The sequence below is a fragment of the Geodermatophilus sp. URMC 64 genome, assembly GCF_053502555.1.
On sequence record NZ_CP199955.1, the window covers coordinates 1,575,774 to 1,631,796 of the forward strand.

The following is a 56,023-nucleotide window of genomic DNA, read 5'->3' on the forward strand; positions in this document are numbered from 1 at the left end:
CTCATGGTCGGTCGACGGCGGCATGCTGCAGATGGGCCCGATGGCCGGCTCGCACCTGAGGTCCGACGACTGGCGTCGCGGCTGAAGGGGTCAGACGCGGCGGTTGCTGCGCTTCTGCCGGTAGAGGTCGGCGTCGGCGCGGGCCAGCACCGTGGTGAGGGTGTCGCCCGCCTCGGCGGTCGCGAGCCCCCCGGACCAGGCGAACTCGTGCGAGGCGGCGAGCCGCTCGAGGATCTCCCCGGCGCCCTTGCGGTCGGTGCCCGGCAGGCACAGCACGAACTCGTCGCCGCCGTAGCGGCCCAGCAGGTCGGCGGTGCGCAGCCGGCGCATCCAGCCGTGGGTGAGGTCGCGCAGCAGGTCGTCGCCGGCGCCGTGGCCCAGCCGGTCGTTGACCTCCTTGAAGTCGTCGAGGTCGAGGATCGCGAAGCTCAGCGGCTCACCGGTGCGGGCGGCGTGCGCCAGGGTGCGCGCCGCCTCCGCCTCCCACGCCCGGCGGTTGGCCACGCCGGTGAGCGGGTCGGTCGCCGCGGCGGTGCGCAGGTGCAGGGCCAGCCGCGCCTGCAGGTCGGTGAGGGCGATGGTCGAGATGACCAGCACCACCCACTGCACGAGGAATCCGCTCGGCTGCGCGGCGTAGGCGCCCACGCTGGCCGCGGCCACCAGGCCCAGCACGTGCAGGCGGGCGGCGCGCAGCGAGAAGAAGTGGGCGGCGTAGAGGCCGACGGCGATGAGCACCGGGCCGAGCCCGACGACGCCGACAGGAGTCGCCGACTGCCAGGCCAGGAGCCCGATGAGCACGCTCATGGCCGCGACGGCGCCGTGCACGGCGGCGGCCGGCAGTCGCGAGCCGAGCAGCCAGATGCCGGCGCCGCCGAGCAGCCCGGCGGCGCCCAGGACCCACAGCAGGGTCACCGGCGTCCGGTCGTGCATCGGCCAGATCGCGCCGACGCAGCACAGCGCGCCGCTGACGGCGTACAGCGCGGCCAGCAACGCCGCCGGTGTCGGTCGTCCCGCAGGCATGACGGATCCCTCCCCTATGGGTCAAGGATCGTCACGCATACGACACTCGCGCACACCTGAACACGCGGGACACCACTCGCCCGAGGGGAGGAAGCCCACGGACGAGCGTCAACCGCCGGTGAGCTCCGTGGGCACCGTGATGACGTCGACCATGGCCCCGCGCCGGTACACGGTCACCGGCAGCGGCTGCCCGATCGCGTCGGCGAACAGCAGCCGCTGCAGGCTCTGCGCCTCGGCCACCGGCCGCCGTCCGGCCTCCAGCACCAGGTCACCGGCCTTGAGCCCGGCGCGGTCGGCCGGGGAGCCCGCGACGACGTCGACGATGCGCAGCCCGTGCCGCCGTCCCGTCCGCTCGGCCAGCTGGGCGGGCAGCGGCGCCGGCGTGCTGACCAGGCCGAGGTAGGCCCGCCGCACGCGGCCGTCGCTGATCAGCGAGCCGATGATCCGGCGGGTGGTGTCGTTGATCGGCACCGCCAGCCCGAGCCCCCAGCCCGCGACGGCGGTGTTGATGCCCACCACCCGGCTGGCCGAGTCGGCCAGCGCGCCGCCGGAGTTGCCGGGGTTGAGCGCCGCGTCGGTCTGTATGACGTCCTCGACCACCCGCGCCGTCCGCCCGTCCCGAGTGGGCAGCGACCGGCCCAGGCCGCTGACCACGCCGGCGGTCACCGAGCCGGCCAGCCCCAGGGGGTTGCCGACGGCGACGACGAGCTGGCCGACCCGCAGCGAGCCGGCGTCGCCCAGTTCGGCCGGCGGCGGGGTCGTAGTCCGGGCCCGGACGACGGCCAGGTCCGACAGCGGGTCGGCGCCGATCACGTCGATGTCGGCCTCGGTGCCGTCGCTGAACACCGCCCGGCCGCGCCGCGAGCGGGCCACGACGTGCGCGTTGGTGAGCAGCAGGCCGTCGGGCGTGAAGACGACGGCGGAGCCCGCACCGCCGCGCCCGTCGGCGGCGGTCACCTGCAGGGCGGCGACGTGCGGGGTCAGGTCCGCGGCGACCGCGGTGACGATGCGGGAGTAGGCGTCCAGGGCACCCTCGGCGGCCGCCTCGGTCCCCGGCTCGGGCAGGACGCTCATGGCGCGCCCCCTTCGACGATTACGTGATTACAACTCCAGTGAACGCCGTCGGTCGCGGCTGCGGCACCCGCCGCGTTCCGCCGTCGGTGAACACCTCAGCCCAGTGCGGTTCGGAGGAACCGCTCGATCGCCTCGAGCGTCGGCCGGGTCTCCTTCTCCGTGCCGCGGGTGGACGTGGAGCGGACCACGGCCTCGGGGACGGCGGGGGAGACGATCCCCTTGTCGTGGCCGACCTCGGGCACCGAGAAGAACGTCGCCTCGGCGCCGGCCGCCTCAAGCGCCGCGTACAGCAGCTCGCTCTGGCCGTGGGGGACCAGCGCGTCGAGCTGCCCGTGCGCGATGAGGAACGGCGGCGCGTCGGCGGTCGCGTAGCTGCAGGGGTTCGCCGCCCGGACGTCGTCCGGACGGCTCTGGATCGGGAAGCCCATCAGCCGCGACTCCGGCGACGCGGGGTCGTCGTGGCAGTCGGTGAGCCCCATGAGCTCGTTGAACGACGCGCAGGCGCCCGGCAGCATCTGCGCGTCCATCTGCAGGAAGTCGGTCGGGCCGTAGAGGTCCACGACGGCCTGCACCCGGCTGGACCCGCCGGTCTCGCCGACCGAGCCCTCCAGCTCTGGCTGATCGCCGGTGAGCCCGGCCATCGCGGCGGTCCACCCGCCGGAGGAGTCGCCCATCACCGCGAACCGGTCGGCGTCCAGGCGGTGCTCGGCGGCGTGCGCCCGCAGCCACCGGATCCCGGCCTTGACGTCGTGCACCTGCGCCGGGAAGCGCGCCTGGCCGCTGGAGCGGGTGCACACCCCGGCGACGGCGAACCCCGCCTCGGTGAACCAGGGGGCGAGCTCGGCGGCGTAGTAGGAGCCGCCGTCGTCCAGGAACGCGCTGCCGCCGCAGGCGACCAGCACCGGCCACGGGCCGGTGCCCTCGGGCAGGTACAGGTCGAGCGTGTGGCCGCGGCTGCCCGGCGGGTCGGCCGGGGCGTACTCGATGCCGGTCAGCACTCGGGGCGCCATGCCAGCACTATGGCAGCCATGACCGCCTCCGACGCCGCCCGCCGGGCGGCGGCCGAGCAGGCGTGGCGCGCACTCCGGCCGCGGCTGGCCGCCGACGCCGAGGCGGCCCTGGGGGAGGAGGCCGACGCCTTCCTCGTCCGCGCCGAGCTGGCGCTGTTCGACGTCCACGAGCCGCTCGCCGTCCTCTACGGGGACGAGCGTGCCGACGACCTGTTCGCCCGGGCGCTGCGCGTCGTGCTGGCCGCGGCGGCCGAGCGCCCGGCGGCGCTGAGACGGCTGGACCGCCGCCGGGAGGTCGACCCCGCCTGGTTCCAGCGGGCCCGGATGCAGGGGTACGTCTGCTACGTCGACCACTTCTGCGGCACGCTGGACCGGCTGCCCGAGCACCTGGACTACCTGGCCGAGCTCGGCACCACGTACCTGCACCTGATGCCGCTGCTGCGACCGCGAGAAGGGGAGAACGACGGCGGCTACGCCGTCGCGGACTACCGCGCCGTCGACCCGCGACTGGGCACGATGGCCGACCTCGAGCGGGTCGCGGCGGCGCTGCACGAGCGGGACATGAGCCTGTGCATCGACATGGTGCTCAACCACACGGCGCGCGAGCACGCCTGGGCGCAGGGCTGGCTGGCCGGCGACCCCGCCTACGCCGGCTTCTACACCGCATTCCCCGACCGGCGGATGCCCGACGCCTACGACGCGACGATCCCCGAGGTCTTCCCCGACCGGGCGCCCGGCTCGTTCAGCTGGGTGCCGGAGGCGTGCGGCGGCGCGGGCGGCTGGGTCTGGACGACGTTCTGGCCCTACCAGTGGGATCTCGACTACACGAACCCCGCGGTCACCCTGGCGATGCTCGGCGAGATCGTCTGGCTGGCCAACCGCGGGGTCGACGTCTTCCGGATGGACGCCGTCCCTTTCATGTGGAAGCGGCTCGGCACGACCTGCCAGAACCAGCCGGAGGTGCACACCCTCCTGCAGCTGCTGCACGCGCTCACCCGGCTGGCCGCGCCCGGCGTGATCTTCAAGGCGGAGGCGATCGTCGCCCCCGACGACCTGGTGCCCTACCTCGGCGGGCACGAGCGCTACCGCCCCGAGTGCGAGCTGGCCTACCACAACTCGCTCATGGTGCTGCTCTGGAGCAGCCTGGCCACCCAGGACGCCCGGCTGGCCCGGCACGCGCTGGGCCGCATGCGGCCGATCCCGGCGACGACGTCGTGGGTCACCTACGTCCGCGGGCACGACGACATCGGGTGGGCGGTCACCGACGAGGACGCCGCGGCGATCGGGGTGGGCGGGCACTCGCACCGCCGCTTCCTCAACGATTTCTTCGCCGGCCACTACCCGGCCTCGTCGGCGCGCGGCGCGCTGTTCCAGGAGAACGCGCTCACCGGTGACGCCCGGGTCTCCGGCTCGGCCGCGTCCCTGTGCGGCATCGAGGAGGCGCTCGAGCGGGGGGACGACGCCGCGCTGGAGGCCGGCATCCGGCGGCTGGTGCTGCTGTACTCGGTTGCCTTCGCCTGGGGCGGGATCCCGCTGCTGTACATGGGCGACGAGATCGCGCTGCTCAACGACGACCGCTACCTCGAGGACCCGTCGCGGGCGCCGGACAACCGCTGGATGCACCGGCCGCTCATGGACTGGGCCGCGGCGGAGCGCCGCCGGGACCCCAGTACGCCGGAGGGCCGGGTGTTCGGCCGCATCCGGCAGCTCGGGGAGGCCCGCCGGTCGCTGCTCGCGCTGCGCGGGGGCAGCGAGTCCGTCGTGCTGGACGCCGGCAGCGACGCGGTGCTGGCCTGGCGGCGGCGGCACCCGCGCAGCGGCGTCTTCGTCGGCCTGGCGAACTTCTCGCCCGACCCGCGGGACGTCAACGCCGACACGGTCACCGGCTTCGGCAGCTTCCGCCCGGTGCTGACCAGCGACGGGCCGCCGGAGGTGACGGGCGGCCGGCTGGTCCTGCCCGGTCTCGGGTTCGCCTGGCTCGCCGAGCCCTGAGGTTCCGAGCCGGAACCGTCTCGTGGCCGGAGATGCGCGGCACGCGGCTGCGGCCGTACCGTTCCCGCACGGGGCATCGCCGCTCGCGGCGCCCCGCTCGTCGCACCTGCCCCTCAGCGCAGAGGAGCGCGCGCGTGGAACCACCCCCTGTCCTGCCGTGCCCCGGACCTCCGGCGCCGATCAGTCCCGGTATCGCGCTCGAGCCTCCCGTCGCCGCCGGGGCCACGCTCGGTGTCGAGGAGGAGTTCCACCTCGTCGATCCGGAGACGTTCGCGCTGGCCCCGAGCCCGGAGCTGTCCACCGCGGCGATGCTCGGCGAGGCCGGCGGGCACCTGCACGCGGAGATCACCAGCACCCAGCTCGAGGCCGCGACCGGCGTCTGCACGTCGCTGGCCGACCTGCGCGCCGAGCTGGCCGCCACGCGCGCGGAGGCGGGCGCGGCGGCGGCCGCCGCCGGACGGGCCCTGCTCCCGGCCTCGACGCACCCGTTCGCGTCGTGGCGGGATCAGGAGCTCACCGAGGCCCCCCGGTACCGGGACATGGTGCGGCGGTGGGGGGCGCTCGCCCTGCAGCAGGACATCTGCGGCTGCCACGTGCACGTGGGCGTGCCCGACCTGGAGACGGCGGTGGCGGTCATGGACCGGGCCCGGCCGTACCTCCCGTTGCTGCTGGCGATGACCGGCAGCTCGCCGTTCCACGACGGCGCGGACACCGGCTACGACAGCTACCGCACCCAGTGGTGGGGCCGGTGGCCGAACGCCGGCCCGCCGGAACTGGTCGGCAGCGCCGAGCGGTTCACCGAGGTGGTGGCGGGGCTCGTCGGCTCCGGGGTGATCGGCGACGCCTCCCACCTGTACTGGGACGTGCGGCCGTCGTCCCACCTGCCCACGCTGGAGTTCCGCATCGGCGACCTGTGCACCCGCGTCGAGGACGCCGTCCTGCACGCCGCGCTGGTCCGCTCGCTGGTGCGCGTCCTCGCCGCCCGGGCGCGGCGCGGGTGGCCCTGCCCGGACCCGCGACCGGAGCTGCTCCGGGCGGCGCGCTGGCGCGCGGCCCGGTACGGCCTGTCCGGCGAGCTGTTCGACCCCCTGCTGGGCACGCTGGTCGACGCCCGGCTGGCGGTCCGCCGGCTGCTGACCGAGCTGGAGGAGGACCTGCGCGCGCACGGGGAGTGGGCGGAGGTCGCCGAGCTGGTGCGCGGGCTGCTCGCGCGGGGTACGTCGGCTGCGCGGCAGCGGAGGACCTGGCTGCGCACCGGGGATCTCCGGGCGGTCGCCGCGGCGCTCGTCCGGGAGGGTGGCACCGGGGGAGTCTGATGGACGACGTCCGCTCGCCGGCCCGGCCGCTGACCGGGCCGGCCGACCTCGATCCGCTGCTGGAGCGGATCGGGCACGCCCGGATCGTGGCGATCGGCGAGGCGAGCCACGGCACGCACGAGTACTACGCGTGGCGGGCGGCGCTGACCCGCCGGCTGATCGAGGAGTGCGGGTTCGGCCTGGTCGCCGTCGAGGGCGACTGGCCGGACTGCTTCCGGGTCAACCGCAGCGTGCGGCTGCGGGCGGGCGCCGACGAGGACCCGCGCGACGCGCTCGACGCCTTCGCGCGGTGGCCGACCTGGATGTGGGCCAACGACGAGGTCGTCGAGTTCTGCCGCTGGCTGCGCGGGTTCAACGCCGGCCGGGACGACGCCGACCGGGTCGGCTTCTACGGCCTGGACGTCTACAGCCTGTGGGACTCGATGCACGAGCTGGTCGGCTGGCTGCGCGAGCACGAGCCCGACCAGGTGCAGACCGCCGTGCGCGCCCTGCAGTGCTTCGAGCCCTTCGGTGAGGACGGCGCGGAGTACGCCTTCGCCAGCCGGTTCGCCCCGACGTCGTGCGAGCAGGCCGTCGTGGACCTGCTCCAGCACCTGTGCGAGGAGCGCGGCCGCGCCGAGGCGACGACCGACGAGGAGGGCCGGTTCTCGGCAGAGCAGAACGCCGCGGTGGTCGTCGGTGCGGAGCGCTACTACCGGGCGATGGTCGGCGGCTCGGCCGAGTCGTGGAACGTCCGGGACGTGCACATGGCCGACACCCTCGACCGGCTGCTCGAGCACACCGCCGGGCGGGCCGTGGTGTGGGAGCACAACACGCACATCGGCGACGCCCGCGCGACCGACATGGCCGCGGCCGGGATGGTCAACGTCGGGCAGCTCGTGCGGGAGCGCCACGGCGCGGACGCCGTCGTCCTCGTGGGCTTCGGCGGCCACCGCGGCGGGGTCGTCGCGGGGGCGGAGTGGGGCGCCCAGATGGAGCGGATGACCGTGCCGCCGGCCCGTCCGGGCAGCCTCGAGGCGATGCTGCACGAGGAGGTCGGCCGCGACGCGCTGTTCGTCGTCCCCCGGGGCGAGCGGCCCGGCTGGCTGGACCGGCGGCTGGACCACCGGGCGATCGGGGTCGTCTACCGGCCCTCGCGCGAGCGGTGGGGCAACTACGTGCCGACCGTGCTGGGCGAGCGCTACGACGCGTTCCTGTGGATCGAGGAGACCCGTCCGCTGCAGCCGCTGCACCTCGAGCGGGCCGACGAGCACGTGCCGCCGGCAGCGCACGTCGCGTGACGGGAGCCGTTCCGCGGCGGCCAGGAGAGGGGCGCCTCGACAGCCGTCCCGGCCCGGACGGCCCCCGGCGCTGCCTGGACGCCGGGCTGCACCCGCTCGACCTCGGACCGGGCGTCGAGGTGCTGCTCGCCGTCCCGCCGGGCGAGCCCCGGCCGCGCCCGCTGCTGGTGTGGTTCCACGGCGCCGGCGGGACGGCGGCCCAGGGCGTCGCGGCCGTCGGCGCACTGGCCGGGGAGCTCGGGGTGCTGCTGCTGGCGCCGAGCTCGGCGGCGACGACGTGGGACCTGCTCGCCGGCGGGTGGGGCCGGGACGTCGCCGTCCTCGACGCGGCGCTGGAGGAGGTGGCCCGCGGCTGCGCCGTCTCCCGGACCGGGTTCGCCGGCTTCTCCGACGGCGCCTCCTACGCGCTGTCGCTGGGGCTGGCCAACGGCGACCTCGCCGACGCGGTGCTGGCCTTCTCGCCCGGCTTCGCCGCACCACCGGCGGTCCACGGGCATCCCCGGATCTGGATCTCCCACGGCACCGGCGACCGGGTGCTGCCGGTCGACGGCTGCGGTCGCCGGGTCGCCCGGAGGCTGGCCGAGGAGGGCTACGCCGTCACCTACGAGGAGTTCGACGGCGGGCACGTCGTCCCGCCCGAGCTGGCCCGGCAGGCGTTCACCTGGTGGGTCGGGGACGCCGGCCGGTAGTCAGCGGATCCGGATCAGCACCCGGCCGAGCGCCCGCCGCTCGTCGAGCTCGCGGATCGCCGCGGCGACGTCGTCCAGCGCGAACACCGGCCCGATCGGCGGGTCGAGGTCGCCCGACTCCAGGAGCGGCACGAGCTCGCGCCACTGCCGGGCGGGGTAGTCCGGGTCGTCGGCCCAGAACTCGGCCGACGCCGCGCCGAGCACCGCCGTGTTGGTCAGCAGCAGCCGGTTCACCTTGACCGTGGGGATCTCCCGGCCGGTGAAGCCGAGAACGAGCAGCCGGCCCTCCCGCGCCAGGGAGCGCAGCGAGTCGGTGAACCGGTCCCCGCCCACCGGGTCGACGACGACGTCCACACCGCGGCCGCCGGTGAGCCGGCGCACCTCGTCGCGGAATCCGTCGACCGGGACGACGTCGTGCGCCCCGGCGGCCCGGGCCACGGCGCCCTTCTCGGGCGTGGACACGACCGCGATCACGCGGGCGCCGGAGGCCGCCGCGAGCTGGCAGGCGGCGGTGCCCACGCCCCCCGCGGCGCCGTGCACGAGCACGGTCTCGCCCGTCTCCAGCCGTGCGCGCCGGTGCAGCGCGAAGTGCATCGTCAGGTAGTTCAGCGGCACCGCCGCGGCCCTGTCGAACGGCACGCGGTCGGGCAGCGGGAAGACCAGGTGCGCGGCGACCGCGACGGTCTCGGCGAAGCCGCCGGTCATCGGCAGGGCGGCGACCCGCTGGCCGGCCAGGAAGCCCGCGGCATCGGCGCGCACCACCCCGGACACCTCGCACCCCGGGGTGAAGGGCAGCTCCGGGCGCCGCTGGTACTCCCCACGGGTCTGCAGCACGTCGGGGAACGTGACGCCGGCGTACTCGACGTCCAGGAGGACCTCGTCCGGCCGCGGCGCCGGCTCCGGCCGCTCCTGGACCTCGACGGCGTCGGGGCCGGTGAGCTCGGTGATCACGGCGGCACGCACCGGGCCACGCTAGTGCGACAGGGCGCGGGCCGGCGAGCCGGCGTGGTAGGCAGGCACGACGCCCGAGCGAGGGAGGCGAACGTGCAGGCGGTGGTCTACGAGCGCACCGGCGGCCCCGAGGTGCTGGAGGTCCGGGACGTCCCCGACCCCGAGCCCGGCGACGGCCGGGTGCTGGTCGACGTCGCGGCCGTGGGGGTCAACTTCCGCGACGTCTACGAGCGCGAGGGCCGTCCGCCCTACGGCGGGGGCGCCCTGCCCGCGGTGGTCGGCGTGGAGGGCGCGGGGACCGTCCGCGGTACCGGGGAGCGGGTCGCGTGGCTCGACGTCGACGGCAGCTACGCCGCGCGGCTGGCCGCGCCGCGCGACCGGCTCGTGCCGGTGCCCGACGGGGTGGACCTGGACGTCGCGGCCGCCGTCCTGCTGCAGGGCTGCACCGCCCAGTACCTTGCCGCCGACTCCTACCCGATCGCCGAGGGGGAGTGGGCGGTCGTGCACAGCGCGGCGGGCGGCGTCGGTCTGCTGCTCACGCAGCTGGTCCGTGCGCGCGGCGGGCACGTGCTGGCGACCACCTCCAGCGAGGAGAAGGCCGAGCTCGCGCGGGCCGCCGGCGCCGACGACGTCGTCGTCGGCTACGAGGGCTTCGCCGAGCGGGTGCGCGAGCTCTCCGGCGGGGAGGGGGCCGCGGTCGTCTACGACGGAGTCGGCCGGACGACGTTCGCCGCGGGGCTGACCGCGCTGCGGCCCACCGGCCGGATGATCGTGTACGGCGCGGCGAGCGGGCAGCCCGACCCGCTGCCGGTGCAGCAGCTGGCGGCGCACGGCTCGCTGTACGTCCAGCGGCCGACGCTGGGCACCTACACCCGCACGCCGCAGATGCTGCGGGAGCGGGCGGGCGCCGTCCTGGACCTGATCGCCGCCGGGCGGCTCGACGTGCGCATCGGCGGCCGTTACCCGCTCGCCGACGCGCGGCGCGCGCACGAGGACCTCGAGGCCCGGCGGAGCACCGGCAAACTGCTGCTGCGCCCGTAGCCGAGCCGGTGAATTCCGGCGGGAATCGGCGTACGGGCGACGCGTCACGCGGCTCAGGCGGATCTGCGGCCGGTGAGGTCCTCGTGGGCCGGCGTCTCGTCGGTCATGCCTCCGGTCTTGGAGGCCTTGAACTCCTCGCCGAGCTGCTCGAGCGCCAGGCGGCCGTAGACCTGCTGCTGGGTGGCGACCCGCTGCGAGCGGCCACGGCCGAGGAAGCTGACCGCCCAGTGCAGCACGGTCGTGATCCGGCTCTTGAAGCCCACGATGTAGAAGAGGTGGACGACCAGCCACAGCACCCAGGCGATGAAGCCCTGGAACTTGAGGTTGCCGATGTCGGCGACCGCGGAGAACCGCGAGATCGTCGCCATCGACCCCTTGTCGAAGTAGTGGAAGGGCTTGGCCGGGGGCTTGCCGGCCAGCCGTCGCTTGATCGCGTCCGCGGCGTACTTGCCGCCCTGGATCGCGACCTGGGCGACGCCGGGGAGCTTGTCCAGGCTCATCATGTCGCCGACGACGTGCACCTCGGGGTGGCCGGGCAGCGTCAGGTCGGGCAGCACCGAGACGCGGCCGGCACGGTCGACCTCGGCGCCGGACTGCTCGGCCAGCTGCTTGCCCAGCGAGGAGGCCTGCACGCCCGCGGCCCAGATCTTGGTGGCCGCGTTGATCCGGCGGACGGTGCCGTCGGCCTCCTTGATGTCGATGCCGTTCTGGTCGACGTTGGTCACCATCGCGCCGAGCTGGACCTCGACGCCGATGTCGTTGAGCTGCCGCCGGGCCCGGCCGCCGAGCCGCTCGCCGAACGACGGCAGCACCATCGGTGCGGCGTCGAGCAGGATGATCCGCGCGGTCGTCGGGTCGATGTTGCGGAAGTCCTTGCGCAGCGTGCGGTGCGCGAGCTCGGCGATCTGGCCGGCCATCTCCACGCCGGTGGGCCCGGCGCCGACGACGACGAAGGTCATCAGCCGGTCGATCTCGGCCTGGTCGGTGGCCAGCTCCGCCAGCTCGAACGCGCCGAAGATGCGGCCGCGCAGCTCGAGGGCGTCGTCGATGCTCTTCATGCCCGGCGCGAACTCGGCGAACTGGTCGTTGCCGAAGTAGGACTGCCCGGCGCCGGCGGCCACGATCAGCTCGTCGTACGGGTGCACCGTGGTGCGGCCCAGCACGGTGGAGGTCACCGTGCGGTTGGTCAGGTCGATGTCCGTGACCTCGCCGAGGACGACGCGGGCGTTCCGCTGCCGGCGCAGGATCTCGCGGGTCGCGGGGGCGATCTCGCCCTCCGAGAGGATCCCGGTGGCCACCTGGTAGAGCAGCGGCTGGAACAGGTGGTGGCTGGTCTTGCCGATGATCGTGACGTCGACCGGTGCGCGCTTGAGCGCCTGGGCGGCGAACAGCCCGCCGAACCCGGTGCCGACGATCACCACCCGCGGCCGACCGGTCGCGGACTCGCTGCCTGCCTGCGCTGGTGATGTCGTCATGATGAATCCAGTCTCCCACTCCGGGGGTTCCCGCACCGCGCAGGGTCGGGAGCGATCCGGGACACATCCTCCCTGCCCATCCGGTCGGAGAGCCAATCGTGACCTCCACCGGGGGAAACAGCGGGTAAGGGCCCCGCATGCCCCGCATCGTGCTCGTCCCCGGGCTCGGCCTGGACGCGCGGTCGTCGGCCCGGCTGCGCCGCCGGGTGCCGGCCGACGTCGTCCTGCTGCCGGGGATGGGGCGCTCCGGACCGGTGCCGTCGGTGGACGAGCTGGCCGGGCAGTTGCGCGCACGCCTGGGGGAGGGGCCGGTCGTGCTGGTCGGTCACTCGCAGAGCTGCCAGGTCGTCGTCGCCGCCGCCGACGACGACCGGGTCGCCGCCGTCGTCCTGCTCGGGCCGACGACCGATCCCCGGCTGCGAACCGGCTGGGTGCTGGCGCGGTGGTGGCTGCGCAACGTGCTGCGGGAGCCGCCCTGGCAGTTCCCACTGGTGCTGGCCCAGTGGCTGCGCACCGGGCCGCGGGCGATGGCGGCGCTGTGGCGCTCGGCCTCACCGGACCGGATCGACGGGCGGCTGCGGTCGGTCGGCGTGCCGGTCACCGTCCTGCGCGGCGCCCGGGACGGGCTCTGCCCGGCGGACTGGGCGCGGCGCGTGGCCGGCGCCGCGCCCTGCGGCCGGCTGGTCGAGGTGCCCGGTGCGGCCCACATGGCCGTGCAGACCCACCCCGTCGCGGTCGCCGCGGTGCTCCGGCCGCTGCTCGGAATGCCACCCAGCGGGGTCGATCCGCACCGCTGAGCGACCGGGATGCGGGCCCGCGCGTGTCAATATGGCGCCGTGGGCTCCTCCTCCGCTTCGGTCGGCGCGTTGCTGCGCCACGTGCGCACCGGACGTGCGCGCAGCCGGGCCGACCTCGTGGCGCTGACCGGCGCCTCGCGGAACACGGTCAGCGCGCGGGTCGACCAGCTCATCACGGCCAACCTGCTGGAGGAGGGCGGCCGGGGCTGGAGCACCGGCGGGAGGCCGCCCACCCTCTTGCGGTTCAACAGCCGGGCCGGCTGCGTCCTGGCCGTGGACCTCGGCGTGACCAGCGTCGACGTCGCCGTCACCGACCTGTCCGCGCAGATCCTGGCCACCGTCGGCCATCCGATCGACATCGCGGAGGGGCCCGGTCCGGTGCTGGCCGAGGTCGATCGCCTGGCCCAGAAGGTGCTCGACGAGGCGGGGCTCACGCCCGCCGAGGTGTGCGCGGTCGGGGTGGGGGTGCCCGGACCGGTGGAGTTCTCGACCGGTCGGCCGTCCCACCCGCCGATCATGCCGGGCTGGCACGACCACCCGATCCCGAGTGCGTTCGGCCGGTACGAGTGCCCCGTCTACGTCGACAACGACGTGAACGTGATGGCGCTCGGTGAGATGGGTGTCGCCGGCTCGCTGCAGGACGTGCTCGTGGTGAAGGTCGGCACCGGCATCGGCTGCGGGGTCATCGTCGAGGGGCGCGTGTACCGCGGGGCGCAGGGCAGTGCCGGCGACATCGGGCACATCTACGTCGCGCAGCCGGACGGCCGGGTCGTCGTCTGCCGCTGCGGCAACGAGAACTGCCTCGAGGCGCTGGCGGGTGGCGGTGCGCTGCTGCGCGACGCCGTGGCGGCGGGTCTGCCGGTCACCACGACCCGGGAGGTCGTCGAGCTGGCCGCCCAGGGGGACGGTCCGGCACTGGAGCTCGTCCGGAACGCCGGCCGGACGATCGGCACGGTCCTCGCCTCGCTGGTCAACTTCTTCAACCCGCACCGCATCGTCATGACCGGTGGGGTCGCGCAGGCCGGCCTCCCGCTGCTGGCCGGCATCCGCGAGGCGGTCTACCGCCGTGCCCTGCCGCTGGCCGCGCGGTCGCTGGAGATCACCGTCAGCGATGCCCCGGACCTCTCCGGCCGCGTGGGCGCCGCCCTGATGGCGATCGAGGGCTTCCTCGGCGAGGAGTCGCTGCAGCAGGCGCTCGCCCGCTAGGCCCCCCGTCTCGGCCCCGAGTGACGGGGGTCACACTCATTGCGGTTCGGTAACTCCCCCGTGGGCAGCTTGACCAATGCTGTGAGCACGCTTACGGTCTCGGTTCAACCGACTAATGGTCAACGCTGAGCAAAAGTCCGGGGGTGAGGTGGCGTGGCCGATCCGTCCTTCGGGACGACGCCGTTGCTGGAGATGCACGGCATCGTGAAGACGTTCCCGGGGGTTCGCGCCCTCGACGGGGTGGACCTCGACGTCCGGCCCGGTGAGGTGCACTGCCTGCTCGGCCAGAACGGTGCCGGCAAGTCGACGCTGATCAAGGTGCTGGCCGGTGCCCACCAGCCGGACGAGGGCCGGATCACCTGGGCCGGCGAGCCGGTGCGGCTCGGCGATCCGCAGGCGGCGATGAGCCTCGGGATCGCCACGATCTACCAGGAGCTCGACCTCGTCGCCGGCCTGACCGTCGCCGACAACATCTTCCTGGGCCGCGAGCACGCGCGCTTCGGCATCTCCCGGCCGGCGCAGGCCAACCGGGCGGCCGCCGAGCTGCTCAGCCGGCTCGGCCACGCCGAGATCCGGCCTACCGCGGAGGTGGGCTCGCTGCCCGCGGCCGCCCAGCAGGTGGTCAGCATGGCGCGGGCCCTGTCGCAGGACGCCCGGCTGATCGTCATGGACGAGCCGTCGGCCGTGCTGGACAACGAGGAGGTCCAGCGGCTGTTCCGCGTCATCCGCGACGTGACCGCGCACGGCGTCGCCGTCGTCTACATCTCCCACCGGCTGGAGGAGATCCGCGAGATCGGCGACCGGATCACCGTTCTCAAGGACGGCCGCACGGTCGCCACCGGCCTGCCGGTGCGGGAGACGCCGACCCGACAGGTCATCACGCTGATGACCGGCCGCGACATCGAGTACGTCTTCCCCGAGCGGCGCACCGGGGTCGCCGCCGACCAGGCGCCGCTGCTGGAGGTCGAGGGCCTGTCGCTGGCCGGGCACTTCGCCGACGTCTCGTTCACCGTGCGCCCCGGCGAGATCGTCGGCCTGGCCGGCCTGGTCGGCTCGGGCCGTTCCGAGATCCTCGAGACCATCTACGGCGCCCGCCGGGCGAGCAGCGGCTCGGTCCGCGTCGCCGGCAAGCGGGTGCGGCCGGGTGACGTCGGCTCGGCGGTCGCCGCCGGCGTCGGACTGGCGCCGGAGGAGCGCAAGAGCCAGGCGCTGCTGCTCGGCGAGGCCGTCTACCGCAACATCAGCATCTCCAGCATGGCGCGCTTCGCCCGGGCCGGCTTCCTGGCCCGCGGCGCCGAGCGGACGGCGGCGCGCGAGCAGGTGACCGCGCTGGAGGTGCGGCCGGCCGACGTCGAGCGCGAGGTGCGCACGCTGTCGGGCGGCAACCAGCAGAAGGTCGTCCTGGCCCGGTGGCTGGTGCGCGACTGCAAGGTCCTGCTGCTCGACGAGCCCACCCGGGGCGTCGACGTGGGCGCCCGGTCGGAGATCTACGCCCTCATCCGCGACCTCGCCGACCGCGGGGTGGCGGTGGTCGTGGTCTCCAGCGAGATCCCCGAGGTGCTCGGTCTGGCCGACCGGGTTCTCGTCGTCTCGGACGGCGCGGTCGTGGCGGAGCGCCCGGCCGGCGATCTCGACGAGCACGCGGTGCTCGACATGGTCATGGAGGGGACGGTCGCCGTCCCCGCAGGTACGCGGCACGGAGGGGACGCAGCATGAGCACGACGACCAACACCGACACCGAGAGGTCGTCCACCGCGACGGCCGCCGGCCGGGGCCCGGGGCTGATGGCCGGCCCGTTCGGCCGGTTGCTCGGTCTCGTGGTCGCGCTCGTGATCCTGTGCATCGTCGGCGTGATCACCGCGGGGGACCGCTTCGCCGACGTCGACAACGTCCTCACCATCCTGCGGCTGGCCGCGGTGATCGGCGTGGTCAGCATCGGCATGACGTTCGTGATCATCGGCGGCGGCATCGACCTGTCGGTGGGCGCCATCGTGGCGCTGGCGTCGGTGTGGGCCACCACCCTGGCCACCCAGCAGATGGCCGAGGACGTCCACTGGATCGTCATGGTGTTCACCGCCCTCGCGGTGGGTGCCGGCTGCGGGTTGATCAACGGCGTGGTCATCGCCTACGGCAAGCTCGCCGCCTTCATCGCGACGCTCGCCATGCTCGCCGCCGCCCGCGGCCTGGCCGAGATCCTGTCCAACCGGCGGACGCAGATCGTCCGCGACCAGGACTTCCTCGACTTCTTCTCGGGCAGCGTCCTCGGCATCCCGACGCTGGTGATCATCTTCGCGCTCGTGGCGGCGATCGGCTGGGTCGTGCTCAACCGGACGACGTTCGGCCGGCGCACCTTCGCCGTCGGCGGCAACGCCGAGGCCGCCCGCCTGGCCGGCATCCGGGTGCAGCGGCACACCGTGTGGCTGTACGTGCTGTCCGGCGTCACCTGCGGCATCGCGGCGGTCATGCTGATGGCCCGGACGACGACCGGCAGCTCCACCCACGGGACGCTCTACGAGCTCGACGCGATCGCCGCCGTCGTCATCGGCGGGACGCTGCTCATCGGCGGCCGGGGCACGATCGTCGGCACCGTCCTCGGTGTCCTGATCTTCACCACGCTGGGCAACGTCTTCACGCTCAACAACCTGTCCAGCTCGGCGCAGGCCGTCGCCCGCGGCGTGATCATCGTGCTCGCCGTCCTGCTGCAGCAGCGGCTGGCCAGCCGCGAGGGCCGGGCCCGGAGCGCCCGCGCCCCCGGCGGACCCGGCGGCGTCGTCTCCGGCAGTTCGGCGGCCCCCCCGAGCGGACCCGCCCCCACGACCTGACCCGGCGCGGCCCTCGCGCCCCGGTCGGCACCACCCGGAGGACCACCCGGTCCGCCGGCGCACTCCCGGCTCCTCGAGCCGCTCATCACAGGAGAGATCGATGTCTGCAGCGCGCCAGCGCCGGTTCCGGCGCCTGATGCCCACGGCCGTGGGCCTGATCGCAGCCGGTGCCCTCGTGGCCGGCTGCACGAGCAACACCCCGGAGGAGTCCGGCAACGGCGGCAGTGCCAACGCCGCCAGCTCGAACGACGAGGAGGGCGAGACCGTCACCATCGGCTTCTCCGCCCCCGCGGCCGACCACGGCTGGATGGCCGGCATCACCGAGGCCGCCCGGGCCGCCGCCGAGCAGTACGGCGACGTCGACCTGCAGGTCGCCGAGGGCACCAACGACGTCAGCACGCAGATCAGCCAGGTCGAGACGTTCATCAACGACGGCGTGGACGCGATCGTGCTGCTGCCCTTCGACGGCGATGCGCTGACCCCGGTCGCGCTGCAGGCGATGCAGGCCGGCATCCCGGTCATCAACGTCGACCGCGAGTTCAACAGCCCGTTCGCCGCCCGGGCCACGATCCTCGGCGACAACTACGGCATGGGGGTCTCGGCCGGCACGTACATCTGCGAGCAGGTCGGCGACAACCCCGACGCCATCGTCGCCGAGATCGCCGGCATCGACTCGCTGCCGCTGACCCAGGACCGCAGCCAGGGCTTCGCCGACGCGCTGGCCGACTGCGGTCTCAAGGTGAGCAACCGGGTCGCGGCCGACTTCACCGTCGAGGGCGGCGAGGAGGCCGCGGCGAACCTGCTGCAGGCCGCGCCGCAGATCGACGCCCTCTGGAACCACGACGACGACCAGGGCGTCGGCGTCCTGGCCGCCATCGAGGCCGCCGGCCGCGACGAGTTCCTCATGGTCGGCGGGGCCGGCTCGGCCAACGCGATGCGGGAGATCCAGTCCGGTGACTCCGTGCTGAAGGCCACCGTCATCTACCCGCACACCCAGGCCGCCGACGGCATCCGCCTGGCCCGCCTGGTCGTCCAGGACAAGTCGCTGTCCGACCTCATCTCGCAGGAGGTGCCGCGCACGATCGTGCTGAACGCGCCCGTCGTCACCGCGGACAACGTCGACCAGTACATCGACCGCGCCTTCGAGTCCTGATCCGCCCGTGGAGTCGCTGGGGAGCGCAGGCCGCTCCCCAGCGACTCCGCACATCCCGGGAGAACGCATGCCCCCCACCCTCGGCGTGGGCCTGATCGGCTACGCCTTCATGGGCGCCGCGCACTCGCAGGCCTGGCGCACCGCGCCCCACTTCTTCGACCTCCCGCTGCACCCGGAGCTGCGGGTCCTCGTCGGCCGTGACCGGGTCCGGCTCGAGGAAGCCGCCGGCCGCCTGGGCTGGCAGCAGACCGAGACCGACTGGCGCCGGCTGCTCGAGCGCGACGACGTCGACCTCGTCGACGTCTGCACCCCCGGCGACACCCACGCCGAGATCGCCATCGCCGCGCTCGAGGCCGGCAAGCACGTGCTCTGCGAGAAGCCGCTGGCCAACACCGTGGCCGAGGCCGAGGCGATGGCCGAGGCCGCCGCCCGCGCGGCTGCGCGCGGTGTCCGCTCGATGGTCGGCTTCACCTACCGCCGCGTGCCGGCGATCGGCCTGGCCCGGCAGCTGATCGCCGAGGGCCGCCTCGGCGAGATCCGGCACGTGCGGGCGCAGTACCTGCAGGACTGGATCGCCGACCCCGCCGCGCCGATGTCGTGGCGGCTGGAGAAGGACAAGGCCGGCTCGGGCGCGCTCGGCGACATCGGCGCGCACATCATCGACCTCACGCAGTACATCACCGGCCAGGCGATCACCGGTGTCAGCGGGATGCTCGAGACCTTCGTCAAGGAGCGGCCGCTGGCCGCCGCCGGCGGCGCGCTCTCCGGCGTCGGTGGCGAGGGCGTCGGCCAGGTCACCGTGGACGACGCCGCTGCGTTCCTCGCCCGCTTCGACGGCGGCGCGTTCGGCGTCTTCGAGGCGACCCGGTTCGCCACCGGCCGCAAGAACGCCATCCGCATCGAGATCAACGGCTCGGCCGGCAGCCTTGCGTTCGACTTCGAGGACATGAACGTCCTGCACTTCCTCGACGCGACCGACCCCGCGGCCACCGCAGGGTTCCGGCGCATCGTCGTCACCGAGCCCGACCACCCCTACGTGGCCGCGTGGTGGCCGGCCGGCCACGGCCTCGGCTACGAGCACGGCTTCACCCACCAGGTCGTCGACCTGCTGACCGCCATCGCCAAGGGCGAGGACCCGACGCCGTCGTTCGCCGACGGGCTGCAGGTGCAGCGGGTGCTCGCCGCGGTCGAGCGCAGCGCCGCCGACCACTCGACCTTCACCGCGATCTGAAGGAGTACCGAGATGCCCCGTCCCGTCACCCTGTTCACCGGCCAGTGGGCCGACCTGCCGTTCGAGGAGGTGGCGCGGCTGGCCTCCGAGTGGGGCTACGACGGCCTGGAGATCGCCTGCTGGGGCGACCACCTCGACGTCGAGCGCGCCGCGAACGACGACTCCTACGTGCAGGAGCGCCTCGCGCTGCTGGACAAGTACGGCCTGCAGGTCTTCGCCATCTCCAACCACCTCAACGGCCAGGCCGTCTGCGACGACCCGATCGACGAGCGGCACCGCGGCATGGTCAACGCCCGCGTCTGGGGCGACGGCGAGCCCGAGGGCGTGCGGCAGCGCGCCGCCGAGGAGATGAAGCTGACCGCCCGCGCCGCGGCCAAGCTGGGCGTGAAGACCGTCGTCGGGTTCACCGGGTCGAAGATCTGGAAGACCGTGGCGATGTTCCCGCCGGTGCCGGAGTCCATGATCGAGGACGGCTACGCCGACTTCGCCGCGCGGTGGAACCCGATCCTCGACGTCTTCGACGAGGTCGGCGTCCGCTTCGCGCACGAGGTGCACCCGTCCGAGATCGCCTACGACTACTGGACGACGGTGCGCACCCTGGAGGCGATCGGCCACCGGGAGGCCTTCGGGCTCAACTGGGATCCGTCGCACTTCGTCTGGCAGGACCTCGACCCGGTCTCGTTCATCTGGGACTTCAAGGACCGGATCTACCACGTCGACTGCAAGGACGCGAAGAAGCAGGTGGGCAACGGCCGCAACGGCCGGATGGGCTCGCACCTGCCGTGGGCCGACCCGCGGCGCGGCTGGGACTTCGTCTCCACCGGGCACGGCGACGTCCCGTGGGAGGCCTGCTTCCGGATGCTCAACACCATCGGCTACGACGGCCCGATCTCCGTGGAGTGGGAGGACGCCGGCATGGACCGGCTGGTGGGCGCGCCCGAGGCCCTGGCGTTCGTGCGCCGGCTGGCCTTCGACCCGCCGGCCGCGGCGTTCGACGCCGCCTTCGCCAGCGGCAATTGAAAGAGTGCGGAGGCCGGGGAGCGAGGAAACCTCGCTCCCCGGCCTCCGGTCACGTCAGGCCCGGACCTCGCGCCGCCGGCGGGCGGCGACGACGACGAGGGCGGCCAGGACGACGAACCCGGCGGCCTCCACCACCGCCGACCCCCACCAGAGGTCCGCCGACGTGACCTCCTTGAAGCCGAACAGCCCGACGGTCGTGGAGACGATCAGCCCGCCGAGGGTGCCGATGCACAGCAGGGCTCCGAGCGCCGCGGCGATCGGCAGCCAGCGCAGCGGCGAGACGAGCACGAGCACCGCTCCGCCGACCCCGCAGATGGTGTCGAGCAGGAACGCGGGACCGATCGTGGGGATGGTGTCGTACCCCTGCTGCCACAGGTAGAAGTGGATGCCCGCCAGTGCGAGCAGCAGCAGGGCGCCGACGATCCGCAGGATCCCGAGGAGGGTTCCCGACGTGCGACCGCGGGGCGCGGTCATCAGCTCACCGTCACCTCGACCTCCATGCCCATCGCCCGGTGGTTGCCGATGCCGCAGTAGAAGACGTACGTGCCGGGCTCGAGCGTGACCTCGACGGTGCCCGCCGAGCCGGGCTGCAGCGTGTCGCTCTTGGCGACCTCGCTGCCGTCCTGCTCGACGACCAGGTTGTGCGTGGCCTGGCCGGTGTTGGTGACGTTGATCGTGTAGTCGCCGGCGGTCAGGTCCGTGCCGCTGTCGAGGGCGATGGAGAAGTCGGCCTCGGTCGCGGTGATCTCGGAGGCTGCCGCGCTGGTGCTCGATCCGCCGGCGGAGCTCTCCGCGGCCGAGCTGCTCGTGGTGCCGGCTGCCGTCGTCGTGTCGGCGCTGCCGGCGTCGTCGTCACTGCCTCCGCAGGCGGTGAGCAATCCGAGAGCCAGGCCCAGGATGAGGGTGGCGCTGCGTCGGCGGACCTGGGCAGGGGACATGCTGCCTCCTCGCGGCCGCGGCCGGCGCCCCAGCGGCGTCCGGACCCGCTCTCGGGATACTGCAAGCTTGGAGGACCTGCGGGAAGGCCCTCCGGCCTGTGCAGACGCTATGAGCTGAGGTCGGACGGCGTGTCCGCGGTGAGTCCGGAGTGTTCCCGGCACCACGAGACAACGAGCCGCAGCAGCTCGGCGTCCACCGGCTCGCGCAGCTCCCGGCGGTAGGCGCGCAGGGACGGCGCCCCGGTCTGGCGGCGCAGCGTGTGGGTGAGATCCGGGATCGTGCGGGTCGTGACCTCGCCCGGCACCAGCGCGGCCATCGTCGCGAGGTCCGCCGGGTCGACCTGCAGGTCCTTGCCGCCGGTGACCGCCAGGACGGGGACGGCGAGGCGGCGCAGGTCCTCGCGCGGATCGTGGTCGAGGAACTCGCGCAGCCACTTCGCGTTCACCCGGGCACCGCCCATGCGTGCCACGTCGGTGGTCGTGGCGCGGATCTTCGCGTGGTTGGCCGCGACCTTGCGCTCGAGGTCGACGCGCACGAGCCGGAGCAGCCCGCGGACCGGTGCCGGGAGCGTGGGCGCGATCCGCCGCGCCTGCCAGCGCAGCAGCTCGTCACCGGGCGTCGCGGACATCGACAGCAGGACGGCGCCGGTGACCGGGGCACCGCGGGCGGCGAGCGCCGCCGCCAGGACGGCGCCCTCGCTGTGCCCGGCGACCAGCAGCCGCGCCGGGTCGACCCCCGGCCGGGCGGCGAGCGTGCCCAGGGCCGCGCCGAGGTCGTCGACGTTGTCGTGCAGGCCCGCGCGCCGCCAGTCGCCCGGGCTCTCGCCGACGCCGCGCTTGTCGTAGCGGAGCGAGGCGAGGGCGCCGTCGGCGAGGGCGTGCGCGAGCTGCCGGGCGACGTCGAAGCGGGCGCGGCGGTGGTTGGAGTCCCGGTCGAGCGGGCCGGAGCCGGACGCGATGACCACGACCGGCACCGGGGCCGACGCGTCCGGCACGGTCAGCGTGCCGGCCAGTGGGACGTCGCCGTCGATCCGCACGGGCAGCTCCCGCACGTCAGCGCTCCCCGGTCAGCTCGGCGGCCAGGCGCGCGGCGTCGTCGTCCCCGACGATCAGGGCGGGGTAGCGCTGGCCGGTCAGCTCCACCCGCACGGCCGGCTGGCCGCGGCGGACGGAGACCAGGGTGCGGGTGCCGTGGCCGCGCCAGGTGCCGATCCTGCGGACGCCCGGCAGGCCGAGCCCCGGCGCGCGCAGCCCGCGGACCGCCGTGAGCGGCTCGGTCTCGACGGAGACCGCCGCGACGGCGCTGCGCGGGATCTCGACGTCGCGGACCAGGCCGGCGATCTTCTCCCCGCGGGTGAAGGTGAGGCGGAGGGCGGAGTCGGTCCGTTGCAGCGTGGCCATGCCGACACTATTCTCAAAAGTGGGATCGATGTCAACTCTGAGAACGGTGAGGTGGGATGGCGTCCGCCGGCCTGCTGCTGCACCCCGTCCGGCTGCGCGTCGTGCAGGCCTTTCTCGGCGACCGTGTGCTCACCACCGCCGACCTGCGCGCCGAGCTGCCCGACGTCCCCGCCGCGACGCTCTACCGGCACGTGGGCGTGCTCGCCGAGGCCGGCGTCCTCGCCGTCGTGGGGGAGCGCAAGGTCCGCGGCGCGGCGGAGCGCAGCTACCGGCTGGTTCCGTCGGCCGCGTCGGTGGGCCCGGACGAGGCCGCGGCGCTCTCACCCGAGGAGCACCGCCGGGCGTTCGCGACGTTCGTGGCCGGCCTGCTCGCCGACTTCGACCGCTACCTCGACCGTTCCGGCGGCGAGCCGGACCCGGCGCGCGACGGTGTCGGCTACCGGCACGTGGCGCTGTGGCAGACGGACGAGGAGTTCGCGGCCTTCCTCGACGAGTTCCGGACGCTGCTGCGCGCGCGGATGACCGCCGGTCCGGGGGAGGGGCGGCGCCGCCGGATCGTCAGCACGGTGCTGCTGCCCGGCGACTGAGGCCCGCGCTCAGGACCTGGCGGCCTTGCGGGCCTCGCGCCGGCCGGCCTTGGCGGCCCTGCGCGCCCGCTTCTCCGCCTTGCGCACCGAGACGCTCGGCCCGCTGAGCCCGCGCAGCATGATGGACAGGCCGATGCCGGCCAGCCAGGCGTCCTTGGCCAGCGCGAGGCCCTCCTGGGTGGGCGCCAGGCTGCCTTCTTTCCGCATGCCCGGGGTGTTCAGGTACAGCCCCAGCAGCCCGCCCGAGAACGCGGTGAGCGCCGCGCCGGCGACCACCGTGGGCACGAACGGCGTGAGCAGCGCCGCGCCGAGCGCGATCTCGGCGGTCGAGAGGTACTTGACGAACTGCTCGGGCGGCACCGACTTCAGGAACGGGTAGGTCCCGGCGGCGAAGCCGTGCACACCGGCGGCCGTGCCCGGGTCCGCGTTCCGCTTGCCGAGCCCGCTGTTGAGGATGAAGGCGCCGGCCGAGACGCGGGCCGGGATCTCCGAGAGTGTGATGGGCAGTCCCATGGCGCCCCAGTGCCCGCCACGACGGTGCGTCAACCGTCGTGGCGGGCCACGGCGTCAGCGGCCGCGGCGGGAGCGGGCGCTGAAGGACGCCGCCGTCGTCGTCCCCGCACGGGCCGCGAGCTCCGCCCGCGTCCGGGCCGGGCCGGTGGGCCGGGCGGTGGTGCTCTTCGCGGTGCTCTTCGTGGTGCTCTTCGCGGTCGCGCCCGAGCCGCCGCGGCGGCGCCGTCCGCCGCCCTGCCCCTGGGACTGGCCCTGGGACTGCGGCGCCGGGGCCGGCGCGGGCTCGACGTGGGGCGCGGCCGGGCCGGTGAGCGCAGTGATCTCCGCGGCGCCGGGGCGCACGGCGGTGACCGTGGGCGTGATCCCGGCCTGGCGGGCGAGCATGCGCACCTCGCCGGCCTGGTCGGGGGTGCTGACGGTGACCACGGTGCCGCCGGCGCCGGCGCGCGCGGTGCGGCCGGACCGGTGCAGGTAGGCCTTGTGCTCGGCCGGCGGGTCGACGTGCACCACGAGCGCGACGTCGTCCACGTGGATGCCGCGCGCGGCGATGTCCGTCGCGCACAGCACGCGGGTGTCCCCGGTGCTGAACGCCTCGAGGTTGCGCTCGCGCGCGTTCTGGCTCAGGTTGCCGTGCAGGTCGACGGCGGGCACCCCGGCGGCGGTGAGCTGCTTGGCCAGCTTCTTCGCCTGGTGTTTGGTGCGGGTGAACAGGACGCTGCGGCCCATGCCGGAGGCCAGTTGCCGCACCACGTCGGCCTTGTCGGCGGCCGACACCTGGAAGACGTGGTGGGTCATCGTCGCGACCGGCGCGACGGCCGGGTCGACCGAGTGCGTGGTGGGGGCGGTCAGGTAGCGCTTGACCAGGACGTCGACGCCGTTGTCCAGCGTCGCCGAGAACAGCAGCCGCTGGCCGACCTTCGGCGTCCGGTCGAGCAGCCGCTTGACGCCGGGCAGGAAGCCGAGGTCGGCCATGTGGTCGGCCTCGTCGAGCACGGTGATCTCGACCGCGGAGAGGTCGGCGTGGCCCTGGCCGATGAGGTCCTCGAGCCGGCCGGGGCAGGCGATGAGGACGTCGATGCCGCCGGCCAGCGCCTGCACCTGCGGGTTCTGGCCGACGCCGCCGAAGACGGTGGTGGCCTTCATACCCAGCGCGCGGGCCAGCGGGTCGACGGTGGCGAGCACCTGGTTGGCCAGCTCACGCGTCGGCACCAGCACCAGGGCGCGGGGCCGCTTCGGGGTGCGCTTCGTGTCAGAGGCGGCGAGCCGGGCGACCAGCGGCAGGCCGAAGGCCAGTGTCTTGCCGGAGCCGGTGCGGCCGCGGCCGAGCACGTCCCGCCCGGCGAGGGTGTCGGGCAGCGTCGCGACCTGGATCGGGAACGGCGCGGTGATGCCGCTGGCGGCGAGCACCTCGACGAGCGGTGCGGGAACGCCGAGGGCCGCGAAGGTGGTGGCGGTGGGCAGCACGGTGGCGACGTCCCCGGCGGGGACGACGACCGGGGCAGGCACCGACTCGGTGCGCGGCTGGGTCTCGGCGGGGCGGGTGCCGCGACCGCGGCCGCCCCGTCGGCGGCGCGGACGGTCGGACTGCGGAGCAGGGTGGGTCAAGGAACTTCCTCGGCGTCTCAGGTGGCCGTCGCGCACGGCGCACCGGCGCGCAGCAGCGCGCGTCGCCATGGACGTCGATCGGCCTGGCGCGCCTCGGTGGCGCAGCCTGGGCCCGACGTCGAGTCCTGCTCTGGATGAGCGAGGGCGGCGCCGGTACCCCCACTCAACCAGACGCGGAGCTCACGCGGGTCGCGAGACCGGGGAGTGTCGGGTCACATTTCCCCCTTGGTAGGTACGCCGGTAGGCCAGCGGCGAGACCCCCAGGGCCGCGCGCAGCTGCTGGCGCAGGGAGGCGGCCGTGCCGAAACCGGCGTCGGCGGCGATCCGGTGCACCGACCGGTCGGTGGACTCCAGCAGCTCGCGGGCCAGGGCGAGCCGCTGCCCGGCCAGCCAGCGCTGGGGCGAGAGCCCGGTCTCCTCGCGGAAGCGCCGGGTGAACGTGCGCACGCTCATCCGCGCGTGCGCCGCGAGGTCGGCCAGGGTGAGCGGCTCGCCGAGCCGGGCGGCGGCCCAGGCTCGCGTGGCCGCCGTCCCTGAGCCGTCGCCGTCGGGCACCGGGCGCTCGACGAACTGGGACTGGCCGCCCTCGCGCCACGGCGCGACGACGCTGCGCCGGGCCACCCGGTTGGCCACCTCGCTGCCGTGGTCGCGGCGGACGACGTGCAGCAGCAGGTCGATGCCGGCGGCGTTGCCGGCCGAGGTGAGCACGTCGCCGTCGTCGACGAAGAGGACGTCGGGGTCGAGCCGGACCCGGGGGAACAACGCCGCGAACCGCTCGGCGTAGAGCCAGTGGGTGGTCGCCGGCCGCCCGTCGAGCAGCCCGGCCCCGGCCAGGGCGAACGAGCCGGTGCAGATGGAGACCAGGCGCGCCCGCCCGGCGACCGAGCGCAGCGCGTCGGCGGCGTCGTCCCGCAGCCGGCCGCGGGGCAGTGCGCTCGGCAGGTGGATCCCGGGGACGACGACGGTGTCGGCGCCCGCCAGCACCGACGCGTCGTGCTCCGGCAGGACCGAGTAGCCGCCGGAGGTGCGCACCGGGCCGCCGTCCAGCGTGGCCACCCGCACCCGGTAGAGCGGGCGCCCGTCGGCGTCGACGGCGCTGCCGAGGAACTTGCTGGCCAACCCGAGCTCGAAGGCCATCGGGTTCGGCAGCGCGAGCACCACGACCTCGTGCGGCGTCATGGCCGGATCCTTGCACATGTTGGCCATCGGGCCACTGTCCTCGTCGCGCATCCGTCCGGCATGCTGTCTCGTCGTGACGAGCACGGCGCCGACCCGCACCCGCCGCATCCACCCCGCCTGGTGGGTGGCCGCGGTGACCTTCCTGGCGCTGGTCGGGGCGGCCGCGTTCCGGGCGGTCCCGGGCGTGCTCATCGACCCGCTGCACGCGGAGTTCGGCTGGTCGGTGTCGACCATCTCCGCCGCCGTCGCGGTCAACATGGCCCTGTACGGGCTGACCGCGCCGTTCGCGGCCGCGCTGATGGAGCGCTTCGGCATCCGCCGCGTGGTCACGGCCGCGCTGCTGGTCACCGCCGCGGGCAGCGGTCTGACGGTGTTCATGACCGCGAGCTGGCAGCTGGTCCTGCTGTGGGGCTTCCTCGTCGGCCTGGGCACCGGCTCGATGGCGCTGTCGCTGGTGGCGACGGTGACCGGCCGGTGGTTCGTCGCCCGGCGCGGCCTGGTCTCGGGGATCCTCACCGCCGGCGGCGCCACCGGGCAGCTGGTCTTCCTGCCGCTGGTCGCCTGGGCCGACGGCCGCTGGGGGTGGCGGACGGCGGCGCTCGGCACCACCGCCGCCGCCCTGGCCGTCGTCCCGCTGGTGGCCTGGCTGCTGCGCGACCGGCCGCGTGACCGCGGCGTCGCGCCCTACGGAGGCACCCCGGCCGACGACCTCGAGCCCGTGCGGACCGGCGCCGCCCGCACCGCGGTCCGTGGACTGCTCGAGGGCGCCCGCAGCCGGGTGTTCTGGATCCTCGCGGTCAGCTTCATGGTCTGCGGCGCCTCGACCAACGGGCTGGTGCAGCCGCACTTCATCCCGGCGGCGCACGACCACGGGATGCCGGTGACGACCGCGGCCGGCCTGCTGGCGGTGGTCGGCATCTTCGACATCGCCGGCACGATCTTCTCCGGCTGGCTGACCGACCGGTTCGACCCGCGGCTGCTGCTGCTGACCTACTACCTGTTCCGCGGGCTGTCGCTGTTCCTGCTGCCGTCGCTGTTCGCCCCCGGCGTGGGCCTGCCGATGGTGGCGTTCATCGTCTTCTACGGCCTGGACTGGGTGGCCACGGTGCCGCCGACGCTGGCGCTGTGCCGGGAGCACTTCGGCGTCCGCGCGCCGGTGGTGTTCGGCTGGGTGTTCGCCTCGCACCAGGTGGGCTCGGCGATCGCGGCGTTCGGCGGGGGCGTCGTCCGCGACCTCACCGGCTCCTACACGCCGGCCTGGTACGCGGCCGGGGCGCTGTGCCTGCTGGCTTCGGCGCTGTCGATCTCGATCCGCCGTCCGGGCTCGGGGGGCGGCGGGCTGGTCGGCCTGCCGCCGTCCCCGGTGCAGGCCGCCGCCGCGCAGAGCCACGGCTGAGGCTGCTCACCCGCGTCCTCGGGGGATCACGCGCCTGCGGAGCAGGATCCAGGCGAAGTCGTCCCGGCGGCGCTCCGCCGTCCGGCGCCGCTCGTCGGCGAGGCCCTCGGCGAAGCCGCGGGCGTACCAGAGCGGCGCGTTGACCAGGAGGCCGCTCGGGGGTTGGCCGGGCTGGTCGGCCCAGAGCCAGCGGGCGAACTCCTCGGGGTCGCGGCCCTGGCACACGGGGCAGTCCGACCTGGGCGACTCCTCCGGCTCGAAGCGCGCGGCGAACAGCCCGTCGGCGCGGCCGAGCGAGTAGGCGGCCTGGAGGAGGTCGCCGTAACACGGGTTCAAGTTCCCGGTCTCCATGCCCCATCAGAGCGCCGCCGCCGGCCCCGGATACCGGCCCCACTGCAGGGGCCCGCCGCGAGCTTGCGAGCGGTGGGGGGCAGTGGGGTCCTTCTTCAGGCGGCGCCGGCCAGGTCGGGGTCGACGCTGCGGCCGGTGATCAGGTCGGCCGCCCGCTCGGCGATCATGATGGTCGGCGCGTTCGTGTTGCCGCGCACCAGCGTCGGCATGACCGAGGCGTCGACCACGCGCAGTCCCTCGAGCCCGTGCACCTGCAGCCGCGGGTCGACGACGGCCAGGTCGTCGGTGCCCATCCGGCAGGAGCCGACCGGGTGGTACAGCGACTCGAGCGTCTGCCGGACAGCGCGCCGGAGGTCCTCGCGGCGGTGCGCGGTGCCGCCCGGCGACCACTCCTCGGCCAGCACGGAGGCCAGCGGCGCGACGCCGGCGATCTCGCGGGCCTTCGCCACGCCGGCCACCAGCGCGTCGAGGTCGCGCTCGTCGGTGAGGTAGCCGGCGTCGATCGCCGGTGCCCACGTCGGATCGGCCGAGCGCAGCCGCACCGAACCGCGCGAGTGCACGTGCACGAGCACGGTGGCGGCGGTGAACGCGTCGACGTCCGGGTCGACCTCCGCCTGCCGCCAGAACTTCACCGGGAGGAAGTGGAACTGCAGATCGGGCTCGGCGAGGTCGTCGCGGGAGCGGGTGAACAGGCCCGCCTCGGCGAGGTTGGAGGTCAGCGGGCCGCGCCGGGCGCCGAACCACTGCGCGTACCCCGACGGCGACTCGGCCCGGAACAGCGACCTGCCGGAGCGGACGTGCCAGATGACCGGGACGAGCGGGTGGTCCTGCAGGCCCAGGCCCACGCCCGGCAGCTCGTGGACGACGTCGACGCCGACCTCGCGCAGGTGGCCGGCCGGGCCGATGCCGGAGAGCAGCAGCAGCTGCGGGGAGTTGATCGCGCCGCCGGCGAGGACGACCTCGGCCGCGGCCCGCGCGGTGTGCAGCGTGCCGCCGCGGCGGTACTCGACGCCGGTGGCCCGGCCACCCTCCACGAGGACCCGGGTGGCCTGCGCGCCGGTGAGCACGGTGAGGTTGGGCCGGCCCAGCGCCGGCCTGAGGTAGGCGTCGGCGGCCGACCAGCGCCGTCCGCGCCGCTGGGTGACCTGGTAGAAGCCGACGCCCTCCTGGGTGGCGCCGTTGAAGTCGTCGTTGCGCGGGTAGCCCGCGGCCACCGCCGACTGGACGACGGCGCGGCTCCACCGGTGCGGCGAGCGCAGGTCCTCCACGCGCAGCGGGCCGCCGACGCCGTGGTACTCGTCGGCGCCGCGGGCGTTGTCCTCCATGCGCCGGAACACCGGCAACACGTGGTCGTAGGACCAGGCGTCGTCGCCGGTGAGCTTGGCCCACTCGTCGTAGTCGGCGGCCGCGCCGCGGATGTAGATCATCGCGTTGAGCGACGACGAGCCGCCGAGCATCTTGCCGCGCGGCCAGAACAGCCGGCGGCCGTCGAGGCCGGACTGCGGCTCGGTCGTGTAGTTCCAGTCGCGGCGGGTGCGCCACAGCTTGTACAGCGCGGCCGGGACCTTGACCTCGAGGACGTCGTCCGAGCCGCCGGCCTCGAGGAGCAGGACCTTCAGCGACGGGTCCTCCGACAGCCGTCCGGCCAGCGCGCTCCCGGCCGAGCCCGCGCCGACGACGACGACGTCGTACTCCTGCTGAGGGCCGAAGTGGCCACTTCGGCCGGTCACCGGTGCCGCCCGTGCACGAGGCCCATCACGCGGGCGAGCGCGTCGGCGGCCTGTGCCGGGCGGCCGAAGCTCATCAGGTTGACCGGCAGGGCCAGCCACTGGCGGGTGATCGCCTTGGCGCGGGTGAACTCCTTGAGCCCGTCCTCACCGTGGATGCGGCCGAAGCCGCTCTCGCCGACGCCGCCGAACGGCAGCGCCGGGATCGAGGCGAAGGTGAGCACCGAGTTCACCGACGTCATGCCGGTGCGCATCCGGCGGGCGAGGTCCATCGCGCGCTCCCTGGACCGGGAGAAGACGGCGCCGGCCAGGCCGTAGGAGGTGGCGTTGGTGCGTTCGAGCGCCTCCTCGGCGTCGCGCACCCTGGCGATGGTGAGCGTCGGGCCGAAGGTCTCCTCGCGGACGGCGGCCGAGGTCTCCGGCACGTCGAGCAGGACGGTCGGCGCGACGAACCCGCCGTCCACGCTGCCGCCGACGACCGCGCGGCCACCCTGCGCGGTGGCGTCGTCCAGGTGACGCTGCACGACGCCGGTCTGCGACGCCATCGTCATCGGGCCGTAGGCGGCCTCGTCGTCCGACCCCGGGCGCAGGTTCCTCACCTTCTCGGTGACCTCGGCGACGAACGCGTCGTAGACGCGCTCGGTGGCGTAGACGCGCTCGATGCCGATGCAGGTCTGCCCGGCGTTGCTCATCGCGCCCCACACCGCGGCGTCGGCGGCCGCGGCCACGTCGGCGTCGTCGTCGACGATCATGGCGTCCTTGCCGCCGAGCTCCATGAGCACCGGCACCAGGTTCTCCGCGCACGCGGCCATGACCTTGCGGCCGGTCGGGGCCGAGCCGGTGAAGGCCAGCTTGTCGACGCCCGCGCGGCACAGCGCGGCGCCCGTCTCGCCGAACCCGGTGACCACCTGGAAGGTGTCCGCGGCGTCGGGGACGGCGGCCCGCCAGGCGGCGGCCAGCCAGGCGCCGATCGCGGGCGTGTGCTCCGACGGCTTGAAGACGACGGCGTTGCCGGCGGCCAGCGCGTAGGCGATCGAGCCCATCGGCGTGAACACCGGGTAGTTCCACGGGCCGATCACGCCGATCACGCCGAGCGGCTGGTACTCGAGGTAGGCGGTGTGGTTGGCGGCGAGCATCCCGGAGCTGACCCAGCGCGGGCCGAGGGTCTTGCGCGCGTGGTTGCCGGCCCAGGCCAGGTGGTCGATGGCCAGGGTGATCTCGAGGATCGCGTCGGCGTGCGGCTTGCCGTTCTCCCGGTGCACCAGGTCGGCCAGCTCGTGCATGCGCCGGGCGAGGTAGCCGCGATAGGCGGCCAGCCGCTGCTTGCGGCCGTCGTAGGCCAGGGCGCGCCACGCCTCCGCGGCGGGCCGGGCGCGCTCGACGGTCGCGCGGACGGCGTCGGAGTCGTGCACGGGGAAGACGCCGACGACCGCGCCCGTGGCCGGGTCGGTGGACTCGAACGTCTCCGTGGTGTCGTGCCGGTCGACCGTCCCGGCGGAGCCTGCGGTGACCGTGTCCATCTCTTCGGCGAGCGACATGTGGCGGAGGTTACCTCGCAAGTTACCGACGCGTAGGTCGGGGCTTTCGGTACCGAAAGCCCGGGGACGGCGGCGCTGGGATGCTGTCGCTCGTGGCCGACCCCTTCGACACCGCGGCGATCCGGCGGCGGGTGCTGGCCGCGTGGACCGACTCGCCGGCCCGCTTCCGGGAGGACGCCAACGCCGAGGAGGACCTCGTCCGTGGCGGCTACCGGGACCGGCTGCTCGTCGAGCTCGCGCAGAACGCCGCCGATGCGGCGACCCGCGCCGGCGTTCCCGGCCGGCTCCGGCTGGAGCTGGCCGGCGACGAGCTCCGGGCCGCCAACACCGGCGCCCCGCTCGACGCCGCGGGAGTGCAGGCCCTGGCCACGCTGCGGGCCTCCGCCAAGCGCGACGGCCCGGCCACGGTCGGCCGCTTCGGGGTCGGCTTCGCCGCGGTGCTCGCGGTCAGCGACGAGCCGGCGGTCGTGTCGACGAGCGGCGGGGTGGCGTTCAGCGCCGCGCGCACCCGCGACGAGGTGGCCGCGATAGCCGCCCTCACCGGCGAGTTCGCCCGGCGCGACGGCGCCGTGCCGGTGCTGCGCCTGCCCTGGCCGACCGAGGGCGCGCCGCCGGAGGGCTTCGCCACCGAGGTCGTGCTGCCGCTGCGGCCCGGCGCGCACAGCACGGTCGCCGCCGCGCTCGAGGCGCTCGAGCCCGAGCTGCTGCTCGCCCTGCCCGGCCTGGCCCGCATCGACGTCCTCGCCGACGGTGTGACCCGCACCCTGACGTGCGAGCTTTCTGTACCGAAAGCCCGGATCTCGGACGGCACGACGACGACCTGGCAGGTGGCGCAGCGGACGGGGGAGCTGCCCGCGGCCCTGCTCGCCGACCGGCCGATCGAGGAGCGGGAGCGGCGCGGCTACGCGGTCACCTGGGCGGTCCCGCTGGACGGCGAGCTGCCGGGGCGGCAGGTGGTGCACGCGCCGACGCCGAGCGACGAGCCGCTGTCCCTCCCCGCGCGGCTGATCGCGCCGTTCCCGCTCGGCCCCGACCGGCGGCACGTGCTGCCCGGCCCGGTCACCGACGCGCTCGTCGACGTCGCCGCCGACGCCTACGCCGACCTGCTCGCCGCCCTGCCGAAGGACGCCGCCGTGCTCCGGCTGGTGCCGCGGGTCGGGCTGGCCGCCGCCGAGCTGGACGCCGCCCTGGGCACCGCGGTCCTCGACCGGCTGCGGGCCACGGCCTGGCTGCCGGTCGCGGGGGAGGCCGACGACGTGCAGCGACCCGACCGTGCGGTCGCTCTGGACGACCCGACCGACGAGCGGGTCGCCGTCCTGACCGGCGTGGTCCCCGGCCTGCTGCCCGCCACCTGGTCGCGGCGCACCGACGCCCCGGCGCTGACCGCGCTCGGCGTGCGGCGGATCGGCCTGTCCGACGTCGTGGAGGCGGTCCGGGGCGTGCAGCGGCCGCCGAGCTGGTGGGCCGCCCTCTACGCCGCGCTCGCCGACGCCGACCGGGAGGAGCTGGGCGCACTGCCCGTCCCGCTGGCCGACGGGCGGACGGCGCACGGCGCGGCCGGCGTGCTGCTGCCCGAGGCCGGGCTGCCCGCCGACCGCCTCGGGCCGCTCGGGCTGCGGCTGGCGGATCCCGGAGCGGTCGAGGGCCCGGCCGCCCGGCGGCTCCTGGAGCGCCTCGGCGCCCGTCCGGCGACCGCCGCCGCGGTGCTCGCCGACCCCGTCGTGCAGGCCGCGGTCGAGTCGTCGGTCGACGCGGTCGACGAGGGGGAGATCGACGACCCCGGCGCGTTCGCCGAGGCGGTGCTGGCGCTGGTCGCCGCGGCCCGGCCGCGCCCCGGCGAGCTGCCGTGGCTGGCCGAGCTCGCGCTGCCCGACGCCGACGGCGGCTGGGCGCCGGCCGGGGAGCTGCTGCTGCCGGGGTCGCCGTTGGCCGCCGTCCTCGAAGAGGGCGCGCTCGGTGTCCTGGACGCTCGGATCGGCGGCGACCACGAGGCGCTCCGGGCGGTCGGCGTCCTGGACACCTTCGCCCTGGTGAGCGCTGCCGACCCGGACGAGCTCGACGTCGACGGGGCGGAGGAGTGGGCCGACGCCGTCCTCGACCGGCTGCCGCCCGGCACGCCGCCGCCGGAGTGGCCGCCGGTGACCGCCGTCCGCGACCTGGAGCTGGTCACCGACTGGCCCGGCGCGCTGCGGCTGCTGGCCGCGCTGCCCGCCGCGGCCTGGGCCGACGTGCGGCTCGGCGACGTCGCCGTCCCCGGCTACCTGCGCTGGTGGCTGTCCACCCACCCGGTGCTGGCCGGACGGCGACCCGACCGGCTGCGTGACCCGCGCGGCACCTCGTTACAGGGGCTGTACGACGAGGCCGAGGCCGACGACGGGCTGCTCGACCTGCTGCGCCCGCCGGCCTCCCTGGACGACGTCCTCGCCGACGTCGACGGCGCGCTGGACCTGCTCGCCCGGCTCGGCGAGCCAGCGCGCACGGTCCGCCCCGAGCTGCTGCGCGGCGTGTACGCGCGCCTCGCCGCGGCGCTGGACGGCGTCGACGTCGACCCGCCGGCCCGCGTCCGCGTGGCGCCGGACCGGGTGGCCGAGAACGCCGTCGTCCTGGACGCCCCGTGGTTGCAGCCACTGGTCGACGCGCCGCTGGTGCCCGCCGGCGGGGCCCCCGACGCCGTCGCCGACCTGCTCGACCTGCCGCTGGCATCCGAACTGGTCTCCGGTGCCCCGGAGGGCGCGCCCGACCGCCGCGTCCCGTGGCGGGAGGTGCCCGGCGCCGGTCTGGCCGCGGTCCGGCTCGGCGTCGGCGAGCTCGACGGCGAGGTCGCCGTCCACCACCGGCTCACCGTGGCCGGACGACACGTCGCCTGGTGGCCGGGCGCGGACGTCGACGCCGTGGACGGGACGCCGGACGCGCTCGGCCGGGCGCTGGCCTGGCGGGCCGGCGCCTGGCCGCTGCGCCAGGCGCTGGCCGAGGCGTTCGCGCACCCCGAGCGGGCCGACGAGCTGGCCGCCGAGGACGCGGTCGACGGAGGAGAGGGGAGAAGCCGGTGCGGGTGACCACGGAGGTGCACGAGCGGGTGCTGGTCGTCCGGATGGACCGGGTGGACAAGCGCAACGCCGTCGACGCGGCCATGACCGCGGAGCTCTCCGCCGCCCTCGACCGCCTCGAGGACGACGACGAGCTGTGGGTCGGCGTCCTCACCGGCGGCCCCCGCGTCTTCTCGGCCGGCACCGACCTGATCGCCGGCGCGGGGGAACCGACCGAGCGCGGCGGTCCGTACGGCGTGGTCCGGCGGCGGCGCGGCAAGCCGCTGATCGCCGCGGTCGAGGGCCTGGCCCTCGGCGGCGGGATGGAGATGGTGCTCGCCTCCGACCTGGTCGTCGCCGGTCGCGGCGCCGAGTTCGGGCTGCCCGAGGTCGCCCGCGGCGTCGTCGCCACCTGCGCCGGGCTGTTCCGGGGACCTCGCGCCCTGCCGCTCAACGTCGCCCGCGAGCTGCTGCTCACCGGCGACCGGCTCTCCGCCGAGCGGGCCGAGCGGCTCGGCTTCGTCAACGTTCTCACCGAGGACGGCGGCGCCGTCGCGGCCGCGGTCGAGCTGGCCCGGCGGATCTGCCGCAACGCGCCGGTGTCCGTGCGCGCGACCCTCGTCGCGGTGGAGGAGACGGTCGCCGCCGACGACGAGCTGGGCTGGGCAGCCACGGCGCGGGCGATCGACACCGTCTGGGCGTCGGAGGACCGCGACGAGGGGCTGGCCGCGTTCGCCGAGAAGCGTGAACCGGTCTGGCGGGGTCGGTGAGGAGCTAGACCGGCAGAGGGGTGAGCACGAACAGCGCCTCCGCCTCGGCGCAGACCCGGTCGCCGTCGCGCAGCCGGCCCTCGACGAACCGCTTGCGGCCGTCCTCGAGGACCACTGCGCCCTCGACGACCAGCTCGGTGCCGGGCGGCGTCAGGCTGCGGTAGGCCACGTTCAGGTAGGCCGTCCGCGGCAGCCGGCCGTCCCGGGCGCCCGCCAGCTGGCCCAGCAGCTCGTCGAACACCAGGGAGACCGCACCGCCGTGCACCGCGCCGACGCCGACGTGGAAGCGGCCGAAGGTGACCCGTGCGCGGATGCCGGTGCCCGTCCAGTCGTCCACGGTCGTGACCGGCGCGAGCGTCTGGCCGCGGCCGGGCGCGCGGTCCAGCTTCCCGGCCAGCTGGGCGAGGGCGTCCACGGCCCACGGCTCGAGCAGCGCGGCCGCGGCGCGCAGGTGCTCCAGTGCCTGCGCCGACACCTCGGGCGGGGGCACGGCGGCGGCCGCGGAGTCCTGCAGCTCCCGGAGGGCATCGGCGACGGCGAGGTACCCGCGGACGGTGCCGGGGGCCCGCGCGCTCCGCCGGGTCGGCTGCTGCGTGGTCGTCGACTCCTCCGGCACGCCGCGACGATACGGTCGCGCCCGATGCCCCTCGTCCTCGACGGCGCCGACGGCCTCGACCTCTCGCGCTGGATCCGGCCCGGCGACGGCCTGGTGTGGGGGCAGGCCTGCGCCGAGCCGGTGGCGCTGACCGCCGCGCTCACCCGGCAGGCGCCGGCGCTCGGTCCGCTGACCGCGTTCGTCGGCACGACCTACGCCGACGCCTTCGATCCCGCGGCGGCGCCCGGGATCAGGCTGCGCTCCTACGGGGCCAGCGGCCGCAACCGCGCCTGGCACGCGGCCGGCCTGCTCGAGGTGCTGCCGGTGCACTACTCGGCGCTGGCCGACCTGCTGCGCCGGCGGGTGATCCCCGCCGACGTCGTCCTGCTGACCCTGGTCCCGCCCGGTCCGGACGGCCGGTACCCGCTGGCCCTGGCCGACGAGTACCTCTCCACCGCGGTCGACTGCGCGCGGGTGGTGATCGCCGAGGTCAGCCCCGCGTTCCCCAGCATCCTCGGCGCCCGCACCCTCGGCCCGGACGAGATCGACGTCGTCGTCCGCACCGACCGTGCCCCGGTGACGTGGACACCGCCCGAGCCGGACGGCACCGACCGGGCGCTGGCCCGGCAGGTCGCGGCACTGGTGCCCGACGGTGCCGTGCTGCAGATCGGCATCGGCTCGTTCCCCGGCGCGGTGCTGGCCGCCCTCGGCGAGCACAACGACCTGGGCATCCACTCCGGTCTGTTCGCCGACGGCATGGTCGACCTCGTCGAGCGCGGCGTCGTCACCAATCGGACCAAGCCGATCGACCGCGGGGTCAGCGTCGGCGGGGTGGTGATGGGCGGGGCGCGGCTGATCGAGTGGCTCGACGGCAACCCCCACGTCGCGCTGCGCGACACCGCCCACACCCACGACGTCGCGGTGCTCGGCTCGTTGCCGCGGTTCACCGCCGTCAACACCGCGCTGGAGGTGGACCTGACCGGCCAGGTCGGCGCGGAGGCGGTCGGCGGGCGCCACGTCGGCGGCATCGGGGGAGCGCTCGACTTCACGCGGGGTGCGCACCGGTCGGACGGCGGGCTGCCGATCGTGGCCCTGCCGGCGTCGGGCCGGGGGCGCAGCCGGATCGTCGAACGGCTCTCCGGCCCGGTCACGATCGGGCAGGCCGACGTCGGCGTCGTCGTCACCCAGTTCGGTGACGCCGACCTGCGGGGGCTCGGGCCGGCCGCGCGCCGGGAGGCACTCCTGGCGATCAGCGACCCGGACTGCCCGCCCGTCGAGGGCTGATCCGGCAGGCTGCGGGCATGACCTCTCCGACCCAGCAGCGCCGCGGCCGGCGGATCGCCATGACCCCCGACGAGCTCGACGCGTTCCTCCGCGCCGAGCACACCTGCCGGGTCGCCACGGCCGGCGCGGACGGGCAGCCGCACGTCGTCCCCCTGTGGTTCGTGTGGGACGGCGCGAGCCTGTGGCTGCACTCCCTCGTGCGCAGCCGGCGGTGGGCCGACCTGGTCCGGGACCCGCGGATCGCCGTCGTCGTCGACGCCGGCACCGAGTACTGGGAGCTGCGCGGGGTGGAGCTCACCGGGCGGGCCGAGGTGGTCGGCGACGTGCCCCGGGGCGCGGACCCGGCGCCCGAGCTCGCCGAGCCGGAGCGGCTGTTCGCGCGGAAGTACACCGGCAGCGACGAGTTCGTCTCCGACGGCCGGCACGGCTGGCTGCGGGTCCGGCCGGAGAAGATCGTCAGCTGGGACTTCCGCAAGAACCCGTCACTCAAGGGCTAACGCCAGGCGAACACCGGCTGCTCGTAGTGCGCCACCCGCTGCACCTCGCCGCGGCAGGCGATCCGGCAGAACTGGTGCACGATCGCCGCGGTCGGCGCGTGCACCAGCCGGTCGAACAGCGGCAGCTGGATCACCGGCGCGTCGGACTCCGGGATGCGGACGAACCGCGGCTCGACGTCGAGGTCGGCGAGCGGCACCTGGTGGACGGCGGCGACCTCCGCCTCCGCGCCGACCAGGTCGCCGGCCGGGCCGGCCCAGCACACGACCGGCGTCATGACGTAGCCGGAGCGGGTCACGTAGTCGTCCAGCACCCCGAGGACGGCGTCCGCGTCGAGGGCGAGCCCGACCTCCTCGCGGGTCTCGCGCAGCGCCCCCTCGACCGCTGTCTCGCCGCGCTCGCGGCGGCCGCCGGGCAGCGCCCACTGGCCGGCGTGCCCCCGCAGCCGCGCCGCCCGGCGGGTGATCAGCAGGCACGGCACGCCGTCGTGCTCGGTGACGCAGACGGCGACCGCGGCCTGCTTGAGCTCCGGCCGGTCGACGGCGACCCGGGGGAAGCCGGCCAGCCGCGCGGCGAGCGTCTCGCGGGTGAGGGGCACCGCCCGAGATTACGGAACGCCGCCCTCAGAACCAGCGGGGCGCGGCCATCGCGCCGGGCGCGTGGCCGTGCCCGTTCGACGGTCTCCCGCGGGCGCCGCGCCCGGCCGGCGCCCCGGCCGAGGGCGCCCGGCCCGACCTGGTCCACGCCCCGAACAGCGACAGCCACTGCTCGGCGGTGAGCGCGGCCGGCCGGGCGGTGGGCGCCAGCCCCTCCCGGTGCAGCCAGCGGAACCCGGCCGGGCCGGGAAGGAGGGCGCGCAGCCCGGGGCCGAGCGCGGACGAGGCGAGGACGGCGGCGGTCAGCCGGTCGAAGCGCGCGGCGTCGTCGTCGGACAGCGCGGCGCGGGCGGCGGCGGCCGCGCCGTCGGCGGGGGAGTGGGCGGGGCGGGACATGCGGACCTCCTGCGGGCAGGCGAGAACCCCGGCCGCGGACGTGCGGCGACAGGGCGGGAGGAAGGGAGGGAGCGCCGTCAGGGCGCGAGGAGGAGCGGCTCAGCACGCCGCTCGGCGCGCGGGGCGTTCAGCGGTTCCGCATGGCCGCACGGTAGGCAGCCGCCGCGGCGGCTGTCGACGCAATTACTCCCCGGCCGCCTTGCGCGCCTGCCGGGCCTCCCACCGGGCGCGGTCGCGCGCACGGGCGTCCTTGGTCCGCTCTCGCTTCTCGGCCCGCTTCCGGGCGCGGGCCAGTTCCCGCTGCTCGAAGGTCGGGTGCCGCTCCCAGTCGGCGGCCAGGCCGGCGACCGTGACCAGCGTGGCGCCGAGGATCGCGACGAACGCGGCGACGATCGGGTCGAGGAGCAGGAAGGCCAGCACGGCGACGACCGCCCAGACGAGCCCGCCGACCAGCCACCGCTTCGCCACGTCACCAGTATCCGCACCCTGCGCCGACCCTTGCGTGGGCGCCGGGCGCTCCGTACGGTTCGGGGTGCGGTTCAACAGCTAGCCGTGAACTGCCAGTGTCGGGTTGTGCGTCGTCCACGACGCCGTATCGCTCTCATTGGTCCGGTCCTCCTAGCTGAGGGGTACTTGTGACCGCAACTCTCGACCAGCCCAGCGGCGAACTGATCACCGTCTCCGTCGCCGTGTCCGGTTCCGCCGCACGGCTCACCGCCGCCGGCGAGATCGACTGCTCCTCGGCCCCGCACCTCATGGCCGAGCTCGACCGCGTCCTCGACGCGGGTGTCCGCGAGCTCACCATCGACCTCGGCGGGGTCACCTTCCTCGACTCCGCGGGCCTGTGCGCGCTGGCCGCCGCGCACCGGCGGGCCACCGCCGAGGACGTCGCGCTGCGGGTGCTCGCCGCCAACCGGGCGGTGATCCGCCCGCTGCAGATCACCGGCCTGTACGACCTGCTGCGCGTCGAGACGACCTAGGCCCCCTGCAGGGGCCCGCCGCGAGCTCGCGAGCGGTGGGGGGCAGGGGGTCCTTCTAGGTAGCGGCGCCGGAGCACGTGCTTGAGCAGCTTGCCGGTCGGCGTCCGGGGCAGCTCGTCGGCCACATCGATGCTCCTCGGCCACTTGAACTTCGCCAGCCGCGACCGGCAGAGGTCCAGCAGCTCGGTCTCGAGCTCCGGCGTCCAGTCGACGCCGGCGAGCTGGACGACGGCCTGCACCCGCTCGCCCATCTCCTCGTCGGGCACCCCGATCACCGCGACGTCGTAGACCGCGGGGTGCTCGATGAGCACGTCCTCGATCTCCCGCGGGTAGATGTTCACGCCACCCGAGATGATCATGTGCGACTGGCGGTCGGTGAGGTACAGGAAGTGGTCCTCGTCGAGGTAGCCCATGTCGCCGACGGTGGCCCAGTTCGGGTGGTCGGGGTGCTGGGCGGCGGCGGTCTTGCCCGGGTCGTTGAGGTACTGGAACGACATCTCCTCGCGCTCGAAGTAGATGACGCCGGTCTCCCCGGCCGGCAGGTCGCGGCCGTCGTCGCCGACGACGTGCGCGACGCCGAGGACGCCGTCCTTACCGACCGAGCCGGGCTTGGCCAGCCACTGCTCGCTGTCGATGAAGGTGATCCCGATGCCCTCGGTGGCGCTGTAGTACTCGTAGAGCACCGGGCCCCACCAGTCGATCATCGCCCGCTTGACCTCGACCGGGCAGGGCGCCGCCGCGTGGATCGCCACCCGCAGGCTGGACACGTCGTAGCGGCTCCGGACCTCCTCCGGCAGCTTGAGCATCCGCACGAACATCGTCGGCACCCACTGGCTGTGCGTGACCCGGTACCGCTCGATCGCGGCGAGGGCCTTCTCGGCGTCGAAGGACTCCAGCATCACGACGGTGCCGCCGGTCGAGTGCACGACGCCGACGAAGCGCAGCGGAGCGGCGTGGTAGATCGGCGCGGGGGACAGGTACACGGTGTCGGCGCCGAACCCGTACATCGGCTGGAAGACCGCGACGTAGGTGTCGCCGGGCTCGGTCACGTCGCGGCCCGGCAGTTGCGGCTTGATGCCCTTGGGCCGGCCGGTGGTGCCAGAGCTGTAGAGCATGTCCGCGCCGCGGGGCTGCTCGGCCGGCGGCGTCGGGTCGGCGGCCGCCAGGGCGGCCTCGTAGTCGCCGAAGCCCTCGATGGCGCCGGCGAAGGCCAACGTCTCGGTGATCGCCGGGGCGGCCGCGCGGACCTCGCGCGCCAGGTCGGCCAGCGCGGCCGAGGCGATGAGCACTCGCGCGCCGCAGTCGCCGACGATGTAGGCCGCTTCGGCGGCGGTCAGGTGCCAGTTCACCGCGGTCACGTAGAGGCCCGCGCGCTGGCAGGCCCAGTAGACCTCGCAGGCCTGGGGGCGGTTGTCGGTGAGCAGCGCGACGACGTCCCCGGTGCGCAACCCGAGCCCGCGCAGGTGGTCGGCCAGCCGCGCCGACCGGTCCTCCAGCTGCCCGTAGGTGAGGGTCTCGCCGGAACCGGCCATGATCACCGCCGGCTTGTCGGGCGTAGTCGCGGCGAACGCACCGGGATAGGGCACAGGTCCTCCTCGCGTGAGACGACCGACACCCTCGCAGACCCGGGTCGGGCGGGGGGAGGCGGGCCGGGGCAGACTGCGATCTGCAGGCAGAGAGGGACCGACGAAGGAGGAGCGCCGTGCGCGATGCGGTGATCTGCGAACCGCTGCGGACCCCGGTCGGGGGCTTCGGCGGATCGCTTCGGGACGTGCCGGTGCAGGACCTCGCGTCCACGGTGATCAAGGCGCTGATGGAGCGCACCGGGCTGCCGCCGGAGTCGGTGGACGACGTCGTCCTCGGCCACTGCTACCCGACGATGGAGGCTCCGGCGCTGGGCCGGGTCGCCGCCCTGGACGCCGGCCTGCCGGTGACCGCGACCGGCCTGCAGATCGACCGCCGGTGCGGCTCGGGCCTGCAGGCGGTGCTCTACGCGGCGATGCAGGTGCAGAACGGCGTCTCCGACGTCGTCCTCGCCGGGGGCGCGGAGTCGATGAGCAACGCGCCGTTCTACTCGGTCGCCATGCGGTGGGGCGTCAAGGCCGGCCCGGGAGTGCTGCTCAACGACGGGCTGGCCCGCGGCCGGGTGACCGCCGGCGGCGTGAACCACCCGGTGCCGGGCGGGATGATCGAGACGGCGGAGAACCTGCGCCGCGACTACAGGATCCCCCGCGAGGAGCAGGACGAGTACGCCGTCCGCTCCCACCAGCGGGCGGCCGCCGCCACCGAGGAGGGCCGGTTCGCCGACGAGATCGTCCCGGTGACGATCACGGGCCGGAAGGGCGACACCGTCGTCGAGCGCGACGAGCACATCCGCCCCGACTCGACCGTCGAGACCCTCGCCAAGCTGCGCCCGATCATGGGCAGGGACGACCCCGAGGCCACGGTCACCGCCGGCAACGCCAGCGGGCAGAACGACGGCGCCGCGATCTGCGTGGTCACCTCGCCGGAGAAGGCCGAGGAGCTCGGCCTCACACCCCTGGCCCGGCTGGTCTCGTGGGGCGTGGGCGGCGTGCCACCGAAGACGATGGGCATCGGCCCGGTGCCGGCCACGGCCAAGGCGCTGGAGCTGGCTGGGCTGAAGCTGTCGGACATCGACCTGATCGAGCTCAATGAGGCCTTCGCGTCGCAGGTCCTCGCGGTGACGCGGGAGTGGGGGTTCACCGAGTCCGACTTCGAGCGGACGAACGTCAACGGTTCCGGCATCTCCCTCGGCCACCCGGTGGGGGCGACCGGCGGGCGGATCCTCGCCACGCTGACCCGCGAGATGGCCCGGCGCGACGCCCGGTACGGCCTGGAGACGATGTGCATCGGCGGCGGCCAGGGGCTGGCCGCGATCTTCGAGAAGGTGGGCGCATGAGCGAGTCCGCCCAGCGGGTGGCGATCGTCACGGGCGGCGCCCGGGGGATCGGGGCGGCGACCGCCCGCCGCCTCGCCGCCGACGGGTTCGCCGTCGCCGTCGTCGACCTCAAGGAGGACGACGCCCGCGACACCGTGCAGGCCATCGAGGGCGCGGGCGGCCGGGCCCTGGCCGTGGGCGCCGACGTCGGGGACGCGGAGCAGGTGCAGTCCGCGGTCGACCGGATCGCCGCCGAGCTCGGCCCGCCGGTGGTGCTGATCAACAACGCCGGCGTCACCAAGGACAACCTGCTGTTCAAGATGACCGACGACGACTGGGACCTGGTCATGCACGTGCACCTGCGCGGCTCGTTCCTGATGACGCGGGCGGCGCAGAAGTACATGACCGAGGCCAAGTGGGGCCGGATCGTGAACCTGTCGAGCACCTCGGCGCTCGGCAACCGCGGCCAGGCCAACTACTCGACCGCCAAGGCGGGGCTGCAGGGCTTCACCAAGACCCTGGCGATCGAGCTGGGCAAGTTCGGCGTCACGGCGAACGCGATCGCGCCCGGGTTCATCGCCACGGACATGACCAAGGCGACGGCGGCGCGGATCGGCCGGGACTGGGACGAGTACGTGGCCGAGCGGGCCGCCGCCATCCCCGTGGCCCGGGCCGGTCAGCCGGAGGACATCGCGCACACGGTGTCCTTCCTCGTCAGCGAGGGCGCCGGCTTCGTCTCCGGCCAGGTCATCTACGTCGCGGGCGGCCCCAAGGCCTGAGGCCCCGCTGCAGGGTCCCGCCGCGAGCTTGCGAGCGGTGCGGGCAGCGGGGTCCTTCCGGGCGCCGCCCTGCAACCTCCCGGTTCGTCCGTCATGATCACGACGGACGGATGCGGCGGGAGGCGCGGATGAACCTGGAGAAGGTCGTCTTCGGGTTCTTCGTCGTGCTCGCGGCGACCCTGAACTTCGGCTTCTTCATCGGCGACATCTCCGACCCCGACCTGCACAACCCGTACGAGCTGTTCGCGGCCGTCGTGGTCAACCTGATCGCGACCGTGCTCAAGTTCGGGGACCGGACGCAGATCGGCGCCGTCCACCTGGCCACCAGCCTGGTCGCCGACCTGCAGCTGATCGGCGCGTCGCTGATGTACGGCTACGCGGTCTACGTCTCCTCCGCCGGGCTCAACGAGGACTGGACCGCGAGCGTCGTCTCGCTGTCCGGGGGCGCGCTGCTGGCCAACGTCGTCTCCGTCGTGCTGCTCGTCGTGGAGACCGTGTCCTTCCACCGCAGCTGATCGGAGGCCGGCATGGGCAATCCCCTGCTCACCTTCTGGAGCCGGCTGTTCGAGCCGGACGAGCACGAGCGGCGGGTCCGCCGGGCGCCGGTGCGGGCCGCGGCCGCATCGGCGGCGCGGGCCTCCGAGGCGATCTTCTTGATCCTGCGGCGGATGCGCGCGCCGCTGATCGTGCTGATCGTCATCTTCGCGGTGAGCGTCCTCGGGCTGACGCTGATCCCCGGCCTCGACGACCAGGGCCGGCCGCGGCGGATGGGCTTCTTCGACGCCTTCTACGTCATGAGCTACACCGCGACGACCATCGGCTTCGGCGAGATCCCGTACCCGTTCACCTACAACCAGCGCATGTGGGTGACCATCTCGATCTACCTGACGGTGATCGGCTGGGCCTACGCCATCGGGTCGCTGCTCGCGCTGCTGCAGGACCGCGCGTTCCGGCAGGCGCTGGCCCTGCAGCGGTTCCGCCGCACGGTGTCCCGGCTGGGCGAGCCGTTCGTCCTCGTCGCCGGCTACGGCCGCGCCGGTGAGCTGCTCGGGCACGCGCTCGACGGGCTCGGCCGGCGGTTCGTCGTCCTCGACGTGTCGGCGGAGCGGATCGACGGCATCGAGCTCGACTCCTTCCACGCCGACGTGCCGGGCCTGGCCGCCGACGCGCGCGATCCCGGCCACCTCGCCGTCGCCGGGCTCGGCTCACCGCGGTGCGAGGCGGTCGTCGCGCTCACCGACGACGAGGAGGTCAACCTCTCCGTGGTCATGGCCGCCGCGCTGCTGCGCCCGGACCTGCCCGTGGTCGCCCGCGCCACGTCACGGGTCATGGCGGAGCGGATGCGGGCGTTCGGCTCGCCCAGCGTGGTGAACCCGTTCGACCGGTTCGGTGACCACTTGCGCCTCGCCCTCAAGGCGCCGGCGAGCTACCAGCTGCTCACCTGGCTGGAGAGCGGGCCGGGCGCCGAGCTGCCGAGGCGCGGCCGGCCGCCCCGCGACGGCCGCTGGGTGGTCTGCGGCTACGGGCGCCTGGGCCGGGAGATCACCGCCGACCTGCGCAGCGAGGGCATCGAGGTCACCGTCGTCGAGCCGCACCCGTCCGGGGAGCCGGACGAGGGGATGGTCGTCGGGGACGGCGTCGAGCCGGAGGTGCTCGCCCGGGCCCGCCTGGAGGACGCCGTCGGCTTCGTGGCGGGCACCGACAACGACACGACCAACCTCTCGCTGGTCGCCGCCGCCCGCCGCATCAACCGGTCGCTGTTCGTCGCCGCCCGGCAGAACCGGCCGGCCAGCGCGCCGCTGTTCGCCGCGATGCGGATCGACGCGCTGCTGGTGCCCACCGAGGTCATCGCGCACGAGGTCTACGCGCAGCTGTCCACGCCGCTGCTGTGGCGGTTCGTCCGCGAGCTGCCCGCGATGGACGAGGAGTGGGCGGCCGGCATCGTCGACCGGATGCGGGAGCTGTGCGGGCTGCGGCTGCAGGCGCTGTGGAAGGTGCGGCTGACGGCGCAGGAGGCGCCCGCCCTCTGCGAGCGGCTCGAGGCCGGCGAGGTCCGCCTGGGTGACCTGCTGCGCGACCCGGAGACCCGCGAGGACCCGCTGCACGCGGTGGCGCTCCTCGTGCTGCGCGACGGCGAGGCCGTGCTCGCCCCGGACGGGGACTTCGCCCTGGCCGTGGGCGACGAGCTCCTGCTCGCCGGCCGGCCGAGCGCCCGGCGGGCGCTGTCGACGATCCTGGTCGTCGACAGCGCCCTGGAGTACGTCGTCTCCGGCCGGCGCGTGCCCTCGGGCTGGGTCTGGCGGAAGCTGACCCGCTCGGTCGAGGCGGAGCGGGAGCCGGCGGCTCAGGTCCGCTCGGGGTAGCGGGCCCGGGCGAAGCAGAAGGCGCCGAAGGCGGCGATCCCCAGCGCCACCAGCGTCAGCAGCACCTCGCCGAACGGGGCGTCGAGGATCGTGCGCATCGCGCCGTCCAGGCCGGTGGCCTTGGCCGGGTCGAAGGTGATCGCCGCATAGCCGAGCAGGCAGCCGACCAGCGCCAGCGCGACGCCCTTCGCCGGGAAGCCGACCTGGCCGAGCCGGGTGATCAGCCGGGTGGCCTTGGGCGGTGCCTCGCCGAGGTCGATCTGCTTGAGGAAGGTCTTCTTGATCCCGCGCACGATGTGGTGGATGCCGACGCCGATGAGGATCAGGCCCGCGATCGCCACCAGCCACCGGCCGCCGGGCCAGGAGAAGACGCCCGCGGTGCGCTGTTGCTGCTGCTGCGCGCTGGACTGCCCGCTGCCCACGGCGAACCGGATCGCCATGATGGCCAGCGCGGCGTAGACGACGGCCTTGGCGATCGACTTGACGATCTTCTTGACCGCCTTCTTCTTCTGGTCCCCGGAGGCCGACAGGCCGCTGCGCCAGCGCAGGATCTCGGCGGCCTGCCACGCGGCGAGCGCGATCAGGCCGACGGCGATGATCCACAGCAGCGGCTTGCCGACCGGTGAATCGGCGACGGTGGCCATGGCGCCGGACTGGTCGGCCTCCTGCCCGCCGCCGCCCCAGGCCAGCTGCAGTGCCAGCCAGGCCACGAGCACGTGCACGATCCCGTAGGCGATCAGCCCGATGCGGGCGAGGTTCTCGAGGCCGTCGCTCTGGCCGGCGCGGTCCGCGGCGTGCACCGCGCCGCCGGCCGTTCCCTGTGCGCTCATTTCCGGGCTCCTTCGGAAGGGTCGTACCCCCGCCTGACACGCCGGCGACGCCGTCGCTGCCGGGCGTGTACCCGCAGGTGAGCCGCCTTACCCCACCGGGTGGCGGGCCCTCGCCAGGCAGTAGACGGTGAAGGCGGCGAGGCCGGCCGCGACGACGGTCAGCACCCACTGCCCGTACGGCTCGGCGGCGACCGCCCGCAGGGCGCCGTCCAGGCCGGTGGCCCGTGCGGGGTCGAAGGTGAGGGCGGCCCAGGCGACGACCAGGCCGACGAGGACGGCGGCGACCCCCTTGAGCACGAAGCCGACCTGGCTGAACCGATGGGTGAGCGCGCACAGCCCGGGGGCGACCGAGGCGAGGTCGATCTCGTCGAGGAAGTCCGAGCGCAGGCCCTTGCGGATCAGGTAGCCGCCGATGGCCACGACGACCAGACCGACACCGATGACGAGCACCTGGCCGCCGGGCCAGCCGAGGACGCCGCGGACGGCCTGCTCCTCGTCGCCGCGCCGCTGCCCGTCCCCGAGCGCCGCCCGGGCGGCGGAGACGGCGAGGAAGCCGTAGAGCAGCGCGCTGCCGACCGTCTTCGCCGCCTGGACGAGGGCGGCCCGTCGCTTCGGGCCGCGCGGGGGTAGATGGCGGTGGTGGCGGACGACCTCGACCGCCTGCCAGACGCCGAGGCCGGCCAGTCCGACGGCCAGCACCCAGAGCAGGACGCCGCCACCGGGGGAGCGGTGCAGCACGGCCAGCGCGCCCGCCTGGTCGGCGGTGCGGCCGCCGGGCCCCCAGGCCAGCTCCAGCGCCAGCCAGGCGACGAGCAGGTGCAGCAGCCCGTACCCGGCGAAGCCGAGCTGCGCGAGCCGACGCAGCGCGGTGCTGCGTGCCGCGCGCTGCACCGACTCCGTCACGCCGCTCCGTCCTGCTCCGTCCGGTGGCCCGCGCTGCCCGGGCCGGTCCGCCGACGAGACTGGCACGACGGACCGGCTTCCGCCGGGCGGTTCCGGGGACGGCGCGGCCGGTGAGGGACACTGGGGCCGTGGCGAGCGCAGCACCCGGCATCCTGACCGCGCAGACGGCCCCCGACGTCGCCAAGCGCGCGTGGCCCCGCTGGCTCGCCCTGGGCCTGGCCATGCTGGCCGTCGCCGCGGCCGCGCTGCTCTGGCCGTCCGGCGGCGGGCGGCTGCTGCTCGGCGCCACCGGCGCGTTCCTCGCCGCCCGCGGTGCGCTGCTGATCCGGGGTGCGGGCACCGGCGTCCTCGACCGCCGGGCACGGGGGCTGGGCGCCGGCGCCGTCGTCGCCGGGCTGGCCGCGGTCGCGGCGGCCGCGGTCTCCGCGGCCGTGGCCGGCTGGGTGCTGCTGGTCGCGATCCCGCTGCTGCTGGTCGCCGGCGCGGGTGCGCTGCTGGCCCGTGGCGGGACCGCCCGCCGGGGCGGCGCCGCCCTGCTGGTGTGGTCGCTGCTGGTCACCGGCCTGCTGGTGGCGGCCGGCCTCGCCCAGGGCTGGGGCCGGGCCGCCGACGTCGCCACCGTGGTCGCGGGCCTCGCCGTCGCCGTCCTCGCCGTGCCGGTGCTGGTGGGTGCGGGCTCGCTGCGCCGCGCGGCCACCCGCCCGGCGCCGGCCGTTCCGGCCGGCTGCGCGGGCTGCGCCTGCGGCGCCGGCGGCTGCGGCGCCCTGGGCTGACCCTCTCGTCCCGTTCCCCGGGGTAGTTCTACCCCGCCGTAAAGGGGCAGTTCGTGCGCTGCCCCGGGGGCTGGGACGGCGCGACGCTTTCCGCCACGGATGCCATCGAGGCACCGACGCGGAGAGGGGGATCGTCGTGGCCGATGAACTGAGCGCACGCCTGCAGGCGCTGGCCGATCTGCACGTCGCCGGGACCCTCACGGCCGAGGAGTTCGCGGCCGCCAAGACCCGGGTGCTGGAGGAGGCGGCCGGCGCCGGACCCGTCGCGCACCCGGCCGGTGGTCCGTCCGCCGGGAGGCTGGTGGGGCACGGCGGAGCGGTGACCGCCGGGGCGGGCGGGGTGCTGACCCTGCTGGCCTTCCTCGCCTTCCCCCTGGGGACGGTCCCGTTCTTCGGATCGATCACCGCGGCCTCCCTCGCCGGGATGTCCTCCGAGGTCGGGGAGCTGGGGCTGCTGTGGCTGATCCCGCTGATCGCCGTGGCGGTAGCCGGCACCGGAGCGTGGCTGGCCTTCGCCGCGCCGCCGGGTGAGCAGGTGCGGCGGGCGTCCACCGTCGTCGCCGTCCTCGCGGGTGTGGTGGTGCTGGTCTACGTCGTCGCGCTGGTGGCCGTGCAGTCCGAGCTCTCCGACTCGGGTGCGACGGCGACCGGGATGTCTGCGGCGGGTCTGGCGGGGGCGGGCTTCTGGTTCGCCCTGCTCGGGATGGCGGCGGCCGCGATCGGCGCCGTCGTGGAGAAGCGGACCCGGGGCTGACCGGAGGGAGGGGGCCACCATGGGTACCGACCAGCTGGCGCGCGACCTGCGCACACTGTCCGACCTGCACGCGCGGGGCCTGCTGACCGACGAGGAGTTCGCCGCCGCGAAGGCGCACGAGCTCGGCCGCGCCCTGCCGCTGCCCGTCGTCCCGCCGCCCGCCCCGCTGCCGTACACCGACCCGGTCGGCGTCGTCCCGCCGCCGGTGCCCGGACCGCCGCCGGACTCGGGTCCGGCCGGGAGTCGCCGCCGGACCCGCCGGCAGATGCGCGGCGGGCTGCTCGCCGGAGCCGGTGTGCTGGCCGCGCTGGTCATGGCCGCGATCCTCGCGATCGCGCACGACACGGACGTGCGGCCCACCGCCGTCCCGGAGTCCGCCGCCGTGCCGCAGCAGAGCGACGTCCCCGCGGCGGACGGCGGCGGGAGCGGATACCAGGGCTCGAGCTCCTGGGGGTTCGACCACTACCAGGGCGGGCAGCCGATCCGGCCGCCGTCCTCGGACGCGGATCTCTACGCATCCCAGTTCTCCGACCTGGCCTGGCGGTGCTCGGACGGGGTCATGGAGGCCTGCGACGTGCTCTACCGGATCACCCCCGGCGGGGACTTCCACGAGTGGTTCGGCTCGTCCTGCGCCGGCCGGCTCGCCTACGAGTCGAACGGCGGGTGCGTCGCCGCCTTCGGGGCGTCGGTCTGGGACGGCACCGCCTCCTCCTGGGGCGGCGGCGGTGACTGGGGCTTCGCCTTCTACCGGTCCGGGGCGGTCCTCGACCCGCCGGCCGCGGACAGCGTCCTGTACGACGCCGGCTACGCCTCGCTCGCCGACTACTGCGCCGCCGGGTACCTCGACTACTGCGACGAGCTCTACTCCGTCACGCCGTCCGACGGCTTCTACGAGTGGTTCGGCTCCTCGTGCGCCGGCCGCCTCTACTACGAGTCCGACGGCGGCTGCGTCGCGGCCCTCGGTTCCGGTGGGGACTGATCGGCGATGAGATCGAGCGCGCTCCGCTGGGTCCGGGCACTCGCCGGACTGCTCGCCGGCTGCCTCGTGCTGTCGGCCGCGGGCTGCGGCAGCTTCGCCGACACCACCGCGGAGGACCGGGCGGCACCGGCCTCGGCGGACGGCTCGTCGTCCGCCCCGCCCCCGCCCGCCGTCTCGCCGACGACGACCGCGCCCACGACCGCCTCGCCGACGACCGCCTCGTCCCCGGCGTCGGCGGCGTCGTGGACGGCGGACTGGAGCACCGGGCTGGCCGGCTGGGCCGGGCCGGGCGACTGGAAGCCGCTGGACGGGCTGCTCGTCAACGACGGGACCGGTGAGTACAGCGTGTTCCGGCCGATCCTCGCCCCCTACCGGCCGGCCGCCCGCGACTACGCGGTCGAGGCCGAGATCAGGGTCACCAGCGCCACCCAGGCGAGCAGCTTCGGACTCGTCGTCCGGGCCGGCGCGGACGGGACCGGGTACGCCGCCGGCGTTGGCGCCGGCTGGGACCAGACCACCGGCATCTCGGACCTGACCGGCTGGTGGGGCTCGGCCGACCTGAGCGGCCGGCTGGTGGACGGCGCGGTGTTCGACCCGGGCGCCGACTGGCACACCTACCGCGTCGAGGTGCGGGCCAACGTCGTGCGCCTGCTCGTCGACGGCACCGAGTTCGCCGCCGTGACGGACAACAAGTACCTCGAGGCCGGGCGGGTCGGGCTGTGGTGCAACCGGTACCAGGTGGAGGTCCGCCGCTTCGCCGTCCTGCCGGTCTGACGCGATGGACGCCCAGCGCACCGTGGTGACCCTGCGGGTCACCACGGGCGCGCCGCTGCAGCGGCGGGGGCTGGTCCGTGCGGCGACGGCGGCCGGGTTCACCGTCGTGCCGCCGGGCGCGGCCGCCGCCGTCACCCTGAGCATGCGTGAGGACGGCGGCGCCGACGGGCTCGCCGCGGGGGAGCCCGGGCTGGACATCTCGGTCGGGGAGAAGGCCGTCGTCCTCACCGTCCGGCGGCCGCCCGACCTCGCCACCGTCCTGCTCGTCCGGTCGCTGCTGACGGAGCTCCTGGGGAGCGGTTAGCCCGGGCCCGGCGGTACTTGTCACGGGGTCGCGGCGGGGTGGACAGTTCCCGTGGCCCGCTGACGTGCCGAACACGGGCCGGGGGGCACGTCGTGCTGTCGGAGTCGGTCGCTCGTCCCGCGGACCCGCCGCGCGCCGCCGACCAGCCGCCCTCCGCGGGACGGGGTCCGCCGGCCCGGGGCGAGCAGGAGCAGGTCGAGGCGCTCACCCGCACCTCGCTGCGCTGGCTGCTCTACGTCGCGGTGATCAGCCGCGTGGTGCTCACCGTCCCCGCCGTGGTCCTGACCCGCGGCCTGCTCGGCGACCGGGGCGACGGCGTGCTCGTCCTGGCCCTCGGCGTCGTCCTCGTCGACGGCTTCCTGGTCCTCCTCGCCCTCCGCCGGCCGGCCGTGCTGGTGCGCCCCTGGCTGTTCGGCGCCGACGTCGCGCTGGCCCTGGCGGCCACCCTCGGCGCCACCCTGCTGATCGCGCCGGGGACCTTCCTGCTGCCCGGCCGCGACGCGCTCACCGGATACGGGTGGGGCACGGTCGTGCTGTGGACGGCGATCCGCGGCTGGCGGACCGGCGCGGTCCTGGTCGCCGGCACCGCGGGCCTCCAGGTTGCCATGGCGGCGCTCAACGCAGCCCGCGTCGACGCCGCGGGCATCGCCAACCTGCTGCAGCGCTGCGGCCTGGCCCTCCTCGCCCTGCTGGTCACCGCCGGGATCGTGGCGTTCGCCGAGCGGAGCGCGCGGCTGACCGTCCGCGCCGGGCTCCGGGCGGGGCGGCTGGCCGAGCGCGCCGCCGCGCTGCGCGCGCTGCACGACACGGCGCTCGCCGAACTGGAGGCCGTGGTGCTGACCACCCGGCGGGCCGGCCGGCCGGCCGCGGAGCGGCTGGCCGCGGTCACCCGGCGCGCGGCCGAGCTGTCGTCGGCGGCCCACGGTCCGCGCGACGCCGACCTGGTGCCCGCGCTGGGGCTGCTCGCCGGGGAGTTCTCCGCCCGCGGGATCGACGTGCAGGTCGTCGGCCGGGCCCCGGCCGACGCGGTTGCGCCGCCCGCGGTCGACGCACTCGTCGGCGCCGTCCGCGAGGCCCTCAACAACGTCGTCAAGCACGCCGGTGTCCGGTCCGCGGTCGTGCGCGTGGCCTGGTCGTCGCGGGGGGTCGAGGTGGAGGTCGCCGACGAGGGGCGCGGGTTCGTGCCGGCGCGGGCCGACGCCGGCTTCGGGATCCGGAACTCCATCCGTGCACGCCTGCACGACGCCGGGGGCGACGCCGAGGTCACCTCCGCACCGGGCCGGGGCACCCGGGTGCGGCTCGTCGTGCCGACCGGCGACGCCGGGGACCTGCCGGAGGCGCCCACCCTCGGCTGGTTCCCGCTGGTCCCGCTCGCGGCCCGGCTGCTGAGCCTGGGCTACATCGCCTCCGCGGTGGGCAGGGTCGTGCCCGGCCTCGCCGTCGTCCTCGGGGTGCTGGCCGTGGGGCACGTGCTGCTCCTCGTCCGGCTCCGGAGCGGCCGGGGGCTGGGCTCCCCGGTGCTGTTCTCCGCCGACCTGGCCGTCACGGCGGTCTGCTACCTCTGGGTCGCCGCCGTGGAGCCGGCCGGCGCGATCGTGCGGCCGGACGGCGACGGGATCTGGCTGTACGTCCTGGCCACCGTGGTGCTCTGGGTGTCCGCGCGCGGCCCGCTGGTGGGTGCCGCCGTCGTGCTCGGCGCCTGCGCGCTGCAGGTGGCGGGTCTCGTCGTCAACGGTGTGGCCGCCGACGCGGTCAACTGGACGCTGGTCGGTCTGCACGTCGGTCAGCTGGCGGTGTCCGCCGGGCTGACCTGGCTGGTCCTGGGCTCGATGCGCAAGGGGCTCGCGCTGGCCCGGGCGGAGTCGCTGCGCGCCGGCCGGGAGCTCGAGCGCGTCCAGGAGCTGGCCCGGCTGCACCGGGAGGTGGTGGAGACGTGGCGGGCGATCGCCCGGCCGCCGCGCGACCTGGACGTGGACGGTCGCCTGGAGTGGATCCGGTGGACGGCGTCGGCGACGGCCGGTGAGCTGCGCGCCGCCCTCCGGCAGGACGGCGCGGGCCCCCCGCCGACGTTCGCCGGCCGGCTGGACGCGGCGGCCAGGAGCGTCGGGCCGCTCGGGCTGAGCGTCGAGCTGGTCGTCACCGAGCTGTCCGCCGACCCGCCGCGGGAGGTCGCCGACGCGCTGGTCACCGCGACCCGGCTCAGCCTCGCCGACGTGGTCGCACGGGGCGGCGAGGGAGCGGTCGTCGTCCGGGCCAGCGGATCGGCGGGCCGGGCCGAGGTGTGCCTGCGCGATCCCGTCCCGCGGCCGGAGTGCTGCGCCGAGGCCGCCGCGGTCCTGCGCTCGGTGGGTGGCCGCGCGGGGGTCCGGCAGCTCGGCGCACGCGGCACCCGCACGGAGCTGTCGTGGAGCGCGCCGTGAGCGACGACGACCGCATCGCGGTGGGGATCGTCGAGGACCACCCCGTCTTCCGCCAGGGCCTCGCCGGCCTGGTCGAGGACGCCCCGGACCTGACCCTCGACTTCGCCGTCCGCTCGGTCCCGGAGCTGGACACCGGCCTGCGGGCTGCCGGCCGGGATCCCGACGTGCTGCTGCTGGACCTGAGCCTGGGCGGCGGCGGCCCCCAGGGGGCGGACGCCGTCCGCTGTGTCTGCGAGCGGGGGCTGCGGGTGCTGGTCGTGTCGGCGAGCGCCGACCGGGCCACCGTCGTGGGCGCGATCGCGGCCGGCGCGAACGGCTACGTCAGCAAGGCCGCCGAGCCGCAGGAGATCGTCCGCGCGATGCGCACGGTCGCCGCCGGAGGGTCGTACCTGTCGCCGACCCTGGCCGGCTACCTGCTCGACGACGCGCGCGCGATCAAGCTCACCGAGCGCGAGGTGGACGTCCTGCGCCTGGTGGCGGCCGGGGACACCGACCTCGACATCGCCGAGGAGCTGGTGATCAGCGTGCACACCGTGCACAGCCACCTGGACCGCATCCGCACCAAGACCGGCATGCACCGGCGGGTCGACCTCACCCGGTACGCCATCGACCGGGGGCTGCTGCCGCCGCCCGGGGCGTAGGGACGGCCGGACCGGTTCCGGTTCCGGGGGCAGGGACGGGGTACGGCAGGGGCCGTGCACGGCCACGTCTTCGTCGTCGGGGCGGACCTCACCCGGCTGTCCTGCGACGACGTCCTCGTCCCCACCGACCGGGGGCTGCGGGTGGCGCCGGGCTTCCGGCCGCTGATCCCCGACGAGCTGATCACCGAGGAGGGGGCGGACGGCGCGTGCGTCGGGCTGTCGTGGTCGGGGGAGGAGCGGGTGCTCCCGGTGCCGGGGGACGCCGCGCGCCGGGTCTGGCTGGTCGACACCGTGGACGACGGCGGGCACGGCCTGCCGTGGCTGCTCGAGGGCGCCCGCACCGCGCTGGCCGCGGTGGCCGGGCGGGAGGTGGCCGAGCCCGTGCACGGGCGGGCCCGCCGGCTGGTCGGCCTGCCGGCGCTCGGCACCGGCTGGGGCGGCGCCGCGGGGGAGCGGGGCACGCTGCTGCGGGAGCTGCTGCCGCTGCTGCGCGAGGCGGCCGCCGAGCACGGCTTCGACGTCGCCCTCGTGCTGCGCGGGCCGAGCGACCTGGCCGCCGCCCAGCGGGTGCGCCGCGCCGACGGCGCGGGCTGGGACCTGCCCCAGCACCTGCACGACCTCGCCGGGCGGCTCGGGGAGGCCGCGCGCCGCGGCCAGCTCGCGGTGTTCGTCGGCGCCGGCGTCAGCGCCGCCGCCGGCCTGCCCACCTGGGAGCAGCTGCTCGACGAGCTCGCCACCCGCTCGGGCCTGGACGACGACCTGCGCGAGGGGCTGTCCCGGCTGCCGGCGCAGGACTCGGCGGCGCTGCTGGCCCGCGAGCTCGGCCGCGACGCGCTGGAGGGCTTCGTCAAGGAGCGCTTCGGGCCCGGCTGCTACGCGCTGGCGCACGCGCTGGTCGCCGACCTGCCCGTGCAGGAGTTCGTCACGACGAACTACGACCCGCTGGTCGAGCTCGCCGCCGCCGGCATCGGCCGCGACCTCACCGTGCTGCCGTTCCAGGAGGCGGTGCCCGGGGCGCCGTGGCTGCTCAAGCTGCACGGCGACGCCGCCCATCCGGAGAGCGTCGTCCTGACCCGCGAGGAGTACCTGCAGCTCGGCGACTCCCGCGCGGCGCTGGCCGGCGTCCTGCACGCCCTGCTGCTCACCCGGCACGTGCTGTTCGTCGGCACCTCGATGCTCGACGACGACCTGATCCGGATCGCCCACCAGGTGCGCAGCGCGCTGCGCTTCGACGGCGGCGCGCGCCGCCGCGGCGGGACCGTCCTGGCGCTGCGGGAGGACCCGGCACGGGCCCGGCTGTGGGAGCGGGACGTCGAGACGGTGGCCATGTCACCGGCCGGGACGTCGGCGGCCGAGGCGGCGCGCCGGCTCGAGGTGCTGCTCGACCTGATCGGCTGCCTGGCCACCCCGCCGACCGGCTACCTGCTCGACCCGGCCTACCGCGGCCTGCTCACCGAGCACGAGCAGGCGCTGGCCGAGGCGCTGAACGAGGTGGCCGGGCGGTTGCCGGAGGACGACGAGTCGTCCTGGGCGGTGGCGGAGGTGGAGGCGCTGCTGCGCCGGCTCGGGCACGGCAGCACGGCCGGCACGGGCGACGACGTCCCGCCGGACGAGGCGACCGAGCCCCGCGACGAGCGGCGGCAGGAGCAGCGGCCCGGGTGAGGCGTCCCTGGACCGCCTGGCCTCGGCCGCCCTGGCCGGGCACGTGCTCTTCGAACTCGGCGCCGGGGTCGGCATGCCCGCTGCCTCGGTGCTGCGGCCGGCGCCCGCCGCGGCGCTGTGGGGTGTCGCCACCGCCGGGGTGCAGCGGGCCGCGGGCTCGCGGTCGGCCGGGGCCGGGCTCGCCCCCGTGAACGCGACGGGGCTGGCCGCGGCGCTGGCCCACCTCGCCGGCTGGCCACACCGGTGGACCCGCCGGCTGCAACCCGGACGATCATGGTTGCGCTCCCGGGAGCAGGGGAATCGCTCGTCCATGTGGCGACCACTCGTCGAGGAGAGCCCGCGGATGCTGGCGAAGGGCTACGCCTGGCTGCCCGACAAGCGCCGCGGGCTCGGTCGACGGACGGTGCCGACGCGGATGATGGGCATGCCGGCGTTGGGGCTCGAGGGCCCGGACGCCGCCCGCTTCTTCTACGACGAGGACCACGTGC

Annotated in this window: 55 protein-coding genes (2 of these 55 only partly in view); 33 read left to right on the forward strand and 22 right to left on the reverse strand. The window is 75.3% G+C overall.

Going from position 1 to position 56,023, the window contains the following annotated elements; genetic code table 11:
* Positions 1-85, forward strand: the final stretch of a protein-coding gene (locus ACWIYF_RS07835; RefSeq protein ID WP_448627553.1) for an SDR family oxidoreductase. The gene continues 722 nt to the left of window position 1, outside the view; the window shows 85 of its 807 coding nt (coding positions 723-807); its start codon lies off the left edge, out of view; its stop codon occupies positions 83-85.
* Positions 86-90: 5 nt separating this feature from the next.
* Here the strand turns inward: ACWIYF_RS07835 and ACWIYF_RS07840 are convergent, their stop codons facing one another.
* The 3 genes from ACWIYF_RS07840 to ACWIYF_RS07850 form a co-directional block, all read right to left on the reverse strand.
* Positions 91-1,020, reverse strand: a complete 930-nt coding sequence (locus ACWIYF_RS07840) for a GGDEF domain-containing protein (protein WP_448627554.1) — start codon at positions 1,018-1,020, stop codon at positions 91-93.
* Between the two features lie 108 nt (positions 1,021-1,128).
* Complete coding sequence (locus ACWIYF_RS07845; RefSeq protein WP_448627555.1) at positions 1,129-2,094, reverse strand: S1C family serine protease; 966 nt, start codon at positions 2,092-2,094, stop codon at positions 1,129-1,131.
* Positions 2,095-2,189: 95 nt separating this feature from the next.
* Positions 2,190-3,104, reverse strand: a complete 915-nt coding sequence (locus ACWIYF_RS07850) for an alpha/beta hydrolase fold domain-containing protein (protein WP_448627556.1) — start codon at positions 3,102-3,104, stop codon at positions 2,190-2,192.
* A gap of 18 nt (positions 3,105-3,122) precedes the next feature.
* On the opposite strand from ACWIYF_RS07850, the gene ACWIYF_RS07855 reads away from it, so the two are divergent.
* The 4 genes from ACWIYF_RS07855 to ACWIYF_RS07870 all read left to right on the forward strand — a co-directional run bounded on the left by ACWIYF_RS07855 (position 3,123) and on the right by ACWIYF_RS07870 (position 8,381).
* Positions 3,123-5,096, forward strand: a complete 1,974-nt coding sequence (locus ACWIYF_RS07855; RefSeq protein WP_448627557.1) for an alpha-amylase family protein — start codon at positions 3,123-3,125, stop codon at positions 5,094-5,096.
* A gap of 134 nt (positions 5,097-5,230) precedes the next feature.
* Positions 5,231-6,412 carry a carboxylate-amine ligase gene (locus ACWIYF_RS07860; RefSeq protein ID WP_448627558.1) on the forward strand — a complete coding sequence of 394 codons (1,182 nt, stop codon included), beginning with the start codon at positions 5,231-5,233 and terminating at the stop codon, positions 6,410-6,412.
* Complete coding sequence (locus ACWIYF_RS07865) at positions 6,412-7,692, forward strand: erythromycin esterase family protein (RefSeq protein ID WP_448627559.1); 1,281 nt, start codon at positions 6,412-6,414, stop codon at positions 7,690-7,692. The genes ACWIYF_RS07860 and ACWIYF_RS07865 overlap by 1 nt, the downstream gene beginning before the upstream one ends.
* Positions 7,689-8,381, forward strand: coding sequence for an alpha/beta hydrolase (locus ACWIYF_RS07870; protein ID WP_448627560.1), 693 nt, complete (start codon positions 7,689-7,691; stop codon positions 8,379-8,381). Before ACWIYF_RS07865 ends, ACWIYF_RS07870 begins: the two co-directional genes overlap by 4 nt.
* Here the strand turns inward: ACWIYF_RS07870 and ACWIYF_RS07875 are convergent, their stop codons facing one another.
* Positions 8,382-9,344: an NADPH:quinone oxidoreductase family protein gene (locus tag ACWIYF_RS07875; protein WP_448627561.1), complete on the reverse strand. Its 963-nt coding sequence runs from the start codon at positions 9,342-9,344 to the stop codon at positions 8,382-8,384.
* 81 nt (positions 9,345-9,425) lie between these two features.
* Here ACWIYF_RS07875 and ACWIYF_RS07880 point away from each other — a divergent pair, with 81 nt between their 5' ends.
* A complete protein-coding gene (locus tag ACWIYF_RS07880) occupies positions 9,426-10,373 on the forward strand; it encodes a quinone oxidoreductase family protein (protein WP_448627562.1) in 948 nt (315 codons plus the stop codon).
* A gap of 53 nt (positions 10,374-10,426) precedes the next feature.
* Here the strand turns inward: ACWIYF_RS07880 and ACWIYF_RS07885 are convergent, their stop codons facing one another.
* On the reverse strand, positions 10,427-11,848 hold the full coding sequence (locus ACWIYF_RS07885; RefSeq protein WP_448627563.1) for an NAD(P)/FAD-dependent oxidoreductase: 1,422 nt from the start codon (positions 11,846-11,848) through the stop codon (positions 10,427-10,429).
* Between the two features lie 137 nt (positions 11,849-11,985).
* On the opposite strand from ACWIYF_RS07885, the gene ACWIYF_RS07890 reads away from it, so the two are divergent.
* The 7 genes from ACWIYF_RS07890 (at position 11,986) to ACWIYF_RS07920 (ending at position 20,077) form a co-directional block, all read left to right on the forward strand.
* On the forward strand, positions 11,986-12,645 hold the full coding sequence (locus ACWIYF_RS07890) for an alpha/beta fold hydrolase (protein WP_448627564.1): 660 nt from the start codon (positions 11,986-11,988) through the stop codon (positions 12,643-12,645).
* Positions 12,646-12,684: 39 nt separating this feature from the next.
* Positions 12,685-13,851, forward strand: coding sequence for an ROK family protein (locus ACWIYF_RS07895; protein WP_448627565.1), 1,167 nt, complete (start codon positions 12,685-12,687; stop codon positions 13,849-13,851).
* 153 nt (positions 13,852-14,004) lie between these two features.
* A complete protein-coding gene (locus ACWIYF_RS07900) occupies positions 14,005-15,567 on the forward strand; it encodes a sugar ABC transporter ATP-binding protein (protein WP_448627566.1) in 1,563 nt (520 codons plus the stop codon).
* The gene (locus ACWIYF_RS07905; RefSeq protein WP_448627567.1) at positions 15,564-16,673 is read left to right on the forward strand and encodes an ABC transporter permease; all 1,110 of its coding nucleotides are present in this window, start codon (positions 15,564-15,566) and stop codon (positions 16,671-16,673) included. Before ACWIYF_RS07900 ends, ACWIYF_RS07905 begins: the two co-directional genes overlap by 4 nt.
* Before the next feature lie 100 nt (positions 16,674-16,773).
* Complete coding sequence (locus ACWIYF_RS07910; protein ID WP_448627568.1) at positions 16,774-17,826, forward strand: substrate-binding domain-containing protein; 1,053 nt, start codon at positions 16,774-16,776, stop codon at positions 17,824-17,826.
* A gap of 67 nt (positions 17,827-17,893) precedes the next feature.
* Positions 17,894-19,057, forward strand: a complete 1,164-nt coding sequence (locus ACWIYF_RS07915; RefSeq protein ID WP_448627569.1) for a Gfo/Idh/MocA family protein — start codon at positions 17,894-17,896, stop codon at positions 19,055-19,057.
* Between the two features lie 12 nt (positions 19,058-19,069).
* Positions 19,070-20,077 (forward strand): sugar phosphate isomerase/epimerase family protein, encoded by a 1,008-nt coding sequence (locus ACWIYF_RS07920; protein WP_448627570.1) that lies wholly within the window; start codon positions 19,070-19,072, stop codon positions 20,075-20,077.
* Positions 20,078-20,131: 54 nt separating this feature from the next.
* Here the strand turns inward: ACWIYF_RS07920 and ACWIYF_RS07925 are convergent, their stop codons facing one another.
* The 4 genes from ACWIYF_RS07925 to ACWIYF_RS07940 form a co-directional block, all read right to left on the reverse strand.
* A complete protein-coding gene (locus ACWIYF_RS07925) occupies positions 20,132-20,551 on the reverse strand; it encodes a hypothetical protein (protein WP_448627571.1) in 420 nt (139 codons plus the stop codon).
* Entirely contained in the window at positions 20,551-21,015 is a 465-nt protein-coding gene (locus tag ACWIYF_RS07930; protein ID WP_448627572.1) for a cupredoxin domain-containing protein, read from the reverse strand. The genes ACWIYF_RS07925 and ACWIYF_RS07930 overlap by 1 nt, the downstream gene beginning before the upstream one ends.
* Positions 21,016-21,122: 107 nt before the next feature.
* Entirely contained in the window at positions 21,123-22,067 is a 945-nt protein-coding gene (locus tag ACWIYF_RS07935) for an alpha/beta hydrolase family protein (RefSeq protein WP_448627573.1), read from the reverse strand.
* 1 nt (position 22,068) lies between these two features.
* Complete coding sequence (locus ACWIYF_RS07940; protein ID WP_448627574.1) at positions 22,069-22,416, reverse strand: hypothetical protein; 348 nt, start codon at positions 22,414-22,416, stop codon at positions 22,069-22,071.
* Between the two features lie 56 nt (positions 22,417-22,472).
* Here ACWIYF_RS07940 and ACWIYF_RS07945 point away from each other — a divergent pair, with 56 nt between their 5' ends.
* Positions 22,473-23,003: a helix-turn-helix domain-containing protein gene (locus tag ACWIYF_RS07945; protein WP_448627575.1), complete on the forward strand. Its 531-nt coding sequence runs from the start codon at positions 22,473-22,475 to the stop codon at positions 23,001-23,003.
* A 9-nt stretch (positions 23,004-23,012) separates the two neighbouring features.
* Here the strand turns inward: ACWIYF_RS07945 and ACWIYF_RS07950 are convergent, their stop codons facing one another.
* The 3 genes from ACWIYF_RS07950 to ACWIYF_RS07960 form a co-directional block, all read right to left on the reverse strand.
* Positions 23,013-23,516 carry a hypothetical protein gene (locus ACWIYF_RS07950; RefSeq protein ID WP_448627576.1) on the reverse strand — a complete coding sequence of 168 codons (504 nt, stop codon included), beginning with the start codon at positions 23,514-23,516 and terminating at the stop codon, positions 23,013-23,015.
* A gap of 54 nt (positions 23,517-23,570) precedes the next feature.
* Entirely contained in the window at positions 23,571-25,121 is a 1,551-nt protein-coding gene (locus ACWIYF_RS07955; RefSeq protein ID WP_448627577.1) for a DEAD/DEAH box helicase, read from the reverse strand.
* 180 nt (positions 25,122-25,301) lie between these two features.
* A complete protein-coding gene (locus ACWIYF_RS07960; RefSeq protein WP_448627578.1) occupies positions 25,302-26,300 on the reverse strand; it encodes a GlxA family transcriptional regulator in 999 nt (332 codons plus the stop codon).
* Between the two features lie 73 nt (positions 26,301-26,373).
* On the opposite strand from ACWIYF_RS07960, the gene ACWIYF_RS07965 reads away from it, so the two are divergent.
* Positions 26,374-27,696, forward strand: coding sequence for an MFS transporter (locus ACWIYF_RS07965; RefSeq protein ID WP_448627579.1), 1,323 nt, complete (start codon positions 26,374-26,376; stop codon positions 27,694-27,696).
* Between the two features lie 6 nt (positions 27,697-27,702).
* On the opposite strand, the gene ACWIYF_RS07970 is transcribed toward ACWIYF_RS07965, so the two are convergent.
* The 3 genes from ACWIYF_RS07970 to ACWIYF_RS07980 form a co-directional block, all read right to left on the reverse strand.
* Positions 27,703-28,047: a hypothetical protein gene (locus tag ACWIYF_RS07970; RefSeq protein WP_448627580.1), complete on the reverse strand. Its 345-nt coding sequence runs from the start codon at positions 28,045-28,047 to the stop codon at positions 27,703-27,705.
* A gap of 95 nt (positions 28,048-28,142) precedes the next feature.
* Positions 28,143-29,777 carry a GMC family oxidoreductase gene (locus ACWIYF_RS07975; protein WP_448627581.1) on the reverse strand — a complete coding sequence of 545 codons (1,635 nt, stop codon included), beginning with the start codon at positions 29,775-29,777 and terminating at the stop codon, positions 28,143-28,145.
* A complete protein-coding gene (locus ACWIYF_RS07980) occupies positions 29,774-31,312 on the reverse strand; it encodes an aldehyde dehydrogenase family protein (RefSeq protein WP_448627582.1) in 1,539 nt (512 codons plus the stop codon). The genes ACWIYF_RS07975 and ACWIYF_RS07980 overlap by 4 nt, the downstream gene beginning before the upstream one ends.
* A gap of 92 nt (positions 31,313-31,404) precedes the next feature.
* Between ACWIYF_RS07980 and ACWIYF_RS07985 the strand changes: the two genes are divergently transcribed.
* Both ACWIYF_RS07985 and ACWIYF_RS07990 read left to right on the forward strand, forming a co-directional pair.
* Positions 31,405-34,368 carry a sacsin N-terminal ATP-binding-like domain-containing protein gene (locus ACWIYF_RS07985; RefSeq protein WP_448627583.1) on the forward strand — a complete coding sequence of 988 codons (2,964 nt, stop codon included), beginning with the start codon at positions 31,405-31,407 and terminating at the stop codon, positions 34,366-34,368.
* Positions 34,359-35,108: an enoyl-CoA hydratase-related protein gene (locus tag ACWIYF_RS07990; protein ID WP_448627584.1), complete on the forward strand. Its 750-nt coding sequence runs from the start codon at positions 34,359-34,361 to the stop codon at positions 35,106-35,108. The genes ACWIYF_RS07985 and ACWIYF_RS07990 overlap by 10 nt, the downstream gene beginning before the upstream one ends.
* Before the next feature lie 4 nt (positions 35,109-35,112).
* Here the strand turns inward: ACWIYF_RS07990 and ACWIYF_RS07995 are convergent, their stop codons facing one another.
* Positions 35,113-35,724 (reverse strand): PaaI family thioesterase, encoded by a 612-nt coding sequence (locus ACWIYF_RS07995; RefSeq protein WP_448627585.1) that lies wholly within the window; start codon positions 35,722-35,724, stop codon positions 35,113-35,115.
* 24 nt (positions 35,725-35,748) lie between these two features.
* On the opposite strand from ACWIYF_RS07995, the gene ACWIYF_RS08000 reads away from it, so the two are divergent.
* Entirely contained in the window at positions 35,749-36,987 is a 1,239-nt protein-coding gene (locus ACWIYF_RS08000; RefSeq protein WP_448627586.1) for an acetyl-CoA hydrolase/transferase family protein, read from the forward strand.
* Positions 36,988-37,004: 17 nt separating this feature from the next.
* Complete coding sequence (locus ACWIYF_RS08005; RefSeq protein ID WP_448627587.1) at positions 37,005-37,484, forward strand: pyridoxamine 5'-phosphate oxidase family protein; 480 nt, start codon at positions 37,005-37,007, stop codon at positions 37,482-37,484.
* On the opposite strand, the gene ACWIYF_RS08010 is transcribed toward ACWIYF_RS08005, so the two are convergent.
* The 3 genes from ACWIYF_RS08010 to ACWIYF_RS08020 all read right to left on the reverse strand — a co-directional run bounded on the left by ACWIYF_RS08010 (position 37,481) and on the right by ACWIYF_RS08020 (position 38,942).
* Entirely contained in the window at positions 37,481-38,080 is a 600-nt protein-coding gene (locus tag ACWIYF_RS08010; protein ID WP_448627588.1) for an NUDIX hydrolase, read from the reverse strand. The two genes, ACWIYF_RS08005 and ACWIYF_RS08010, sit on opposite strands and share 4 nt — an antisense overlap.
* Positions 38,081-38,105: 25 nt before the next feature.
* Positions 38,106-38,474 (reverse strand): hypothetical protein, encoded by a 369-nt coding sequence (locus tag ACWIYF_RS08015; protein ID WP_448627589.1) that lies wholly within the window; start codon positions 38,472-38,474, stop codon positions 38,106-38,108.
* Positions 38,475-38,657: 183 nt separating this feature from the next.
* Complete coding sequence (locus ACWIYF_RS08020) at positions 38,658-38,942, reverse strand: hypothetical protein (RefSeq protein ID WP_448627590.1); 285 nt, start codon at positions 38,940-38,942, stop codon at positions 38,658-38,660.
* A gap of 167 nt (positions 38,943-39,109) precedes the next feature.
* Between ACWIYF_RS08020 and ACWIYF_RS08025 the strand changes: the two genes are divergently transcribed.
* Positions 39,110-39,454, forward strand: a complete 345-nt coding sequence (locus tag ACWIYF_RS08025; RefSeq protein ID WP_448627591.1) for an STAS domain-containing protein — start codon at positions 39,110-39,112, stop codon at positions 39,452-39,454.
* Here ACWIYF_RS08025 and ACWIYF_RS08030 read toward each other — a convergent pair.
* Positions 39,451-41,040 (reverse strand): acyl-CoA synthetase, encoded by a 1,590-nt coding sequence (locus tag ACWIYF_RS08030; RefSeq protein WP_448627592.1) that lies wholly within the window; start codon positions 41,038-41,040, stop codon positions 39,451-39,453. The genes ACWIYF_RS08025 and ACWIYF_RS08030 overlap by 4 nt on opposite strands.
* 116 nt (positions 41,041-41,156) lie before the next feature.
* On the opposite strand from ACWIYF_RS08030, the gene ACWIYF_RS08035 reads away from it, so the two are divergent.
* From ACWIYF_RS08035 to ACWIYF_RS08050, 4 genes are all read left to right on the forward strand, one after another.
* Positions 41,157-42,374: an acetyl-CoA C-acetyltransferase gene (locus ACWIYF_RS08035; protein ID WP_448627593.1), complete on the forward strand. Its 1,218-nt coding sequence runs from the start codon at positions 41,157-41,159 to the stop codon at positions 42,372-42,374.
* The gene (gene fabG, locus ACWIYF_RS08040; RefSeq protein WP_448627594.1) at positions 42,371-43,132 is read left to right on the forward strand and encodes a 3-oxoacyl-ACP reductase FabG; all 762 of its coding nucleotides are present in this window, start codon (positions 42,371-42,373) and stop codon (positions 43,130-43,132) included. Before ACWIYF_RS08035 ends, fabG begins: the two co-directional genes overlap by 4 nt.
* Positions 43,133-43,260: 128 nt before the next feature.
* A complete protein-coding gene (locus tag ACWIYF_RS08045; RefSeq protein ID WP_448627595.1) occupies positions 43,261-43,647 on the forward strand; it encodes a DUF6394 family protein in 387 nt (128 codons plus the stop codon).
* 12 nt (positions 43,648-43,659) lie between these two features.
* Positions 43,660-45,495, forward strand: coding sequence for a potassium channel family protein (locus tag ACWIYF_RS08050; protein WP_448627596.1), 1,836 nt, complete (start codon positions 43,660-43,662; stop codon positions 45,493-45,495).
* Here ACWIYF_RS08050 and ACWIYF_RS08055 read toward each other — a convergent pair.
* Together ACWIYF_RS08055 and ACWIYF_RS08060 are read right to left on the reverse strand one after the other, a co-directional pair.
* Entirely contained in the window at positions 45,477-46,325 is an 849-nt protein-coding gene (locus ACWIYF_RS08055; RefSeq protein ID WP_448627597.1) for a DUF1206 domain-containing protein, read from the reverse strand. The genes ACWIYF_RS08050 and ACWIYF_RS08055 overlap by 19 nt on opposite strands.
* A gap of 87 nt (positions 46,326-46,412) precedes the next feature.
* Positions 46,413-47,228, reverse strand: coding sequence for a DUF1206 domain-containing protein (locus tag ACWIYF_RS08060; protein WP_448627598.1), 816 nt, complete (start codon positions 47,226-47,228; stop codon positions 46,413-46,415).
* A gap of 128 nt (positions 47,229-47,356) precedes the next feature.
* On the opposite strand from ACWIYF_RS08060, the gene ACWIYF_RS08065 reads away from it, so the two are divergent.
* The 9 genes from ACWIYF_RS08065 to ACWIYF_RS08105 all read left to right on the forward strand — a co-directional run.
* Positions 47,357-48,001 (forward strand): hypothetical protein, encoded by a 645-nt coding sequence (locus ACWIYF_RS08065; protein ID WP_448627599.1) that lies wholly within the window; start codon positions 47,357-47,359, stop codon positions 47,999-48,001.
* Between the two features lie 136 nt (positions 48,002-48,137).
* Positions 48,138-48,755 (forward strand): hypothetical protein, encoded by a 618-nt coding sequence (locus ACWIYF_RS08070; RefSeq protein ID WP_448627600.1) that lies wholly within the window; start codon positions 48,138-48,140, stop codon positions 48,753-48,755.
* A gap of 19 nt (positions 48,756-48,774) precedes the next feature.
* Complete coding sequence (locus ACWIYF_RS08075) at positions 48,775-49,734, forward strand: SHOCT domain-containing protein (RefSeq protein WP_448627601.1); 960 nt, start codon at positions 48,775-48,777, stop codon at positions 49,732-49,734.
* 6 nt (positions 49,735-49,740) lie between these two features.
* Positions 49,741-50,508 carry a hypothetical protein gene (locus ACWIYF_RS08080; RefSeq protein WP_448627602.1) on the forward strand — a complete coding sequence of 256 codons (768 nt, stop codon included), beginning with the start codon at positions 49,741-49,743 and terminating at the stop codon, positions 50,506-50,508.
* Positions 50,509-50,512: 4 nt separating this feature from the next.
* A complete protein-coding gene (locus ACWIYF_RS08085; protein WP_448627603.1) occupies positions 50,513-50,812 on the forward strand; it encodes a hypothetical protein in 300 nt (99 codons plus the stop codon).
* Positions 50,813-50,904: 92 nt separating this feature from the next.
* Positions 50,905-53,232, forward strand: coding sequence for a sensor histidine kinase (locus tag ACWIYF_RS08090; RefSeq protein WP_448627604.1), 2,328 nt, complete (start codon positions 50,905-50,907; stop codon positions 53,230-53,232).
* Positions 53,229-53,873: a LuxR C-terminal-related transcriptional regulator gene (locus ACWIYF_RS08095; RefSeq protein ID WP_448627605.1), complete on the forward strand. Its 645-nt coding sequence runs from the start codon at positions 53,229-53,231 to the stop codon at positions 53,871-53,873. Before ACWIYF_RS08090 ends, ACWIYF_RS08095 begins: the two co-directional genes overlap by 4 nt.
* 54 nt (positions 53,874-53,927) lie before the next feature.
* Positions 53,928-55,535 carry an SIR2 family protein gene (locus tag ACWIYF_RS08100; protein WP_448627606.1) on the forward strand — a complete coding sequence of 536 codons (1,608 nt, stop codon included), beginning with the start codon at positions 53,928-53,930 and terminating at the stop codon, positions 55,533-55,535.
* A 43-nt stretch (positions 55,536-55,578) separates the two neighbouring features.
* Positions 55,579-56,023, forward strand: the 5' end (the start) of a protein-coding gene (locus ACWIYF_RS08105; protein ID WP_448627607.1) for a cytochrome P450. It continues 1,049 nt past the right edge of the window; 445 of the gene's 1,494 nt are visible here — the first part of the coding sequence; the start codon lies at positions 55,579-55,581; the stop codon falls past the right edge of the window.

Bases quoted from the DNA above. Each gene is read 5' to 3' on its own strand.
- ACWIYF_RS07840 (WP_448627554.1), bottom strand. From the start codon at position 1,020: ATGCCTGCGGGACGACCGACACCGGCGGCGTTGCTGGCCGCGCTGTAC.
- ACWIYF_RS07845 (WP_448627555.1), bottom strand. From the start codon at position 2,094: ATGAGCGTCCTGCCCGAGCCGGGGACCGAGGCGGCCGCCGAGGGTGCC.
- ACWIYF_RS07850 (WP_448627556.1), bottom strand. From the start codon at position 3,104: ATGGCGCCCCGAGTGCTGACCGGCATCGAGTACGCCCCGGCCGACCCG.
- ACWIYF_RS07855 (WP_448627557.1), top strand. From the start codon at position 3,123: ATGACCGCCTCCGACGCCGCCCGCCGGGCGGCGGCCGAGCAGGCGTGG.
- ACWIYF_RS07865 (WP_448627559.1), top strand. From the start codon at position 6,412: ATGGACGACGTCCGCTCGCCGGCCCGGCCGCTGACCGGGCCGGCCGAC.
- ACWIYF_RS07885 (WP_448627563.1), bottom strand. From the start codon at position 11,848: ATGACGACATCACCAGCGCAGGCAGGCAGCGAGTCCGCGACCGGTCGG.
- ACWIYF_RS07890 (WP_448627564.1), top strand. From the start codon at position 11,986: ATGCCCCGCATCGTGCTCGTCCCCGGGCTCGGCCTGGACGCGCGGTCG.
- ACWIYF_RS07905 (WP_448627567.1), top strand. From the start codon at position 15,564: ATGAGCACGACGACCAACACCGACACCGAGAGGTCGTCCACCGCGACG.
- ACWIYF_RS07910 (WP_448627568.1), top strand. From the start codon at position 16,774: ATGTCTGCAGCGCGCCAGCGCCGGTTCCGGCGCCTGATGCCCACGGCC.
- ACWIYF_RS07915 (WP_448627569.1), top strand. From the start codon at position 17,894: ATGCCCCCCACCCTCGGCGTGGGCCTGATCGGCTACGCCTTCATGGGC.
- ACWIYF_RS07920 (WP_448627570.1), top strand. From the start codon at position 19,070: ATGCCCCGTCCCGTCACCCTGTTCACCGGCCAGTGGGCCGACCTGCCG.
- ACWIYF_RS07925 (WP_448627571.1), bottom strand. From the start codon at position 20,551: ATGACCGCGCCCCGCGGTCGCACGTCGGGAACCCTCCTCGGGATCCTG.
- ACWIYF_RS07930 (WP_448627572.1), bottom strand. From the start codon at position 21,015: ATGTCCCCTGCCCAGGTCCGCCGACGCAGCGCCACCCTCATCCTGGGC.
- ACWIYF_RS07940 (WP_448627574.1), bottom strand. From the start codon at position 22,416: ATGGCCACGCTGCAACGGACCGACTCCGCCCTCCGCCTCACCTTCACC.
- ACWIYF_RS07945 (WP_448627575.1), top strand. From the start codon at position 22,473: ATGGCGTCCGCCGGCCTGCTGCTGCACCCCGTCCGGCTGCGCGTCGTG.
- ACWIYF_RS07950 (WP_448627576.1), bottom strand. From the start codon at position 23,516: ATGGGACTGCCCATCACACTCTCGGAGATCCCGGCCCGCGTCTCGGCC.
- ACWIYF_RS07960 (WP_448627578.1), bottom strand. From the start codon at position 26,300: ATGACGCCGCACGAGGTCGTGGTGCTCGCGCTGCCGAACCCGATGGCC.
- ACWIYF_RS07970 (WP_448627580.1), bottom strand. From the start codon at position 28,047: ATGGAGACCGGGAACTTGAACCCGTGTTACGGCGACCTCCTCCAGGCC.
- ACWIYF_RS07980 (WP_448627582.1), bottom strand. From the start codon at position 31,312: ATGTCGCTCGCCGAAGAGATGGACACGGTCACCGCAGGCTCCGCCGGG.
- ACWIYF_RS08000 (WP_448627586.1), top strand. From the start codon at position 35,749: ATGCCCCTCGTCCTCGACGGCGCCGACGGCCTCGACCTCTCGCGCTGG.
- ACWIYF_RS08005 (WP_448627587.1), top strand. From the start codon at position 37,005: ATGACCTCTCCGACCCAGCAGCGCCGCGGCCGGCGGATCGCCATGACC.
- ACWIYF_RS08015 (WP_448627589.1), bottom strand. From the start codon at position 38,474: ATGTCCCGCCCCGCCCACTCCCCCGCCGACGGCGCGGCCGCCGCCGCC.
- fabG (WP_448627594.1), top strand. From the start codon at position 42,371: ATGAGCGAGTCCGCCCAGCGGGTGGCGATCGTCACGGGCGGCGCCCGG.
- ACWIYF_RS08045 (WP_448627595.1), top strand. From the start codon at position 43,261: ATGAACCTGGAGAAGGTCGTCTTCGGGTTCTTCGTCGTGCTCGCGGCG.
- ACWIYF_RS08050 (WP_448627596.1), top strand. From the start codon at position 43,660: ATGGGCAATCCCCTGCTCACCTTCTGGAGCCGGCTGTTCGAGCCGGAC.
- ACWIYF_RS08055 (WP_448627597.1), bottom strand. From the start codon at position 46,325: ATGAGCGCACAGGGAACGGCCGGCGGCGCGGTGCACGCCGCGGACCGC.
- ACWIYF_RS08075 (WP_448627601.1), top strand. From the start codon at position 48,775: ATGGGTACCGACCAGCTGGCGCGCGACCTGCGCACACTGTCCGACCTG.
- ACWIYF_RS08080 (WP_448627602.1), top strand. From the start codon at position 49,741: ATGAGATCGAGCGCGCTCCGCTGGGTCCGGGCACTCGCCGGACTGCTC.
- ACWIYF_RS08085 (WP_448627603.1), top strand. From the start codon at position 50,513: ATGGACGCCCAGCGCACCGTGGTGACCCTGCGGGTCACCACGGGCGCG.